The organism is Mangrovimonas sp. sgz306409, from assembly GCF_059735265.1.
On sequence record NZ_JCAPEU010000009.1, the window covers coordinates 173015 to 230685 of the forward strand.

Below are 57671 nucleotides of genomic sequence, written 5' to 3' on the forward strand. Positions count from 1 at the left end.
AAAAAACAGACGCGGAGGCGGAGGCTCTGGACGTGGTCCAGGCAACCGTGGTGGCTTTGACATTTGGGATGCCATCATCTTGAGTCAAATGGGCCGAGGCAATTACCGTGGCGGAGGAGGATTTGGATCTGGAGGAGGTTTTGGCGGAGGCGGCTTCGGAGGAGGCGGTGGCTTTGGCGGCGGTTTTGGAGGAGGAGGCTTCTCCGGAGGTGGTGCTGGAGGTAGCTGGTAGTTTTCCAATTATAAAAACATTTTTACTATAAATAAAATAAGCAGCCAAAAGGCTGCTTATTTGTTATAAAAGTTGTTTCTCTTAAAATCCTCCAAAATCATCTATCTCCCCTTTTTTTCCAAGACTATTAAACTTCCAACTAAAACTCAGCATAAAATATTGCTGCAGCACACTACTCTGCTTGTCCTGAATATAGTTCTCGGTTGCCGTACGCTGGGCATTGGTATTCTGATTGAGTAAATCATAGGCTTTTAAAGTAATTGTCCCTTGGTCTTTCAATACGGAATAAGCCAACGTTGAATTCCAGAACCAAGCACTTTTTTGAAATCCGCTGGACACATTGGGATTATAGCTGTATTTTATATCATTACGCCATTCAAATTTTTTCGGCAAAAAGGTCGCGGTTCTAATTCCCAAATCATGCCTGATAAACTCTTGATCATCAAAAAGCTCAAGATTGTAAGTGCTCTTGTTAAAAGACACCCTATAATTGGGCTCTAGTTCCATAATGTCAGTCCATGTAAATGCAATTCCTCCATAAGGACCAATTGCTCTATTTTTTGAAGCGTATTGCTGATCATTATTAAAGTTAACCGCTCTTGAAATACTCGTATTTGTACCTACTCTAAGTCTCAATGTTTTTAAACTATCCATTTTAATAGTTTTAGTATAACTAGCATTTACATAAATACTATGATTACCATCTACATTTTCATAGGTAGTATACCGTACCAAATCCTCATCGATTACAGATCGTGAAACCACTTGATTTTCGGTAATATTCACACTTGCATATCCCCAAAAACCTGTTTTCTTTTGAAAGTCAAAACTGTTGAAACCTCCGTAAAAAGAATGCCTGTTAGCAGGCTCCAAATTTGGATTTCCTGTCACGATATTCAGAGGGTCTGACACATCTTGAAATGGAGACATCTGACTGATTTGTGGCGGTTGATTACTTAAATTATATCCTGAATACATTGAAGATTTAGGACTGAACCTATGACTAATATGGCTATTCAATTCTAAGGCCTCAAAGTTTTGCTTTAAGCTCATTTCAGGTCTCAATTCATCACGGTTTTCCAAAGTCCTAAACACATATCCGGCATCTATCCCCAGGGACCACTTTTCTTTCTTGTAGGACAATCCCAATGACGGTGTATTTCGTTTATTGGTATAATTAAAATTGGTACTTAGGTCCTCATTAAAACTTGTATAATCTTGAGCGGCATCGTCGAAATCAAAAGTGCTTCTTATGCTCTCTCTTGTTTCGGTTCTGGTGCCATATTCAAAATCCAAAAACAATGTTTTGGCAATAAGCGGTAATCTATAAGTGATTCTAGCAAAAAAGCTTTCCAAATTTTGTTTCCCGTCAGAATACTGATCCCTATCAATATTTTGGGTATCATCCTCAAACATAGTTTCCGAATTGGCGAAATCATCTGTTTCGGTACTATTAAATTCTGTATTCAAATCAAATTTCAAAAAAGCCCCTTTATTTCCAAAACGTTTGGTCACATTAAAATCGTTACTGAAATTTCTTCCAGAGGTTTCAACATAAGAGGACGAATTGGAAGCATTAGTCAAGACACCAAACTCATCAAAAGATGATTCTTCTTTGCCATAGGTTGTCTCGGATTTCAACAACTTAAAAGAAGGCCTAATATTGATTAAAAATGTAGAATCAACCTCAATATCAAACTCTAAATTTGAACTATGGTTATCTATATTGGAATTGGAATTTACATAGGACTCTGTAAAGTACCTTCTATCTGGAAGAATATTTTCCCGCTTGGTAGCAATTTCATTATCTGAATTACTACTCGACAGAAAATAATCGGCAGACACATCGATTCCCTTGGCCAATTCGTCCGCAAAATTAACCCCAACATTATTGGACACCGTAATACCTTCTCCCCCTCCAAAATTTCGGCCATTAAATACAAAAGACCCATTGCCGGTGCCATAAAAGCTACCACCGCCAAACATTTTTTGGATTTCCCCAAAACTAAAACCTGGTGAATTGATATTGTTCCCTCCTGCAAGTACGCTAATGCGTTGGTCATTATCAAAAACATTTACAATGCCGGCAAATTCGTAGCGGTCATCAGTTCCTCCACCTGCAGCAACCCTACCAAAAACACCCTTATTGTTTTCTTCCTTTATGGTTAAATTAATGGTCTTATTTTCTGTATCACCTTCCTCTCCCGCAAAAGCTTCCGATTTGGTTTTGGTATCTACAATTTGGATTTTTTCAATGATTTCTTTCGTTAAGTTTCGTGTGGTAATGGTAGGATCATCCCCAAAGAAGGGCTTTCCGTTTACCAAAATTTTGTTCACTTCCTTTCCATTTACCTTAATCTTTCCATTTTCATCTACTTCTACACCTGGAAGTTCCTTTAACAAATCCTCTACAGTAGCATCTTTTTTGGTTTTAAAGGACTTTACATTAAACTCCAAAGTATCTTTTTTGATGGTGATTGGCGCCCGAGAGGTAATAACCACTTCTTGCAAAGCATTGGCCGATTCCATGGCGATTTCACCTAAATTAATTGGAGATTTGGAAACGTCAATTTTTGTCTTGTACTCTTGAAGTCCAACATATGAAATCACCAAATTAAGGTGAGTTTCATAGGTTTTTTCCTGAATTTCGAAATGTCCATTTTTATCCGAAATCGTATAGGTTACCAAGGTAGAATCCTGAATACGTTCCAAATACACCGTAGCAGCTTCCAGAGGACTTTTATCATCTTGGGAAACGATTGTTCCAGAGATTTGTAATGAATTTTGGGAATAGCAAATTACAGCACTTAACAGTGCCATGACACATAGCAATTGTTTCATTGATTGGTTTTTGATTGATGATTAGTTGATTTGTTAAAGAAACGAATACCTACTTAATTTCGTATGTATTTTCTTATTTTTTTAACAAATCAAAATACTATTCACCTTCTTCCAAAAAGAACAATTCCTCAAAAGGTACTTTAAACAGTTTTGCAATTTTAAGGGCCAATACCGCAGAAGGCACATATTTACTTTGCTCTATGGCATTAATGGATTGCCTGCTCACACCTATGGCTCTAGCCAAATCGGATTGGGTCATGTTATGTCTTGCTCGTTCTACTTTGATGTTATTCTTCATAATCCACCGATTTATGCTTTAGGAAATTAAAGCGAACAATAAAAAAGATTAGCGGTGTAAACATATTGAACACCAGCACGTGAAAGAAAGTAAAATTGTAGACAAACAATATGGCAAAAATCAAGATGACGAAATTAAAAACAACAGCCCATACCAAAGATTCACTTCGCAATTTATAGATGAATTCATCCTCAATCGTTTCTCTTGAAAAGCCCACAAACAAGCCTCCGACAATAATCATTAATGCCGCCAATTCATCGACAATACTATTATCAACCAATTTAAAAAAGCCTTTAGTCTCATTAAGAATAGAATCCTCATTGTAGATAGAAAGTACTTTGACCGTTAATAGATTTGATTCATATCCAAACCACAATAACACAGCCCCGATAATAAGGCCGACAATTAACAGGATCCAGCCTATGGTTTTAAACCGATGAGGCAATAAATAATTTGCTTCCATGACTTAATTATTTAAAATTACATCATAAATGTAAATTATTTTTATCAAAAAGTAAAATATAATTGACATTACGTCCAAAATAATTTACACTTTAATTCAGTGTAAATTAAATATATAACGCTAAAAACTGTTATTTTTTACGCATGTAAACCGTTACCGGCACCCCATGAAAATCGAAATGCTCACGCAACTGATTTTCCAAAAAGCGTTTGTAAGGAGGCTTTACATATTGTGGTAAGTTACAGAAAAATGCAAATTGCGGTTGCGGCGTTGGCAATTGCATGATGTATTTAATCTTTACATATTTTCCTTTGTAAGCAGGAGGTGGTGTATGCTCTATAATTGGCAACAACACTTCATTCAGCTTACTTGTTTTGATTTTTTTGGAGCGGTTGTTATAAACCTCAACCGCCGTTTCAATGGCTTTAAAAATACGTTGTTTGTTTAAAACAGAAATGAACACAATTGGCACATCAGTAAAAGGTTCTATTTCCTTTCTGATAACACGCTCAAATTCTTTTACTGTTTTAGTATCCTTTTCAACCAAATCCCACTTGTTCACCAAGATCACGATTCCTTTACGGTTGCGTTCTGCCAACCAAAAGATATTTTGCACCTGACCGTCGAATCCTCTAGTTGCATCCAACACCAATAAACACACATCACAATGCTCAATAGCACGAATACTTCGCATTACCGAATAAAACTCCAAATCTTCCTTAACCTTGGACTTTCTTCTAATACCTGCCGTATCCACCAAGTTAAATTCAAAACCAAAACGGTTGTATTTGGTATCAATAGCATCTCTGGTAGTTCCAGCAATATCGGTTACGATGTAACGATCCTCGCCTATCAAAGCATTGATAAACGACGACTTTCCCGCATTTGGTCTTCCAACCACAGCAAAACGCGGCAACTCATCTTCCTCTACCACTTCTTCTTTTTCAGGAAGTGCTGCTACAACAGCATCCAACAAATCACCAGTTCCGCTACCGTTGATACTGGCAATCGTATAATAGTCGCCTAAACCTAGGGCATAAAACTCAACAGCATCTTCGGCGCGTTTGTTATTATCTACTTTATTTACGGCTAAAAACACAGGCTTGTCCACACGACGCAACAAATTGGCCACGTCTTCATCCATCCCTGTAATTCCAGATTCTACATCAACCATGAAAATGATGGCATCAGCCTCATCAATGGCTAACTCTACCTGTCTGTCAATTTCAGCCTCAAAAATATCATCACTCCCTACAACGTAACCACCAGTGTCGATTAGCGAAAACTCTCTACCGTTCCAATCCGTTTTTCCATAATGCCTATCTCTTGTCACACCACTTACGGCATCAACAATAGCTTCTCTACGCTGAATCAGACGATTAAAAAACGTTGATTTTCCAACATTTGGACGTCCTACTATGGCTACTATATTACTCATTTGTAAAAATTTAAGTTTGCAAAGATACTATTAAATTAACAGTTTTTGCTATGATATTTTGTAGGTTTTTAAAACTATAAAAAAAAGCACCCTAAAGTGCTGTTTATTTATTTCTGATTATACCCAAAACGCTTGAGCTGCTTTTGGTTAGTCCTCCAGTTTTTATTCACTTTCACATACAATTCCAGATGCACCTGCTTCCCGAAAAACTTCTCCAAATCCTTTCTAGCCTCTATACCCACTCGCTTAAGCGCAGATCCTTTGTGCCCAATAATAATTCCTTTTTGGGTATCACGTTCTACCATGATTACAGAACGCATCCTGATGATATCCTCATCTTCAAAGAATTCTTCCGTATCAATTTCAACGGCATAAGGCACTTCTTTTTTATAGTGAAGTAAAATTTTCTCACGAATGGTTTCATTCACAAAGAAACGTTCCGGCTTATCAGTCAACTGATCCTTTGGATAAAACGGTGGTGATTCTGGCAACAATTCAATGATACGATCAAAGACCTCCTTCACCTGAAAACCTTCCAATGCCGAAATAGGATAGATTTCTGCATTTGGAACCTTTTCTGCCCATAATTGCACCTGCTCTTCCAACTGTCCTTGATCGGACTTATCTATTTTGTTCAGCAATAACAATACTGGAATGCTTGAGGATTGTATTTTTTTGAAAAAGGCTTCATCTTTCAATTCGCGCTCGCCAATTTCCACCATGTACAAAAGCACATCGGCATCTTCGAAAGCCGACTTTACAAAATCCATCATGGATTCCTGCAATTCATAGGCAGGTTTAATGATTCCCGGCGTGTCCGACAACACCACCTGAAAATCTTCCCCATTTACAATCCCCAAAATACGGTGTCTTGTAGTTTGCGCCTTGGAAGTGATAATTGACAATTTCTCTCCTATAAAGGCATTCATGAGGGTAGACTTCCCCACATTTGGATTTCCTATGATATTTACAAAACCTGCTTTATGCATTTTATCAATGTAATAATTATTTGGCAAAGTTACGACCTTCCACTGTTTATTTCGCCAAATTCCACCATTACTTGTATTTTTGTATCTCCAAATGACAACGATCTCATTTTTATGACACTTTATAATATTATCGAACCTAAGGTGGAACAGGTTCCTATCATCATTAGTTCGCCACACTCCGGAACATTTTTTCCAGAAGATATTGCCTCAAAATTATATCCAGAAAAAGCCAATAATCCAGATGACACCGATTGGTTTATTGACAAATTATACGATTTTGCTCCTGCCATGGGCATTACCATGATTACGGCCAACTATAGCCGTTGGGTCATTGACCTCAACAGAACCCCGGAAAGCATTCCGCTTTATAATGACGGTCGCGTAATTACAGGTTTGGTAACCACCACCAATTTCAATGGAGAACCCCTATACAGAGATGAATTACCTACTCAGGAAGACATTGACTATAGAATTGAAAACTACTATCGTCCTTATCACCAAAAAATTGCTGATTTACTGGAAGACACGAAGCAAAAATTTGGTAGAGCCCTGTTGTTTGATGCGCATTCCATAAGAAAAGTAGTTCCAGGCATCAGGAAAGAGGCATTCCCCGATTTGATTTTAGGAGACAATGATGAAACCTCAGCTTCCAAAACTATCATAGAAGCTACAATGAACGCCTTGAAAACGGCCAATAAAGATTTGGAGCACAACCACCCATTTAAAGGTGGGCATATTACCCGCTCCTTTGGAAATCCTGCCAATAACATTCACGCGCTTCAATTGGAAATGGCCAAGACCAACTACATGGACGATAGCGAGACCAATTATCATGAAGAACGCGCCAATGCCACAAGAGCAACCTTAAAACTATTATTTGAAAATCTTATAAACACACTCTAATGCCCACATATATTTTTAAAGGATTATTGACCAATGAAGGATGGCTCGAAAATGCAGCTGTCACGGTTAATGACCAAGGAATTATTGAATCCATTTCTTCCGAAGCCACTGCAGAAGGAGAAAACGTGAACGGTTATGCCCTACCCGGATTTCAAAATGCCCACTCCCACGCCTTTCAATACGCCATGGCTGGTTTGGCCGAACTCCACGAAGGCACAGGAGTCCCTGACGACTTTTGGAGCTGGAGAACAGCCATGTACAATTTGGCCCTAAGCATGTCTCCTCAACATTTAGAGGATATTGCTGCGATGTTGTATGCCGAAATGGTTCGTCATGGGTATACCGCCGTCGCAGAATTTCACTATTTACACCACAACATTAATGGTATGCCTTATTCCAATTTGGCAGAACATGGTGAGCGACTTATTGCTGCGGCTGAAAGAGCAGGCATCAACATTACTTTAGTGCCCATGTTTTATCAGAAAGGAGGCTTTGGAGCACCTGCTGAAGACAAACAAAAACGCTTTATTTCTCCAACTATTGAAGACTATTACAAACTTTTGGAAAGCTCCAAACAAGCTACCAAAACTTACAAAAACGCGTCCTTAGGAATAGGCATTCATTCCTTAAGAGCTGTAGACCCTAATGACATTATAAGTGTTTGCAAGGATTACAACAACGATTTGCCTTTTCACATTCATGTGTCTGAGCAATTGAAAGAAATTGAGGATTGTTTGGCATTTCACGGAAAACGCCCTGTAGAATGGCTATTGGACAATTGCTCAATGACCGAAAACTTCCATTTGGTACATGCTACACATTTGAACGATCGCGAAGTTGCCGGCATTGCCCAAACAAAAGCCAATGTAGTACTTTGTCCTTCCACGGAAGGCAATTTGGGTGATGGTCTTTTCCGATTCAACGATTTTAAAAATTTGAATGGGCAGTGGAGTATTGGTACCGACAGCCACGTAGGGTTGAATCCCTTTGAAGAACTTCGCATATTAGATTATGGACAGCGCCTAACCACTCACAAACGCAATACCTATTTCCAACCCAATTCTGGCGATAGCGGATTTAACGCTATTGAAATGGCTTGGAAAGCTGGAAAAAGAGCCATGGGAGAACATCTCGACATTTTTTTTAAAGTAGGGCAATCTTTTGATGCGGTAGTTATGGATGCAACATCACCATTAGCAGCCACGGCTTCTACAAAACACCTTTGCAATACCTTTGTGTACACGTGTGATGTATCGAATATTTTAGGAACGATCATCAATGGAAAATGGGTTGCAAAACAAGGCATTCATAACAATTTAGAAGACATCTCATCTAGTTTTGTCAACACCATGAAGCAACTTGGCTCCAGATTATAATTGACTACTTCTTGACCAAGAGTTGGGACGGGTTATTTGCTTTAGGAAACATTAGCACGTAGACCCCCACACTCAATTCGGAAATATCAATAAAGGGCTGTTGTAATTCCAACTCTCCTTTTTGAAGTACTTGCCCCATCATATCTACAATTTGGTATGTGATGGGGTAATTATTTTCCAACCCCAGGACTTCTACTTTAGACGTTCCTGGATTGGGCACAATCTCCAAACTATTTTTGACACTAGGACTTTCCAAACCCAAAGTTGAATTTTCTAAGTAAGGAGTAAGATCCAGTGAATGTAACTGTGGATCAATTCCCAAAATGGCAACCTGCTCGTTGGTGATATAATAATTCAAGCCATTTGAAGTTGCGATGCCCTCCACCTGATGTAAAAATAAACTCAATTCCAACTTACGCTTATTGCCTCCAAAAAAGTCTTCATCAGCAAAATCGTATAACAGAAATAGAAAAGGCATTACCAAATCATTGTAACCCGAAAGTACAATGGTATCTTCATGGACTTCAGCCCCCGTTATCATACCTTGCACATCATAGCTATCTTCCAATTGCGCCACATAAGTACCAGGTGTTTTGGGCAGTTTATAAAGTTTGGTTCTATGACTTACCCATTCCTTGGTGAACAGAAAAATATCATCGCCATAAACAATTAAAGCCTCGCAATCGTAGTCGGTGTTATTAACATCTTGTGACGTAAAATCAGTTTGATCGGAATAGGAAAAATTAATAAAATCCAATTGGGGAATCTCTCGTAACATAGAAGCTTTTTCTATCCTAATAATTCTAAGATCGGTGCGATTTCCATGGAGATTGTTTCCAAAATCACCTAAATACACATAGTTTTCATCATGTGCGATATCTTCCCAATCGGTATTTTCAATTGGACTGAGATCTACGGTAGATAAAACATTACCGTTTTCGGGATTTATTTGGTACAAATTGGAATCTGCACTGTCGTTGTGGGTCCATAAGGAATTCATCCAATATATCAACCCTGAAGTCTCCATCATAGACTCATCTAAAAAAACACTACTTTCAGGGATTAGAATAGTTGGATCATAAGTACAACTGCCATCATTTTGCATGGCTTCAGAATCGTAATTATTAGCTAAGGAATCCGTGCAGCCTGTTTGCCCGAAAACCTCTCCAAACCACAAAAAAACAATTGCTAATTTAATCAACTTTTTAAATCCCATAGCACACACCATCCAATCAATAATTTCAAAAGTATTGATTTTCAATGTTTTAAATAACTTAAAATCAACACTTTAAAACTAAACTTGTTAACAATTGTTCTTTACTTCAAACATTATATTCATCCAAATCCTATATCTTTCAGAAAATTAAACTTCAATAATGGACACACCTAAAAAAAACCGGGTTTATATTGCCACAAGTTTGGATGGCTATATAGCCGACAAAAACGGAGGAATAGAATGGCTAGAAAGTGTTCCGAACCCCGAGAACGACGATATGGGCTACGAAGCATTTATGGCAGAGACCGACGCTATAGTTATGGGACGTAATACCTTTGAGACCGTATGCAGTTTTGATATTCCATGGCCCTATAAAGTCCCTGTATTTGTAATTAGTAATACTTTAGAAGCCATTCCCAAGTTATACCAAACGAATGTCCAATTGTTACGGGGTACAGTGAAAGATGCCTTAAAGCAGCTCCATGAAAAAGATATGTACAGTCTTTACATAGACGGCGGTAAACTCATTCAAAGCTTTTTAAGAGAAGATTTAATTGATGAGCTTATCATTACAACCATCCCAATTTTATTAGGAGACGGCATCCCCTTATTTTCTAGCTTGGACAAATCCTTACAATTTGAATGCCTAAGCTCCAAAAGATTTACCAATAGCCTTTCACAAAATCATTATAAAAGGCTAAAAAATTAGGCATTAAAGAATCTCATTAAAATAACGCAACCAATTAGCTAAGTTTACATCTTAAACAAAAAGCATCATGAACCGTAATTTCTCGATAATCCTATTTTCTTTTGTTTTTGTATTTGGGATGATTTCCTGTAGCAATGACGATGACGACAATGTTATAACACCTTCCAATTGCGACCAAGAAACGATATTAAGTTCTGATGAATTCTTAAGCGCACCGGCCGATCCTTTGATTATTGAGAGCTTAGAAATTGATAATGATTGTTTGCAAATTAGTTTTTACGCTAGCGGATGCGATGGCAGCACTTGGGATCTTAAACTTATTGACTCAGGAGCCATCCTTGAATCCGATCCTCCTCAAAGAAATCTTCGACTTTCACTTTTAAACCTTGAGCTTTGCGATGCCGTCATCTCCAAGACAATTTCCTTCGATGTTTCCGATCTTCAAGTTGAAGGCACCCAAGTGTACCTCAATATTGTTAATTCGGGAGACCAAATATTATACACCTACTAGAAGGAATTAAGCTTCAACCTGGAAGTTTTGCAAAAATTGCACTAAATCTCCTGGTCCCTTGAGATACGAAGCATTTTGCCCCAAAGCCTCCACCTGATTTTCTGTAATCACAGGCCCCCCAGAAACCACAAAAGGAATATCAGTCATTTCAAGGATGGTTTGAATACTGCTTTCTGTTCTCTCCAAATCATTGGATGTATATATGGTCATCAACAAATCTGGCTCCACAGCATTTACCACCTTTTCTAAGTTTTCATAAGGTACACTCTGCCCTAGATAAAATACATTCCAACCAGAACTTCTTGTGATGTAATAAGCCAATAACAAAGCTATTTCATGACATTCGCCTTCCGACAAAAACAAGACCATCTTGGGAGCGTTCTTATTACATGGAGCCAAGAGTTCCACAGAATGGAACATCTTTCTACGGATTAAATTTGAAATGAAATGCTCTTGAGCAGGCATGACTTTATTGCTTCCCCACAAAACTCCAACCTGCCTAAGGAATGGGTAAATTAAGTGCGCAATGGTAGAAACTAATCCTGTTTTAACAATCTCAGATTTGAATATCTTATCAAACTCTGCTTCGTCAAAATTAATCATGGCTACAATCAAGGCGTTTATTTCGTCTTCCTTGGAACCAGATGTCATGGTTTGGGCAACCGCTTCATAGATAGCCTCTGGCGACATTTTGTCTATTTGAGAAATTCTATATCCGTTCCTGGTTAAAATTCCAATATTCAAAAGTGCCTTCAACTGTTCTTCAGTGTAATACCGAATATTGGTCTCAGTTCTCATGGGAGTCAAAAAACTATATCTACTCTCCCACTTGCGTAATGTATGCGATTTAATCCCCGTAATTGACACCACCTGTGCCATTGAATAGCTCCCCATTTCAAGTAATTTATAACAAACTTAAATAAAAATAATGAGAAAAAACTTAAAACTCTGAAAAATACCATTTTGAATTTGTAAAACTTATTTTAAACCAAAGTTAGACAATTAAAATATTTTACATATATTTGTATAACATTAACTAAAATATTGTTAGACATGAAAAATATACTTCAATTTGCTACACTTGTTTTCTTAGTGACCTTCAACACCTCCTGTAGTGATGATGACGACTCTAACGACATCCCTTCAGGACCAACCTTAAACATTGTTCAAACAGCGGCCTCAAATGATGATTTAAGTAGTTTGGTATCAGCACTTACCGTGGCAGATCAGAATGCCGACTCCGACTTGATTGGTGCCTTAAGTGGAGACGGGCCTTTTACAGTATTCGCCCCAACAAATGACGCATTTTCAGACCTCTTAGCGTCATTGGACGATTTTAATTCACTTTCCGATTTCGACACCGAAGAAGAACGTGAATTATTAGGAACAATTCTTCAATATCATGTGATTGCTGGAGCAGCAGCAATGTCGTCCGATTTATCAGACGGACAAACCATAACTACCCTACAAGGAGAAAATATCACAGTAAATATAGATGGAGGTGTTTCCATAAGTGATGCTACTTCCACAGAGGCCAATGTTACCACGGCGAATGTGGAAGCTACCAATGGAGTAATCCATATTATAGATAAAGTATTGCTCCCTCAAGAAATAATTGATGCTATTAATCAAGGAACATTGGTTGATATTGTAGTAGGAGCAGAAAACCTATCTATTCTGGAAGATGTTGTAGTTAAAGTAGGCTTGGTGGAAACTCTTAATAGCGATGGGCCATTTACCGTTTTCGCTCCTACCAATGATGCATTTGTTGCACTCTTGGATGCACTTGGTGAAGATTACAACAGTTTGGATGACTTTGATACTGAAGAAGAAATTGATCTTTTAAGAAATATAGTTTTATATCACGTTTTAACAGCAAATGTACTTTCCACCGATTTATCAGAAACCACGGTTGAAACCGCATTTGCGGGAAATTCACTTGACGTTATTCCTTCAGGAAGCACTTATGTTATAGGTGATGCTTCCGATACCAATGCAAATATTACTGCAGTGGACATCCTAGCATCTAATGGAGTAGCACACACTATTGACAAGGTTTTATTACCTCAAGCTGCCATTGATTTTGTTAACAGTTTAAGTACTCCAAATATAGTTGAGATAGCCTCCAGTGAAGAAAGCTTGAGTTTATTGGTTGCGGCACTTGTGCAAGCAGATGCCGGATTGGTAGAATTGCTTCAAACAGATGGTCCATTTACGGTATTCGCACCAACAAACGATGCCTTTGCAGCCCTTTTGGAAACCTTAGGACCAGACTATAATAGTTTAGAAGATTTTGACACCGAAGAAGAGAAAGTACTACTAGCAAGTGTGCTCACCTATCATGTAGTTGCAGGCGCCGCAGTATATTCTACAGATTTAACGGATGGACAAATGGTTGAAACAGCTCAAGGCGGTATGCTTACGGTCGATTTGGATGGGGGTGTATTCATTATTGATGAAACAGGAGCAGCGGCTTCTGTGACAGCAGCAGATATAACTGCTAGCAATGGTGTAATCCACATTATTGACCAAGTACTATTGCCTAATTAATATAGCACGTACTCATGATGTACGTTTTTACGTTGGTTGGTTAATTGGTTGGAAACCGGTAATCTACAGATGGTTACCGGTTTTGTATGTAAGAAAAAAATGCTAACTTTAGTAAGATGGCCAAGAAGAAAATAATTATAATAGGCTCTGGATTTTCATCCCTTTCTGCCAGCTGCTACTTGGCTCAGGCTGGTTTTGACGTTTCCATTCTGGAGAAAAACGACACGGTTGGGGGACGAGCCCGACAGCTAAAGCGTGATGGTTTTACGTTTGATATTGGGCCAACCTTCTATTGGATGCCGGATGTTTTTGAACGTTTTTTTGAAGATTTCAATACGCATCCTTCCAATTTCTACAACCTAAAAAAATTGGATCCAGCCTATCAAATATATTTTGGACAACAAGATAGCGTTTCAATTTCGGCCGATTTTGAAGGTATTAAAGCTACTTTCGAAAACATAGAACCTCAAAGTGGCAACTCTTTACAAAAGTTTATAGATAAGTCTGAAGACAACTACAATCTTGCCATCAAGGATTTGGTGTACCAACCCGGGGAATCTGTCACAGAAATTGTGACTTTAAAAACTGTCACTAAATTAAACCGATTTACTACCAGTATCAAAAAGGATATTTCCCACTATGTAAAAGATGAAAAGTTGCAGCAAATATTGGAATTTCCAGTGCTTTTTCTTGGAGCGAAGCCCAGCAACACACCCTCTTTTTACAATTTTATGAATTATGCCGACTTTAAATTGGGAACATGGCATCCTGAAGGCGGTATGTATATGGTAGTTGAAGCTATGAAAGATTTAGCCGAGAGCTTAGGCGTGAGCATACTCACCAAGAGCCCGGTGGAATCTATAAATATTAAAAAGAATTCCGTGACCTCTGTCAAAACAAATTCAAAAGAATATGCTTGTGATATCCTCTTAAGCGGCGCTGATTACCATCATACCGAAACCTTGCTACCACAACAGTACAGACAATATTCAGAAGCTTATTGGAACAAGAAAACCTTCGCCCCTTCAGCGCTATTGTTTTACGTAGGTTTCGACAAAAAACTTAGCAACGTATCTCATCATACACTTTGCTTTGACAGTGATTTTGAGATTCATGCCAAAACCATATACAACACCAAAGAATGGCCCGACAATCCACTCTTTTATGCAAGTTTCCCTAGCATTACAGATGCTACAACTGCTCCCCACGGTAAAGAGGCTGGTATTTTCTTAATTCCATTAGCACCAGATTTAGAAGACAATGAACTTATTAGAAATCATTACTTCAAGCAAATTATAGAGCGTTTGGAACACCTAACGGACCAACCACTTTTTGACCATATTCTTTTTAAGGAATCCTACTGTATCAACAATTTCAAAGAGGATTATAACGCCTACAAAGGAAACGCATATGGCTTAGCAAATACCCTCATGCAAACCCATGTATTACGCCCTAAATTAAAAAGCAAAAAAGTTAACAACCTCTATTTCTGCGGACAGCTTACCGTACCGGGCCCCGGAGTACCACCTTCTCTTATCTCCGGAAAAATTGTTAGCGAACTCATTAAAAAACACACCAAACTATGAAAGCACTTTTTGACACTTCAAGCCTCAAATGCAGCAAAATTGTAACCCAAGAGTATAGCACTTCCTTTTCCATGGGTATCAAACTTTTTGCGCCTTCCATTAGACCTGCCATTTATGCCATCTATGGATTTGTACGCTATGCCGATGAAATTGTCGATTCCTTCCACGAGTACGATCAGGAAGTGTTATTTGAAGAGTTTAAAGAAGAATACAAAAAAGCCATAGAGCGAAAAATAAGTTTAAACCCAATATTAAACGCCTTTCAAGAAGTTGCATGGAAATATAACCTGCATACCTATGCAGATGATTTTTTGAAACGAATGGAAATGGATTTAAAAATAAAAGAATACACCACCAAAGAAGCCTACGAAAATTATATTTACGGGTCCGCCGATGTAGTTGGACTTATGTGCCTAAGGGTTTTCACCAATAATGACGAAGACATGTTTCAGCTTTTAAAAACACCAGCACAATACTTGGGTTCGGCGTTTCAAAAGGTCAATTTCTTAAGGGATTTTAAAGACGATATGGAAATACTAGGTCGCTCCTACTTTCCTAATGTAAACAACAATTCCCTATCTGAACTCAACAAAAAAGACATTATTGAAGATATTGAAAATGATTTTCGTGAAGCCTTTAAAGGCATTGTGGTGTTACCGCTTGAAAGTAGATTGGGCGTGTATTTGGCCTATAAATATTATTTAAATTTACTGAAGAAATTAAAAAGACTAGATTCTAAACATATATTAAATGAGCGCATTAGAATCTCTAACCCTCTAAAAATTCTTATCTTAACAAAGGCTTACATACGCTTTAAATTAAACTTTATCTAAAACATATTGGTATGGAAATTCTATTGTACATAGCAATTACCGTTCTCACATTCTCCTTTATGGAATTGGTTACTTGGTTTACCCATAAATATATCATGCATGGCTTTTTATGGTATCTCCATGAAGACCACCACCAACCTAAATACCCTCATGTATTTGAGAAAAACGATGCTTTTTTCATCATTTTTGCCATCCCCAGTATAGCCCTATTCTATTTTGGAGCTGTCCCAAAATTAAACTTTATGTTTTTTATTGGCTTGGGCATTTTTTTCTATGGCATTGCTTACTTCTTAATCCATGATGTTTTAATTCATCAACGCTTTAAATGGTTTAAGAATATTAAGAATAAATACCTCATTGGGCTACGAAAAGCCCATAAAGTACATCACAAACATTTAGACAAGGAAGACGGTGAGTGCTTCGGAATGCTATGGGTTCCCAAAAAATTTCATAAACAGTTCAAAGCATAATGAGGCCCTACACCTATCTACTTGTAAATTTTGCCTGTATCCTTATTCCTCTTATTGCCAGTTTCTACAGGAAATATCCTTTTTATAAAGATTGGAAAGCCTTTTTTAAAGGCAATGTAATAGTGACCTTATTATTTTTAATCTGGGATTGGTATTTCACCAATATTGGCGTTTGGGGATTTAACAGCGACTATTTGCTGAGCACAAATATTGCCGATTTACCTATTGAAGAAATTCTATTTTTTATCTGTATTCCATTTGCCTGCGTATTTACTTATTTCGCACTAAACTCTCTGATTGCAAAGAATCCATTGAACACAATTCAGGCAAAAATCACGACAATTCTAATTCTGGTTTTTACGATTATAGCAGTTTTAAATTTTGACAAACTCTATACACTAAGTGCCTTTGGCCTTTGCGCCCTGTATTTACTCTACCTAAAATTCAGGAAAGTCAACCTAGCTTTTCATTACCTCACCTACCTTTGTATATTACCGTTTTTTATAGCCAGCAATGGCATTTTAACAGGTTCTTTGCTGGACGCTCCCATTGTTTGGTATAACAATAGTGAAAACCTAGGTATTAGAATTGCCACCATCCCCATTGAGGATAGTGTTTATGGCATGTTGCTTATATTTTTAAATATTGAATGCTATAGGTATTTCAAAACCAAGAACATTCAAAATACCCAACATGCAATTACTTGATAATTGATTTTACAGCATTAAAATCAAGTCCTCCATAATTTCCTGAACTCATTAACAATAGAGCTTTATTGGTAAAATCCTGTGAAAACAAATAGTCTTTAAACGCTTCTGGATCGGTATAGATAATAAGGTCGTCTCTTTCGAATGCATCCGCTATTTGTTGATGAGTCACCTCTTCCAATTGCTTAATCTTTACCGCATGAGGCGAATAAAACACCACAGCAACATCGGCAGCATCCAGAGCGCCTTTGTATTCTTTTAAAAATTCGGCATTCAAACTACTATAAGTATGCAATTCCAAACAAGCCACTACCGTTTTGTCCGGATATTGCTCTTTCATAGCTGTCGTCGTGGCCGACACTTTACTTGGAGAATGTGCAAAATCTTTATAGGCCACGGATGTTTTTCCTTCCGCTATCTTTTCCAAGCGTTTACTAGCTCCTTTAAAAGTTGCAATAGCTTCGTAGAAATCATCTTCATCTACCCCCATATGCTGACAAATCCACTTGGCTCCAGCGAGATTGTTTAAATTATGCTTTCCAAATACTTCAATAGGAAGTGGTCCCTCTGGTGTTTCCAATAGAGTTTCCCCATCTTCAACAGTATATTCTGGTGTATAGTAAGGCAACTTTCTAATCGTATTTTCACTAGCTTCTACAACACGTTTCAATGCTTCATCTTCGGCATTGTATGAAATACTTCCTCCCTTAACAATACTGTCCACAAAAATTTTGAACTGCTCAACATAATTATCAAAAGTTGGAAATACATTGATATGATCCCAAGCAATCCCACTCAACAAAGCGATGTTGGGTTGGTATAAATGGAACTTCGGTCTACGATCTATCGGAGAACTTAAATATTCGTCACCTTCCAAAACAATAAAATCATTGTCATCGGTAAGTTTTACCATAACATCAAAACCCTCCAATTGGGCACCCACCATAAAATCCACATCAATATCATGATAATTCATGACATGCAAAATCATGGATGTAATCGTGGTCTTACCATGACTTCCACCAATAACAACACGTGTTTTATGCTTGGATTGTTCGTACAAAAATTCAGGATAACTATAGATTTTCAATCCTAATTCCTGAGCTTTTAAAAGTTCAGGGTTATCAGCTTTGGCATGCATTCCCAATACTACAGCATCTAAATCGGCAGTAATTTTTTCAGGAAACCATCCATAGGCTTCTGGCAACAAGCCTTTACTTTCCAATCTTGATTTGGAAGGATCAAAAATTTCATCATCACTTCCGGTTACCTGATATCCTTTATTGTGTAATGCGATGGCTAAATTATGCATTGCTGCCCCGCCAATAGCTATAAAATGTACGTTCATAACATAGGTTTGTAAGTGTTCAAATATAAGGATTGCTGCTGTAAGGCCGAAGCTTCCTTACATAAGTTTTGCATACAACTTAATGGATTAGATTTTTTGCTTAAGATCCTCTATTTGCCGTAAAAGATCTTCATTGGGAAATTTAGCGTAAGCTTCTTGGAGATTCTTCAGAGCCTTTTCCAATTCGCCTTGCGACATATAAAATTCTATAAGCTTCTTATAACAAGTTAAAGAGCCCCCAACCACAACGGCCTTTTTATAATAGGTTTCGGCCAAGCCAAAATCCTCACCATTGAAATACACAAAGCCCTTAGCCAAATAGCCGTCTACCAGAGACAGTTCCTCCAGCTGAATAGCATATTGCATAGCATTATCCAAGCCACCACCTAAAATTATGGGGAGCTTCACATACAACTCCACCAAGGCCCACCTAGTATCAATATGAGTTGGGTCCAAACTAGCCGCTTTTAAGAACGCATCCTCGACGTCTCCAATAATGGCCAATGCCCTAATTTTATTGATGCTTAGTGCTTTCATGCCTAAGGCACCTCCATATTTATATTGATAATTAGCAATATTAGGACGTATCTCTACCAACTTTTCATACTCTGAAATCGCTTTATCCCATTCTTTTTGGTGACCATAAACGTCTCCCAACAACTCTATGGCTTCCAAATCTTCAAAACCTTTGACATAAGGCAACAATAAAGTTTCTGCCTGAGTAAATTCCTTTTTCTCGATTAAAGTCCGAACCAATTTCCGATCCAATTGACCAAACCCAACCAAAGGCAAAAAAATTAAGCAAATCAACCAACGCATAGAGTTACTGTTCTTGTAGTATTAAAGATAATGACACTTTCTTGTTTTTACAAAGATGCGTATATTTCGGCAGTGAACGAGATTTTCTAAAGATGACATTTGAAATAAAATGGCCCTTATTGTTCTTCGCATTTCCATTCCTGCTGTTTTCTTGCAAAACGGCCCAACAAACCACCCTCAATAATTCTGTTGAAATCCAAAAATCGCCAAAGCTTTTGTTCTTGAATTACCATATAAAAAAAGAGAATCAAGAATATCATGTGGAACTCATCAACAACATTATTACCGAAGGAAAACTAAAAAAAATCAATAACTCTATTCCAAAACCAGGGGATATTGAATGCCTTTTACTTTCCAAAAACAAATCGGTCTTAAACAAATTGATTATTGAACACCCGTTTATAAAACACTTTGAAACTATGAGTGAAGATGGTTCCTTAGAAAGCAAGCTTGTAGAATTTCAAGAAATTGACCTTCCTATTAAAATGCAATACCATCCTGAGGCAGAATTTATAGTGTTATATTTGATTTCTGAAAACAACCAAAAAATTGAACTAGCAACCAACCGCCTAAATCGCTTATGAAACAACAATTACTCTCGCTTGTTTTATTATTTCTAGCCAATATCACCTATTCCCAAGTGTTTGAAGTGGAGACCATCAAATACTCAGGAACCAATGATACCAGAATCAATTTCGTGGTTATGGGAGACGGCTACACCTTAGAAGAACAAGACCAATTCATAACCGATGTAACTAATTTTTCTAATTATCTGTTTTCTCAATCTCCATTTTTGGAATATGAAAATTACTTTAACCTATATGCCATTAAAGTAATTTCCAACGAGAGTGGGGCTTCCCATTCTGGAACTGCTCCAGATGAACCATCAACTGCCGAGCCTGTGGTTACTATAGATAATTACTTTGGTTCCTCGTTTGATAATTACAATATCCATAGATTACTGTTCACCCCAAACAGTGCCTTAATTGCAACTGTCTTGGCAACCAATGTTCCCCAATATGATGAAGGAATCGTATTGGTAAATACGCCTTATTATGGTGGAAGCGGAGGCGATTTCGCAATTTGCTCTACAGGAATAGCCGCTACCGAAATAGCGATTCATGAGTTAGGTCATTCCTTCGCCGACTTGAAAGACGAATACTATGCGGGAGACGTTTATTTTGGGGAAGCTTATAATATGACCCAAGAAAACAATCCTGAACTCATTAAATGGAAAAATTGGTATAGCACCAACAATATTGGAGCTTACGCTTATGGCACTTCAGGTCTATCCGCCACTTGGTACAAACCTCATCAATCCTGTAAAATGCAATACTTAGGGGAAGATTTTTGCTCAGTCTGCACCGAGGGAATCATAGAAAAAATACATAGTTTGGTTTCCCCTATAGCTTCCTTCACCCCTGAAAACAGCGCCATTCAAAATCCGACTTTTCCATTGCAATTTCAACTGAATACCATAAATCCTGAACCTAATTCCCTCAATATTTCGTGGGATTTTAATGGATTGGATTTGGCAGCAGAAGACAGTGTAATAAGTCTTTACGAAGAGAATTTAGCTTCTGGAAGCAACACCTTAACAGCCATTGTAATTGACGAGTCTTCCTTGGTGAATGTTGACAACCATGAAACACTTCACGTGCACAGTGTTACCTGGACCATTGATTACACCTTATCAATAGGCAAAATTACAAGCGAACAGAACACGATGGACATTTCCTTATATCCCAACCCCTCCTCTGACATTATAAATATCACTTTTAATAGTGAGCTCAATCAGAACCTTTCAGTGGAGATTAGTGATTTAAACGGAAAGCAAATCTTCTCCTCACAATTGAATAATGGCACAACTCAATTAGACATCAGTCAGCTTGAAAGTGGTATCTACTTGGCCAATTTTTACGCCAATAATATTCTGATTGCAACAAAAAAAGTCATTAAAAATTAACAAAAAGAAAGCCCGCCAAAGCGGGCTCTTTTTTATTTACTAGGTGGCATCGATGGTCTCACTTCTATTTTACTCGGCAACGTCCTAGGATTCATTTTAACTAAATCCACAACCAACTCGCCAATATCCTCACTTTGTATTTTCCAAGCATCACTATCATTTGGCACATGGTTATTAAAATAAGTAGCCACAGAGCCAGGCATAATAGTGCTCACCTTAATTCCGTACTTTCTCAAGTCGAGCATTGCAGCCTGGGTAAATCCTGTCACCCCAAATTTGCTGGCATTATAAGCCGAACCATTCACAAAAAAATTGGTTCCCGCTAAACTGGAAATGGTTATAAAATATCCCTTTGATTTTTTCAAAGCTTCAACTCCCGCTTTAAGAGTATAAAACACTCCGGTAAGATTGGTGTCAATAGTATCCTTCCAATCCTCTACACTTAAATCCTCAACAGAATCAAAATGCCCAACTCCCGCGTTTGCAACCAATATATCCAATTGCCCAAACTCACTCAAGACATCGGCCACCGCTTCCTTTAAACTTTCAAAATCCTTTACATCCCCCTTTACTCCAATAGCTTTGGCCTTAGTCGTTTTATGGGCATTTAACATTCCTGCCGCTTCATGTGCTGTAGCACTGCTTCTGCTCGTGATTGCCACATTCACTCCTTGTGCCATTAATGATTGGGCAATGCCAAAACCAATTCCTTTTGTTCCTCCTGTAATTAGAGCAACCTTATGTTCTAATGTTTCCATGATTTTATTTTACGACTTCTATTTATGCAATTATTTAATTTATTTTTTTGTTGGAGGGTAACCCTTTAAAATTTCAGTTGCGATTTTTTTGAATTTTTCTTCTTTAGCTTCAGGAGCATCATCTTGATAAAAGGAATCTTCACTTATCGCCTGCCAAAACAAGCCTCCTCCTTGGGGATCCACAAAATCTACTTGAATCTTCCTATTTAAGGTAGATTGCCCAACAGGAATTCCCACAGAAATGCCTCCTCCCATATTTCGGCCGCTACCACCAAAACCAACGCCCACGGAACTTTGACTTCCCACGTTATAGGCATTACTCTGAACATTTATTAAAAAATCTGGAGAATCAGACAGTACTATGCCCTTAGCTACCATAGCAGCATCCAAAGCATCCAAAAACCGATTGGCATCCAATTCACTCATACCAATATTTAAATCCTGAAAGTAGTTATAGGTTTTATATTTATAAAAATCTGTGTTCCTTTCATAATCATAATTAACCCTAACTGGAGCGCAAGCAACCAAGGACAAAAAAAGAAGGCAGATAAAGAGGGAAAAACGGTTCTTCATTTTTCTTATAAAGATACAAAATGTGAAATGTAATTTTTGCCAGCTATTCACACTAATTATCCAACAATAAAAAAGAAAAAAAAAAGGCTTGAAAAATGAAACTTTCCAAGCCTTTTATATTTTTAGATGAAATCGTCCCTATGGATTAAGCATTTTCCATAGTTTGTCTTTAAGTTGGGTAATCCCTTGTTGAGCTACAGAAGAAATAAATATATACGGAATTGGCAAACTCTTATCTAATTCTTCCTTTAGTTCTGCTTTGAGTTCATCATCCAACATATCACATTTTGAGATGGCCACCATACGTTCCTTATCCAACATTTCTGGATTATAACGTCTTAACTCATCCAACAAAATATTGTATTGCTCCAAAATGTCATTGGCATCGGCAGGCACCAAAAACAGTAAAATAGAATTTCTCTCGATGTGACGCAAGAAATAATGTCCCAATCCTTTACCCTCGGCAGCACCTTCAATAATCCCCGGAATATCGGCCATTACAAAGGTTTGGAAATCACGATATTCCACAATTCCCAAATTAGGCTTCAATGTCGTAAACTCATAATCCGCTATTTTGGGTTTAGCTGAAGTAATCACAGACAGCAAGGTAGATTTCCCCGCATTAGGAAATCCTACCAAACCAACATCTGCCAACACCTTAAGCTCCAAAGTAACATCTTTTTCTTCAAGAGGCATTCCTGGTTGCGCGTAACGCGGTGTTTGGTTTGTAGCCGACTTGAAATGCCAGTTTCCGCGACCTCCCATGCCACCTTCGGCCAAGATTCTTTCTTCTTGATCCTCGGTGATCTCAAATAAAATCTTATTGGTTTCGGTATCCCGTATCACAGTTCCCAAAGGCACATCGATGTACATATCCTCTCCATCGGCACCTGTACTCCTGGCCTTGCTTCCGTTTTCTCCATGTCCAGCGCGGACGTGTCGTTTAAACTTTAGGTGAAGTAATGTCCAAAGGTTACTGTTTCCTCTAATAATAACATGTCCTCCACGACCACCGTCACCCCCATCGGGACCACCTTTGGCAATGTACTTTTCACGATGTAAATGAGCAGACCCTTGGCCTCCTTTACCAGAAGACACATGGATTTTTACATAATCTACAAAATTTCCTTCCGTCATATTATTCCTTGTATATAAAGGTCTGTGTTTTAATATCTATATAGCGACATAAGATAAACGCTTGGATCTTCCTATGGCGAAATACAAAATAGAACCAAGAAAAGGTGCAAATATTACCACAAGCGCCCAAAGTAGCTTTTCGTTACCGTTAAACCTACCTCTCAAAACACTAATTAGTGCCAACAAAGGCAGCAGTACGCCAATCAGAGCAACAATCAACAAGACTCCTTGAAAAATTCCAACAGATACCATTTCCATTACAACTTATCAATTACCTCGCTTAGTCTTTCAGTAATATCTTTGATACTTCCAACACCATCCACTCCAAAATATTTGTTTTGGGCTGAATAGTAATCTTTTAAAATGGCTGTTTTATTGTAATACTCAACAATTCGGTTTCTAATGATGCTTTCATCGGCATCATCGGCTCTTCCACTGGTCTTTCCGCGTTCCAACAAACGCTCAACCAATACCTCATCGTCAACTTCCAATGCAATCATAGCATTGATTTGAGAATCCTTGCTATCCATCAACTTATCCAAAGCTTCTGCCTGTGCATTGGTACGTGGAAATCCGTCAAAAAGGAACCCATTGGCATCGGCATTCTTTTCAACTTCTGCATTCAACATATCAATTGTAACCTGGTCTGGAACCAATTCACCTTTGTCGATGTAGGACTTAGCCAACATCCCTAAGGCTGTTTCATTTTTAATGTTGTATCGAAACACATCACCTGTAGAGATGTGTACCAAATTGTATTTCTGTTTTAAAAATTCTGCTTGTGTTCCTTTTCCGGCCCCTGGAGGTCCAAATAGTACCAAGTTTGTCATGTGTTGTGTGGTTTTTAATTGGTATATGGTAGGCAAGTCCCTTCCCAATCCATCGTAATCCAATCCGTAGCCTACAATAAATTTGTCGGGAATTTCCAAACCTACATAATGAAGTTTAAAATCTCTTTTGTACGCTTCCGGTTTAAAGAACAAAGTGGCAATGATCAGGTTCTTCACATTTTCGTTTTTAAAGATCCTGTGCACTTCTGCCAATGTCCTTCCGGAATCAATAATGTCTTCCAAAATTACAACCGTACGTCCCGATAAATCCTGGGTAAGGCCAATCAATCTCTGGATATCTTCGGAAGACTTCAAGCCTTCGTAGGATGCCAGTTTAATAAAGGTCACCTCACATGGTTTAGGGTATTTTTTTACAAAATCGCTCACAAACATGAACGATCCATTTAAAATCCCCACAAACACGGGCACCTCATCCTTCAAATCTTCAGAAATTTGGTCCACCATACGCTGTACGGTCCCCTCCAATTCTTGTTCTGAAACAAATGGTTTAAAGTATAAGTCGTGAAGTTTGATCACTTGTTTTTAATTTTAGAAACGCAAAGATAATCATTTGAGTAAGGATTTGCGAATTCTGCTTTAGATTGTTTTGTTTTTTAGTTTTTTCACAGGGTTTTGATTTGTACTTTTGTAGCCTCATTATAAGATTGAAGTATAACTAAAACAACTCCCTTTTTTCTGGGAAATACATATGAATTTATTCTCTTCTGAATTTAAACTAGGTATTCTTGGTGGTGGGCAATTGGGCAAAATGATGCTCTATGACACCAGAAAGTTTGACATTGCCACCTACGTCCTTGATCCAAGTAACGAAGCGCCTTGTAAAATTGCCTGCAACCAATTCCAACAAGGGGATTTAATGGACTTTGATACCGTTTATAACTTCGGTAAGCAGGTAGATGTTCTTACCTTTGAAATTGAAAACGTAAATGTAGATGCTCTTGAAACCTTGGAAAAAGAAGGAATTAAAGTATACCCTGCTTCCAAAACCTTGAGAAGCATTCAAAATAAAGCTACCCAAAAACTCTTTTACAGAGACCACAACATACCTACCGCAGATTTTAACCGATTTGCCTACACTTCAGAAATTGAGGAAGCCATCCACAACGGAGGCCTTACCTTGCCATTTGTTTGGAAAAGTGCCCAATTTGGATATGATGGGAATGGGGTGAAAATTGTTAGAGAGATAGCAGATTTAAAGGAACTGCCAAATGTAGAGTGTATTGCTGAAACAATGGTGCCTTTCAAAAATGAATTGGCAGTTACTGTGGCAAGAACTCCAGATGGAGAAATGAAAGTATATCCTGTGGTAGAAATGGAATTTCACCCAGAAGCCAATCAAGTGGAGTACGTTATTTGTCCGGCAAGGATAGACGATAAAGTAGCCGAAAAAGCGAAGGGCGTGGCCTTAAAAGTATCGGAGGCATTTCAACATGTAGGGCTATTGGCCGTAGAGATGTTCCAAACAAAAGATGACGAGATTTTGGTGAACGAAGTCGCACCTAGACCTCACAATTCTGGACACCAAACCATTGAGGCTAGCTACACCTCGCAATTTGAGCAACACCTAAGAGCCATTTTAAACTTACCTTTAGGAAACACCGATAATAAAGTTGGTGGAATTATGGTTAATTTAGTAGGTGCTGAAGGGCACACAGGAAATGTGGTCTACCAAAATATTGAAGACATCATGAAACTTGATGGTGTAACCCCGCATATTTATGGTAAAAAGCAAACGCGACCATTTAGAAAAATGGGACATGTTACCATCGTAAATGAAGACATCAATGAAGCAAGAAGGGTTGCCGAACAAGTAAAAAGTACAATAAAAGTAATAAGCGAATAAAATATGAGTAAAGTAGGAATCATCATGGGAAGTAAGAGCGACCTGCCAGTAATGCAGGACGCTATTGATATTTTAAAAGGATTCGACATTGAAGTTGAAGTGGATATTGTTTCCGCTCACCGTACACCTGAAAAACTATTCGACTATGGCAAACATGCCCATACCAGAGGATTTTCCGTAATTATTGCTGGTGCTGGTGGAGCCGCCCATTTACCTGGCATGATTGCTTCCTTATCCCCACTTCCTGTTATTGGAGTTCCTGTAAAAAGTAGCAATTCCATAGATGGTTGGGATTCTGTTCTGTCTATTTTGCAAATGCCAGGCGGTGTACCTGTGGCAACTGTAGCCTTAAACGGCGCCAAAAATGCCGGCATCTTGGCAGCACAAATTATTGGAAGTTCCGATAAATGTGTCTTGGATAAAATTATGGTTTACAAAGAAGGACTTAAAGCTGCCGTAATAGAGTCGGCAAAAAACCTATAAATAAAAAAACCTCGACGGAAGTCGAGGTTTTAAAGCTATTAATCAATTATTTTAAGAGTCATTTCTGACGCCTTTAATGATTCGAGGACAAAAGTAGCAATATAATTCAAAAACAAATCAAAAAATATCGTTAATTAATCCTAAAATTGTTGTCCTAAAGAAAAGGAGTACAACCTAGGTCAAATTAATGCCCTCCATATGAATATTCTCAACAAACCATTTGATACGCCGTTCAATACTGCCCCATTCTCAAAACTAAAAAACGAAGATTTTCTACCAGCTTTCAAAGAAGGAATTGCTCAGGCTAAAGCCGAAATTGATGCAATTACCACTAATCCGGAAGCGCCAACATTTCAAAATACGGTGGAAGCTTTGGATTTTTCAGGGGAACAATTGGATCGCATTTCGAGTATTTTTTTCAACTTAAATTCTGCTGAAACCAATGACGAAATTCAAAAAATAGCGCAAGAGGTTTCTCCTTTATTATCGGAATTCAGTAATGACATCACTTTAAACGAGGATCTTTTTAAGCGTATCAAGGCTGTTTATGAGATGAAAGATGAATTAGAGTTGACCACGGAGCAGCGCACCTTATTGGATAAAAAATACAAAAGCTTTTCAAGAAACGGGGCCAACTTACCCGAAGACAAAAAGCAACAACTACGGGAAATTGACAAAAAATTAAGTCAACTTAAGTTGAAGTTTGGCGAAAATGTACTGGCTGAAACCAACAACTTCGAGATGGTCATTACCAATGAAGAAGATTTGGATGGACTGCCAGAAGGCGCTAAAGAAGCAGCCAAACAACTGGCGGAATCCAAAAACGTGGAGGGTTGGATCATCACCTTGGATTACCCTAGCTACATTCCGTTCATGACCTATGCAAGCAATAGGGAATTACGCAAAAAATTGGCCATTGCCTTTGGAGCCAAAGCATTCAAAAACGATACGCTGGACAATCAGGAAAACGTGTTGCAAATTGCTAAGCTTCGTTACCAACGCGCCAACCTATTGGGCTATAAAACCCATGCTCATTTTGTATTGGAAGAGCGTATGGCCAAAACCCCAGACAATGTCAACAAATTCCTTTACGAATTACTTGAGAAAGCGAAACCTGCAGCAGAACGTGAGTTTGCCAACCTACAAGAGTTTGCCAAAGAATTGGACGGCATTGAAGTGCTTCAAAAATGGGATTCTTCCTATTACGCTGAAAAATTGAAGCAAAAACTTTTTGATTTGGATGACGAAAAGCTAAAGCCGTATTTCAAATTAGAAAATGTAATTGATGGGGCTTTTACGGTGGCTCAAAAACTATATGGACTTCATTTTGAAGAAATTCATGATATTGACAAATACCACACTGATGTCCTAACCTATAAAGTTACTAATGAACAAGGTGATTTAGTAGCCATTTTCTACGCCGACTTTTTTCCTAGACCGGGAAAAAGAAACGGTGCGTGGATGACATCTTTCAAACCACAATTTAGAAAAAATGGCACCAATGAAAGACCTCATATTTCCATTGTGTGCAATTTTACTAAACCTACAAAAAGCAAACCTTCATTATTGACATTTAATGAGGTAACCACTTTGTTCCACGAATTTGGTCATGCCCTGCACGGTATGTTGGCCGACACCACCTACCCTAGTTTGTCCGGAACTAGTGTATTCTGGGATTTTGTAGAGCTTCCGAGCCAAGTTTTGGAAAACTGGTGCTATGAAAAAGAAGCTTTGGAATTGTTTGCTAAGCACTACGAAACTGGCGAATTAATTCCAATGGAATTAGTGAATAAAATCAAGGAATCAGCTACGTTCCATGAAGGTATGCAAACCCTAAGACAATTGAGTTTCGGACTTTTGGATATGAGCTGGCACGGTCAAGACCCTTCACCAATTACGGATGTGAAAAAACACGAAATCGAAGCTTTTGAAAGCACTAGACTCTACCCAGATGTTCCAGAAAACTGTATGAGCACCTCTTTCTCCCATATTTTCCAAGGAGGCTATTCTTCGGGATACTACAGTTATAAATGGGCCGAAGTTTTAGACGCAGATGCTTTTGAGTATTTCACGGAACAGGGCATTTTCAACAAACAAGTGGCCCAAAAGTTCATGGATAACATATTATCGCAAGGTGGCACTGAAGATCCCATGACACTATACAAGCGTTTTAGAGGCAAAGAACCTCAACCAGAAGCACTTTTAAGAAGAGCTGGTTTGATAGAAAAACAATAGTTTTTAACATAAGAAAAGGGCGATGATTATCGCCCTTTTCTTTTTGATATAATAGAATTTTTCTTCTCAATAAGAAATCTGTACCACCTCGGCCAAGCCAGGTATCAAGGCGTTTTGTGTCGCCCATAGATTGCTCTGCTTATCAAATGTTATGGCCGTAAGCAAAGGAATACCTGTAGCAATGGTTGTAACCTGTTTCGTTTGCATATCGCACATCTTAATGTTACCTCCCATTCCTGTTTGTAACACTTCCACAGCAAACCAACTTTGTTCATCAAGTTCTGCTACATACAAATTACCATCAGGACCAAACGTTAAATCCACAATAGATGTAAAACCTCCGCTAAAAAACTTTACACAATCTTCGCTTGAGCCACACATGGCTCCTGAAGCATCTGGAGCAATACGCCAGATATTAGACGCACCTGTAGGCCCAGGAAAGCCCTTTAACTCTCCAACATAATAATAGCCATCAGGACCAATAGCTACAGATGTAGGAACTGCTTGAGCAGGCATCATTGGTACGTTGCAAAGAAACTCGAATCCCGGAATAGGTTCCGGACAACCTACTAAGGCTTGAACATTTGCAGTTGACACCAATTCATTTGGAAATACGGCAACCACTTCAATGTTACCCTGATTGTCGATCCTCAGCAAATCGTTAGCGCCTGCATCCGCCACCAAAGCTTCATTGGCATTTGTGGCCGCAACCGCATAAGGATTGGAATCTACATCTTGCCCGTCCGGGTTATTTTCTTCCTCAAATAGAAATAGATTCGCAATTTGATTGACACCTCCATTTCCAACACGATAAATTGCTTGACCAGAGTCCATAGTGTTCTGGCCACCTCCACCTCTTGCTGCCCACATGACTCCATTCCCTATAGGAGCAATAGATGTTACCCCTGGAAGCGAAAATTGCAATGCTCCCAGTGAAGTAGAAATACCAACCGGTACATCGGCTACTAAAATGTTATTGTTTGGACTTAGAGCTAGGTCAAATAATGGCCCATTTAAAGACCCTGCCTCCTTACGGCTAGCATCAGCGGCAGCGCCATTAAGCGTTGGGTTAATAACCGTTGCGTCTGATTGGGATACTGGCTCAGAACTACAGCCAAATACAAGAAGGACCAACATGGCAGCCACTCCCCTAATTGATGATTTTTTCATTTTGATAAGTTTTTAAGTTTGATTGCACTTGAATTCAGAGAACTGAATTATTAAACCCAGAACAGAAGATTAAATGAGGTAGAAACGGAAGCCCAAACTGTAAATTTTAAAGAAAAAAATTCAGTATGGAAGGCAATAACCAGCTATAGGGGAGAGTATTAAAGATACTAAAAATCAAACAAACATAAATCCAATTCACTCATAACCTTTTATTTAGGCGACATATAACGCAAAACTGTAGACGAAATTTTAAAAATGCATATCTTAGCTATGAACAACTAATAATATATCAAATATGTCTAAAACCAAACTCACAATACTTAGCAACGGTAGCGTAAAAGTAGATGGCGATTTTGAAATTGTCGATAAAGAAGGGAATGTCTACGGCTTAGGAGGCCGAACTTTAGTCTCGCTTTGCCGCTGCGGAAGATCAGAGAACAAACCGTTTTGTGATGGCAGCCATCGCAACCATTTTGAACATGAGGCCAAAGCTTTCGACTTGCCTCCGAAGCCATAAAACTCCTAACTAATTCTTTACGGGTAGTTTTATTACAGTATTAATGCTAATCCATAAAAAATCAATTGTACTCAACAATAGTTGTTTCTAGTGCAGTTGATTTTTTTTTTTTGAACAATGTATTCCGAATTATTCTCAGATTTGATACTACTTCGATTAAGATATTCAGGAGCATCTTCTTCTTTTCTGAAACTTAGTCAAGAAACATAAGCTTTGATAAAGATTTTAATTCACAAACAAACTTTCAATGATTATTGAAAGTTTAAAAAACATGTTATATATTTGTGATATGGATTACCAAGAAGCAAAAGATAAATTTATAAGTACCTGGGGAAGTTTGGGAACTCTTTGGGGTATTAACAAAGCCATGGCCCAAATCCAAGCACTTTTATTTGTATCTCCAAAACCATTATCAATGGAGGATATTATGGAGGAACTTAAGATTTCCAGAGGTAATACCAGTATGAATTTAAGACAGCTTATGGATTGGGGCATTGTAACGAAAGAATTGATCCCTGGAGAAAGGAAGGAGTTTTTTACCACTGAAAAAGATGTGCAGGAATTGGCCAGAACCATTGCAAAAGAACGTAGTCGTAGAGAAATCAAACCAGTGATTAAAATTTTGGCTGACGTCTCTTCTATAGAAGATGATGGCTCAGAAAAAACAAAGGAATTAATAAAACAAACCAAAGCACTACACGAACTAACGGAGACCACTGATGCTATGATCAATAAAATGGTAAACACTCAACAAAATTGGCTTACCAAGTCGTTGCTAAAACTATTTTCATAATTTTTTTAAATTTTATTTTCAATAATTATTGAAAATATAGAATACATGAAAACAAAAATCAATAAAATGTCGAATATAGTAATTACCTCAGTTTGGATAATCAATGGACTTCTATGCAAGGTTCTAAACCTTGTTCCTCGACACGAACTTATTGTAAGTAGAATTTTGGGAGACCACAATTCAAGAAATATCACCTTCTCAATAGGCCTTTTAGAGATAATGATTGGTGTTTGGTTCCTTATTGGTTTTAAGAAAAAAATCAATGTAATTATTCAAATTGTTGCTGTAGTACTTATGAATACACTTGAGTTTACAATAGCACAAGACCTCTTGCTATGGGGCCAGCTAAATGCTGTCTTCGCCTTTTTATTTATTGCTTTTGTTGCTTTTCTTCACTTAACCGACAACCCTAGAATATATGCTTAATAATTTAAAAAATCATCCGTTTGCTGTAGAGGCTTTTTTCAAAACCTCCACCGTCTTGACCTTTGCTGTTCCCAAAACAGAACTTGAACCATTTATACCAAAATGCCTAGAGCTCGACCTCTTTCAAAACCAATGGGGCTTTATGGCAATAGCCATGGTACAGACCAAAGATTTACGTCCTAAAGGCACTCCAAAATGGATGGGCAATGATTTCTTTTTGATTGGCTATCGCATTTTTGTTCGTTATACAAGCCCAACCGGAAAACGACTGCGTGGCTTGTACATCCTAAAATCCGAGACGGATACAAAAAGAATGGCCTTTACCGGCAACCTATTCACCCATTATAACTATACCTCAACCGATGTTCTGCTAACAAAAAAGAAAAACGAGTATACCATCCATTCAAATAACTCAAAACTTTCAATCAAACTACGGAATTCTGAAAATGACATTAGTCTGCCCAAGTACTCCCCATTTAACGATTGGAAGGTAGCCAGGCGCTTTGCAGGTCCTCTACCTTTTACATTTACCTTTAATAAAACCAGAAATGAAGTTTTGATCATTGAAGGTGTCAGACAAAACTGGAAACCAAAGCCAATAGAAGTTGTACACTACAATATCGATTATTTAAATAAACTTGGTTTAAACCATCCCATTTTAGCAAATGCTTTTGTTATAGAAAACATCCCCTATTACTGGAAAAAAGGAAGAACAGAATTATGGAATTAAAACGAAGAAAATTTCAAGGTGCCCTAAACATATTAAGTTTCAACAGACATTTCTACATTGCAGGTCTAAGTGTATTGACATTACTAATCTTAACCCTTCGCACACTTCCTGTTTCTGGATATTTTTTTTGAAGTGTAATTGGCATCTTTTTATACGGACTAATTATGCCATTGTTAGTATCTGCCTATGTGTATGATTTTTCTAAGTTCTATTCATTTCATTGGTTACAACTTGAACATTTCAACAAGAATTTGCCTATCAAAATTCTCAATATTAATGCTGGTTTTGATGAAACTAGTTATATTTTAAAAACCAAATTTCCCAATTCGTCATTAAAAGTATTTGACTTTTACAATCCGGAACAACATACAGAACCTGCCATTGTTAGAGCGCGAAAGGTTAGTTTTAACTATCCAAACACCGAACAAATATCCACTTCATTAATCCCACTTGAAGACCATTCGGTTGACTTAATCTTCCTATTAGCTTCAGTTCATGAAATAAGATCAAATGAAGAAAAAGTGCTGTTCCTAAAAGAATGTCACAGAGTTTGCAAAACAAATGGAGATGTAATCATTGTTGAGCATCTACGTGATTTACCCAACTTTTTGGCCTTTAGTGTTGGCTACACGCATTTCTTCTCTAAAACTACTTGGTTAAAAGTTCTTAACCAGGCTGGATTCTCTTCCATGGAAGAACAAAAATTGACTCCCTTTATATCACAATTCATATGTAAACCATCATAAAAAAACTCATGTATATTCACTTTAAAATCATTGGCACACTTTTAATTCTATTGGCATTAATTCACATTGGGTTTCCAAAATATTTCAATTGGCAAAAAGAACTCCAAACAGCTAGTTTAATGACAAGGCAACTGTTAGGTGTGCATACGTTCTTTATTGCCTTGACTGTTCTGTTAATGGGTATACTTTGCCTTACATCATCTTCAGAACTTATAAATACCAACTTCGGAAAAACAATATCCCTAGGACTTGGAGCATTTTGGTTAATTCGGTTACTTTTCCAATTGTTTGTCTACTCTCCAAAACTTTGGAAAGGAAAAACATTTGAAACAACCGTGCATATTGCATTTACAATATTCTGGACATATTTAAGCACTATATTCCTTTTAACATATTACCAGTAAGGACCATAGAAACTGATTTTTTTATCCTAAATTTGAAGAAACAGATATAAGACAATATGCCAAAACACCAATTAGATCCAACCAAATGGGTCGCGCTTTACTCCGATTATCTGTTCAATTATACCATTGCTAGGGTAAACGATAGGGAAACCGCCAAAGACTTGGTTCAAGAAGCATTTTTTTCGGCATTGAAATCCATGAAAAACTTCAAGGGTGAAGCCAGTGAACGTACTTGGCTCATTTCAATTTTAAAGCGAAAAATTATTGATTACTATCGAAAATCAAACTCCAAAAAAGGACAGGCCGAAATACGGATTTCCTATAATTCACCAAAAGATGATGGCGATTGGTTGGCAGAACGCGTGGCCGATCTTGATAAAACCGCCGAAGGCAAACTGGAAAACAAAGAACTGGGAGATGCCATCCATGAGTGCATGAGCAAACTTCCTGAAAAGCAAGCCTTGGTGTTTAGAATGAAAACAATTGAGGGCATGGATACTGAAACCATCTGTAATGAATTAAAAATAACGCCGTCTAACCTTTGGGTTATCATCCATAGGGCCAGAACTGCAATGGCCGAATGCCTCGAACAAAATTGGTTTTAATTTTATGAAAAAAAGTATCCTTTTTATATCCTGTGATGAAGCACTTGAAATATGCGACCGCTCTCAATATGGAGAAGCCTCTTTTTGGGAAAAATTAAAATTCAACTTCAGGTTTTGTTGGTGCAAAATGACCAGATCCTACTCAAAGCAGAACAAAAAGCTCACTAAAGTGATGAAGGAATCCAATATAGAATGTCTGAAAGAAAAGGAACGCCAAAACCTACATCAAAATTTTGATGCTTTTCTACGTAACCAAGAGCAACAATAACCAAAAGATAGGAATCCCTTCCACCCAAAAACTGCAGTAATAAGGTCTCTGATTCTTACTAGCAAAATATAAAAAGGCTCCCAGAACCAAGGATACCACCAAAAGACAAAGCTTAAATCTTATATCTTGGCCATGTCTTATCAACTCCAATCCCAACATGACCAATAACAAGGTGCCTCCAAAAATTTTAGTTCGTTTGATACCTATTTTCTGCGGAATGGTAGACAGCTTCAAGCTATCATAATTTAAATCCCTTATTTCAAAAGGCAATATCAACACCAATACCAAAATAAATCGCTGCAGAAACGGCAATAGTTCTTCCAAACCAATAGGATAATCTGCATTTAACAAAGGTAACAAGACTGTAACCCCTGCCCAAACCAAAGCAATTACATACACCTTTATACCACTTATACTTCTCAAGTTTTGATTTTTGTCAAATAGCATTTTTCTTGGTAAAAATGGAACGGCATACAAGAAAGTAACTGCTCCAAAAAAGACAATATAAAGTAATGTTTTAAGCTCTAACCGCGCAGCATAAAAGCACATCAATAAGAAACAAACAAAGGAAAAAACCTGAATGAATTTTAGCCAATAGGCCAGACTTCGGTGGTGAAACTTGGCCAACCCAAAAAATTTAACAAAATTATATCCCGTAATACTGGCATAAAATATAAAATACAGCACGGCTTCATCGTAAGGCAAATTGTATTCCATTAGGGTAATCCAAGACATGGCATAGACCGCCAAAGCCACGTGAATACTGCTGTTGATGTAAAAATTGAAAATGCGTTTTAGGAACCTCACCTCACAAAAATAATTAAAGTGTTAATAAGAGCTTCATTTGGTTAAAAAACTTTCATTATCATTAACATAAAACCATGATTAATTCCGTAATTTTGCGCCTCAAAAACACAATTTTTTTAGAATGAATACAAATGCTTTCGCTTTGCGTCACATTGGTCCAAGAGAGGAAGACCAAAAAAAGATGTTAGAAACAATAGGTGTTGACTCTTTAGACCAACTCATTTACGAAACAATTCCGGATGATATTCGATTACAGAAAGACTTGAAGCTCGATGCTCCAATGACCGAAAACGAATACCTCAACCATATTCATGAACTTTCTAATAAAAATAAAGTTTACAAAACATATATTGGTTTAGGCTACCACCCAACTATCCTTCCTGCCGTTATTCAACGTAACATTTTTGAAAACCCAGGATGGTACACAGCCTACACGCCATACCAAGCAGAAATTGCTCAAGGTCGTTTGGAAGCCCTATTGAACTTCCAAACCATGATTACAGACCTTACAGGTATGGAGCTTGCCAATGCGTCTTTATTGGATGAAAGTACTGCTGCTTCAGAAGCCATGAGCTTATTGTTTGCCGTACGTTCTAGAGACCAAAAGAAAGCTGGTGTAAACAAATTCTTTGTTTCCGATTTAATTTTACCGCAAACCTTATCCCTACTTGAAACCCGTGCCTTGCCAATTGGCATTGAATTGGTAGTAGGAAATGAAGCTGAATTTGACTTCTCTTCAGATTTCTTTGGTGCTATTCTACAATACCCAGGAAAAGACGGTCAGGTTACAGATATCAAAACTTTCATTGAAAAAGCACAATTGGCTCAAATTAAAGTAGCTGTTGCTGCCGATATTTTGAGTTTGGTAAAATTGGAAGCTCCAGGAAAATTTGGTGCCGATGTAGTAGTAGGAACAACACAGCGTTTTGGAATCCCAATGGGATTTGGTGGTCCTCACGCCGCTTACTTTGCAACTAAAGAAGCTTACAAGCGTGACATACCTGGACGTATCATTGGAGTAACCAAAGACACCAACGGTAACAGAGCTCTACGTATGGCGCTTCAAACTCGTGAGCAGCACATCAAGCGTGATAAGGCTACTTCAAACATCTGTACTGCGCAAGTACTTTTGGCTGTTATGGCTGGAATGTACGCCGTGTACCACGGACCAAAAGGTTTGGAATTTATCGCCAATAAAGTGCACCACTCTGCAGCCAGTTTATCTGCTGCTTTGGAAAAATTGGGTTATAAGCAATTAAACTCGAGCTTCTTTGATACGCTTCAAATTGAAGCCAAAGCGAAAAAAATCAAAGAAATTGCTAAAGACCATAAGGTAAACTTCTTCTACCCAAGCAAGCATACAGTAACTATTTCAATTAACGAAACAACATCTTTAAGCGATGTGAATGAAATCATTGAAATTTTTGCAAAAGCTGCCAAAAAGAAAACGATTAAATTAACTTCTATTGAAGAAGCTAATCATATTACTGAAGATCTTAAGAGAAACTCAGAATTCTTAACTCTAGAGGTTTTCAACAAGTATCATTCTGAAACAGAATTGATGCGTTACATCAAGTTTTTGGAACGCAAAGACCTTTCTTTGAACCACTCCATGATTTCTTTGGGATCTTGTACCATGAAACTTAATGCTGCTGCAGAAATGCTACCATTGAGCTGGGCAAAATGGACCAACATTCACCCATTTGCTCCTGCAAAACAAGCCAAAGGATACTTGACTATGTTAAAGGCTCTTGAAGACCAATTAACAGAAATCACTGGATTTGCTGGCACTTCTTTGCAACCAAACTCTGGAGCTCAAGGAGAATTTGCAGGTCTTATGGTAATTAAGGCTTACCACGAATCTCGTGGAGACCACCATAGAAACATCTGTTTGATTCCTTCTTCTGCACACGGTACTAACCCTGCGAGTGCGGTTATGGCTGGTATGAAAGTAGTGGTTACCAAATCTACAGACAAAGGAAACATTGATGTTGAAGACTTACGCCAAAAAGCAGAATTGCACAAAGACAACCTTTCTTGTGTCATGGTAACTTATCCTTCTACACACGGAGTTTACGAATCTGCAATTAAGGAAATCACTCAAATTATCCACGACAACGGAGGTCAAGTGTACATGGACGGAGCCAACATGAATGCTCAAGTTGGACTTACAAATCCAGGAAACATTGGTGCCGACGTATGTCACTTGAACTTACATAAAACATTTGCCATTCCTCACGGAGGTGGTGGACCTGGCGTTGGACCTATTTGTGTTGCCAAGCAATTGGTGCCATTCCTTCCAGGAAACCCATTGGTAAAAACTGGAGGTAAAAAAGCCATCACTGCCATTTCAGCAGCACCTTACGGATCTGCCTTGGTATGTTTGATTTCTTACGGATACATTAAAATGTTAGGAGCTGAAGGTGTTACAGAAGCTACCAAAACAGCCATCTTGAACGCTAACTATATCAAGTCTCGTTTACAAGGAAGTTTTGACACGTTGTATTCTGGCGAATGTGGACGTGCCGCTCACGAAATGATTGTTGATTGTCGTGCCTTTAAAGCTAACGGCATTGAAGTTACAGACATCGCAAAACGTTTAATGGACTACGGTTTCCACGCTCCAACGGTATCTTTCCCAGTTGCAGGAACCTTGATGATCGAGCCTACCGAAAGTGAAAGCAAAGACGAAATGGATCGTTTCTGTGACGCCATGATTTCTATCAAAAATGAAATTGACCAGGCGAGTAAAGACGACGCTAACAACGTTCTTAAAAATGCGCCACATACTTTAGAGATGTTGACATCGGATGAATGGTTGTTCCCATACACTCGTGAAGCAGCTGCTTTCCCATTGGATTATGTGAAAGAAAACAAGTTTTGGCCATCGGTAAGACGTGTAGATGACGCATTTGGAGATAGAAACCTTATCTGTACTTGTGCTCCAATTGAAGAATATATGGAAGCCTAAACATGGTCAAACACTAGTTTGAACATCGTAAATTGTTACTAAATATTTAATGCCTTTAATTTTCCTATTGTACCTTAGCGAAAATTAAAGGCATTCTTCTTTATGAATATTAAGATTACTGGTATTGGAAGTTACATTCCAAGCTCCATCGAAAAAAACGAAGACTTCAATCAACACATTTTTTTAAATTCAGACGGATCAAGTTTCGGCCACAGCAATGAAGTAATCATTGAAAAGTTCAAGGCCATTACAGGAATTGGGGAAAGGCGTTACGTGAACCCAATGCTGAACTGTTCCGACATTGCCTTTTTTGCCGCCGAAAAAGCCATTTCCAACGCCAACATCGATCCAGAAACTTTGGATTATATCATCGTGGCCCACAACTTTGGAGACGTTAAACACAATACCATACAAAGCGATATGGTGCCATGTTTGGCCTCTAGGGTGAAACATAATCTTCGAATCAAAAATCCAAAATGCGTGGCCTATGATATCCTTTTTGGATGTCCAGGATGGATTCAGGGAGTCATTCAGGCACAGGCCTTCATTAAAGCTGGAATCGCCAAACGTTGCCTCGTAATTGGCGCTGAAACCTTAAGTCGCGTAGTAGACAAACACGACAGGGATTCCATGATCTATTCCGATGGTGCTGGAGCCAGCATTATTGAAGCCACTGATGAAGAAGGGGGCATTCTTTCGCATGAAACCGCTACCTATGCCTACGATGAAGCCTATTATCTCCATTTTGGAAATTCCTATAACAAAGACCTCAACCCTGACACTCGATACATTAAAATGGACGGGCGCAAGATTTATGAATTCGCCCTATCCCATGTGCCTCAGGCCATGAAAACCTGTTTGGACAACAGTGGTTACGGCATAGAGGATGTAAAAAAGATTTTCATCCATCAGGCCAATGAAAAAATGGATGAAGCGATTTTAAAGCGTTTTTATAGACTTTATAGAGCGAATATTCCTGAAGGAATCATGCCCATGAGCATTTCGAAACTGGGAAATAGTTCCGTAGCCACGGTGCCAACCCTTTTGGATTTGGTGCTTCAGAATAAAATTGAAAATCAATCTTTATCTAAAGGTGATGTTATTATATTTGCAAGTGTTGGTGCCGGAATGCACATCAACGCCATAGTTTACAAATATTAATAATGTACGAAGGAAAATTTCCGCATAAGCGCTACAAGAAAACCATAGAATTTTTAAAAAGCCACGTCCCGACAAGTGCCGATATTTTAGACCTTGGCGTCCCCAACCCATTTACAGAAGTCATGAAGGAACATGGGTTTTCAGTGACGAATACGAAAGGTGAAGATTTGGATGAAGATGTTTCCAACATTATCAATTCCAATGCAGAAGTGGTCACGGCGTTTGAAATATTCGAACATTTATTATCGCCTTATACGGTTCTTAAATCTATTAAGGCAGATAAACTCGTGGCGAGTATCCCTTTAAAATTATGGTTTTCCTCTGCTTACCGAAGCAAAACAGATCCTTGGGACCGTCATTACCACGAATTTGAAGATTGGCAATTCGATTGGCTTTTGGAAAAAGCTGGCTGGAAAATTATTGCAACTGACAAGTGGACCAATCCAACCAAAAAGATTGGCATTAGACCTATCTTACGTTGGTTTACGCCAAGATACTATATTGTATATGCTGAGCGTGTTTAAACTGAAAGCCTCATTATCCTTTGGATTTTAGCATAGTCATACCTGCCCACAACGAAGAAATTACCCTAAAGGTGACTTTGGAATCTTTGGTGGCGCAAACCTTATTGCCGAAACAACTGGTCGTGGTTAACGACAATTCAACTGACGGAACACTAAAAGTCGCCCAGGAATTCGCCAATAAATATCCTTGGATTTCGGTAATTGATATTTCCTCATCACAAGAACATCAACCTGGCTCCAAAGTTGTGAATGCCTTTTACAAGGGACTTGAAACTTTAGATGGCGCCTATGACATCATTTGTAAGTTTGATGCCGATTTAATTTTCCCTCCCAATTATCTTGAAAAAGTCGCTAAACTTTTTAAAAGCAACGACACTATAGGGATTGCAGGAGGTATTCTCTACATTGAAAAAAATGACCACTGGGTTTATGAAAACATTGCCAAACAAACCCATGTTAGAGGCCCAATAAAAGCCTACAGAAAACAATGTTTTAAAGATATTGGCGGCTTAAAACGATCCATTGGCTGGGATACGGTCGACACTCTTTTGGCACAATATCACGGTTGGCAAATGGCCACGGACACTAACCTAAAGGTAAAACACCTGAAACCAACAGGAGCCCAGTATCAAAAAAACTCCAAATACAAACAGGGAGAGGCCATGTACAAAATGCGCTATGGAATTACCATAACCAGTATTGCTGCTTTAAAATTGGCAATGAAAAAGAAAAATCCCAGCCTGTTTAAAGACTATCTCATAGGCTACTTTAAGGCCAAGCAAAATGGATTGGAGTATTTGGTCTCAAAACCGGAAGGTGATTTCATTCGATCCTTACGATGGAAAGGCATTCTTGGCAGATAATCCCGTCCGTCTAAAACTCCCAATCACTATACTCTTCAGAAGCTTCTAAAGTATTCTCCAAATTATCTTCCAATTCAGGAAAGAAATCAATACCCGTTATTTGTTCCAAGGAATCTACAGAGACCACAAAGTTATTCAAGTGCTCACTACTCTCTTTAGCAGGAATTAAAAATGCTATTATTTTAACTTCAGAATTGGAATCATCAAAAATCACTTTATAAAAGTACTTTGGCACCGAAACCTGCTCTTGGCCTATGACTTCCAAATCCTCCGTAAGGACTCCACCTGTCACCACAAAAACGCTATTATACTCCTTTGCCCATCGCCTGGTTTGTTGCTCTAGCCTATTCCAAACCCCTGCATTGAAATAATGATCCTGAGGACTAATATTACTGGTTAAAAAAGTTTCATTATAGGCTTCCAAACTATACCTCCTATCCCCTGCAGGACATAAATGTCCGCGATCGTAACCCGAATTTTTATAGTTACGCCAATGTGCAGCACCCGTCTTTACCGTTGAATCTATTTCAAAATATGGCCGTTTAAAATCCAAATCTGAAAGGTGGTCTTTTCTAAGTTCATAGGCCACCCATTCTGCTTGTTCATGCTCTTCGTTATAAGATAGCGAGTAACTGTCATGATGTACCACTTGTCCAGTTGTACTCTTAGGCAGTAAGCGGAGTTTAGTTTCTAATTTTGGTATACTTGCTTCAACAAACGCTTCTTCCAAAGCCAACTTTTCCAAATGTTCATTGCACCACAAGACACCTACCCCAAGTCCCAGTGCCAAAATAGCAAACCCCAAACGTTTAGTCATGTAACAATACAAATTCTAAAGGATTCCCTATAGCCGCATTGGGCAGGCTAATACCTAACAAAGCTGAAATAGTTGGCGCAATGTCTGTAATCCAAGTTCGCTGAAGTGTTTCTCCATGTTTAATTCCCTTTCCAAAAAATAACAAAGGGATGTGGGTATCATAATTAAAACCTGTGCCGTGATCTGTTCCTGTTTTGTTCCATTTGGAGTCCTTGAAAACCCCCGGCGTGTATACAAACAGAATATCGCCAGAACGCTTCTGGTGATGACCATTGGCCAAGAAGGTTTCCAAATACCCTTCAGGACCTTCAAATTGGTTGATAGCAGAAGTGATGTAGACCTTATCGATTAGTTCATAAGTCAACAATTTATTCGCTACAAAAGTTTTCACTTCCTGTAAATTCAAGTTGTTATCCTGTATTTTTTCATGGTCCAAAACCAATTGATTGTTAAGTCTACTTAATATTAAATTAGAAACGTTGTACTTGTCTTTCAATAATCGATTCATCTCATCAAACATACCACTGACATCAAATAATCCTGCGGGAATTTTATTAGATTTCAAAAACGCAGGAACATTTGGGGCAGCGTGATCGGAAGTTAAAAACACCACATATTCATCCTTCCCTACCTTCTGGTCTAAAGCATTCAGCAAACGCTCCAATTCCAAATCCAAGCGCAAATAGGTATCTTGAATTTCTTTGGAGTTTACTCCAAAATCATGGCCAACCTTATCGGTACTTGAATAACTCACCGTCAATACATCGGTGATATCGTCTTTTCCCAACGCTTCAGCATCAATAGCTTTTAAAGTGAAATCTGTTGTTATACTATTTCCATAAGGAGAATCGGCAATAATTTCATAGCCACCATTTTTAGATTTCAAAGCTTTTAAATCATACGGAAAGGTTGAAATCTTCTTGCCGTCAAATATTCTTTCAAAATTATTTTCATCGCTTCCGCTTTCGGTATAGGTCTCTATATCGTATAAGGTATCCCAAATTTTAAAATAAGACTTGGCAATGCCCGACTTATTAAATTCTTTTACCCATTCTGGTAATTCTTCCATATAAAAGGTACTCGATATCCAATTTCCCGTACCGTTATGGTCGTAATCGAACCAATAGGCAGCATTGGCGGTATGGCCCGCCGGTAAAATGGCGCCTCTATGTTTTACTGAAATTCCAATGGTTTTTCCTCGCATTTGTGTGAACAACCTATTCTCGTCGGCAAAAGTGGTTACCAACATTCTTCTAGGCGATTTTTTCCCGTCATCACTTTTGGTCCCTAAAGGCTGTACCTTATCATCCTGAACACAATTTACTTCTTCTCTGGTGTTCATATCATACCAATCATTACCAATAATTCCATGGTATTTGGGAGTTGTTCCTGTGAAAACAGAAGCATGCCCCGGTCCCGTCTTGGTTGGAATGTAATTGAAATGGTTGTTCTTACAATTAAAGCCTTCATTTATTAACCGCTTAAAACCACCCTCACCATACTTATTATAATAACGGGTTAGATAATCATATCGCATTTGATCCACTATAATCCCAACTACCAATTTAGGCTTTGAAATCTGTGAATTTTGAGTTGAAAAAATTGAATTTTCGGTATTATTTTGAGCCCTTACAAATGCACAAAAAGCACATATAACCAACAGACATACAAGGTTTTTCATAGAATGATCTCAAGGATAATATTCAAAGCAACTCAAAAATACTGTTTTTTAGGTATCATAATTGGATTTTAAGGTTAAATACCCCTAACTTTTTTTTACTTTAGCGCTAACAAAATTTCGTATGACGGCCCTTAATAATATTGGTAAATATTTTTTGATGATTGCAGACATGTTTCGCAAACCAACCAAATGGTCTGTGATGAAACAGTTGATTTTAAAGGATATTGACGATTTAATTATTGGTTCCTTGGGAATTGTCGCGTTCATTTCCTTTTTCGTTGGAGGAGTAGTAACCATTCAAACAGCCTTAAATATCGACAACCCATTGATCCCAAAATACCTGGTTGGATTTGCCACCAGGCAATCGGTGATTTTGGAATTTGCCCCTACCTTTATTTCCATTATTATGGCTGGAAAAGTAGGTTCATTTATTACTTCCAGTATCGGGACCATGCGTGTTACAGAGCAAATTGATGCCTTGGAAGTGATGGGCGTTAACTCCCTTAACTATTTAATTTTCCCGAAAGTGGTTGCGCTATTATTATACCCATTCGCAATTTCCATCGCCATGTTTTTAGGCATTTTAGGAGGAATGGCAGCCTGCTATTTTGGAGGATTTGTTTCGGTAGACGATTACATTATGGGAGTACAGCAAGACTTTACGCCCTTCCACCTTACCTACGCCTTCATTAAAACATTTGTATTTGCGTTTGCGTTGGCAACCATACCATCCTTCTACGGTTACTACATGAAAGGTGGCGCTTTGGAAGTAGGGAAAGCCAGTACCACCTCGTTTGTTTGGACCAGTGTGGTAATCATCCTATTGAACTATTTACTCACACAAATGTTATTGAGCTAATGATTGAAGTAAAGAACTTACATAAGTCGTTTGGAGACACCCATATTTTAAAGGGTATCAGTACTACTTTTGAAAAAGGGAAAACCAACTTGATCATTGGCCAAAGTGGCTCGGGAAAAACTGTATTCTTAAAATGCCTCTTAGGCTTATTTCCTTATGAAAAAGGAAGTATTATCTACGAAGGAAGAGTCTACAACAATTTGACTGAGGACGAAAAACGCGATTTACGCGCCGAAATTGGGATGGTTTTTCAAGGAAGTGCCCTGTTCGATTCCATGACCATTTTAGAAAATGTCATGTTCCCTTTACGCATGTTTACCAAACAAAGTAAAAGCGAAATGGAAGATCGTGCCGACTTTGTTTTGAAGCGTGTGAATTTGGATGGCGCCCATCACAAAATGCCAAGTGAGGCTTCTGGAGGGATGCAAAAACGGGTGGCGATTGCAAGGGCAATTGTTAACCGCCCGAAGTATTTGTTTTGTGATGAACCTAACTCTGGGCTAGATCCCAAAACATCTATCGTTATTGACAACTTGATTAGAGAAATTACCGAGGAATATCAAATCACAACCGTAATTAATTCGCATGACATGAATTCAGTAATGGAAATTGGCGAAAAAATTGTGTTCCTGAAAAATGGTTACAAAGAATGGGTAGGCTCCAACAAAACCATCTTCAAAACGGACAATGAAGCGGTAACCGATTTTGTGTACTCTTCCGAACTGTTTAAAAAGGTACGTAAAATGTATCAGGACGAAAACAGTTAGTAGCTTTCGCTACTCCTGTTTTACGACCAAACTATCTAAATTGTATTTCACTTTCAACCATTCTTCCAAACGTTTTTGACGCTCAGGAATATCTTTCTCCTTCAACTTATCGTTCCAATCTACCGTGAACACGGATAAGGTATCAATCTTCTTAAAATTAGAGGTAATAACGTTGGAATAGGAAATTCTATCCACATCCTCATAGTTGATTTTAACCTCTTTGGTCAACTCTTCAAAAGGAATCAAATTCTTCTCAAGTTTATTGAGTTTTTTCAACTCCCCTTCCAAAAATACAATACGTTCTCCCTGCGACATTAAATCAATGGAATCGCGATAACGGATTTGCTCCATATACTTCAAATTGTCTAGGTTTTTGGACTTATTTTGATTTACGAAGAGAGTCGTATTTTTTAGATGTTTGTATGTACTCATTCTATCTTCTAATACCGCTATATTCTCTTCAGGAATATCATCCAAACCAAATGAGTTCAATTCAATAATCGAGTTTTTTCCTCCATTATATTCTGGGCTCGCATTTTTCCGCATGTAGTCTGGATGCGGCAAAGGCGACACAATTTCTTTCTTCAAAAAATTATTCACATCACGTTCCCAGTTACTTTCATTCAACACCAAAATAAAGGTCCAAATAGCCGGTACCATTACAATAATTGCCAAAATGGAAGCTGCTCTTGCAATCAATTTTCTCTTTTGGGAATTGGCGTATTTCAGCATAGGAAAACGTAACACTTTCACTACTAAAAATGTTGCCAAAGCAATAAAAATAGTGTTGATTGTAAACAGATACATCGCTCCAAGGAAATAGGTGATGTTCCCTTTTGCCAAACCATAACCCGCCGTACAAAGTGGCGGCATTAAGGCCGTAGCAATTGCCACTCCAAAAATTACGGAAGCAATGGTTCCTTTTTTGGTTTTGGCAATTATTAATGCCAAACCACCAAAAAATGCAATAAGCACGTCTCTAATATCAGGCTTCACACGCCCTAAAAGTTCCGAATTATCTTCGCTTAAAGGAAATATGTAAAAAAACATAAAGGCCGTTAGCAAACTCAAAACAATCATGGTCGCCAAATTGATCAATGATTTTCTCAGAGTATCAATATCATTGATTCCAATAGATAACCCGACCCCCAGAATAGGTCCCATAAGAGGCGAAATTAACATCGCTCCAATAACCACAGCTGTCGAGTCGGCATTCAATCCTATGGAGGCGACGAATATTGAACAGATTAAAATCCAAGCCGTGGCGCCTTGGAAGGGGATATCATTCTTTATGGATTCAATGGTAGCGTCACGATCGGTGTCTTCCCTAAAATCCAATAATTCACTTAAAAAAGTTTTGCTACTTTTTAAAAGACCCTTGGCGTCTTCCTTTAAGGCTTGTTTTGATTCTTCGACTGCTTGGTCCTTTTTTTGATCTTCCAAAGCCTGCTTTTTCTGCTCCTCTTCTTCAGAAAAATTGAATTTATTTTCGGTCATACTTACCCGTAATTTTCCCCAAACTTGGCCTTCACCGTTTGGAGGACTTGCTTTATATCTTGTTCTTTTGACTTAGGAAAGATAAGTAAAACTTCGTCTTTATCAACAATAATATAATCATTTAGGCCTTCTACTACGACAATTTTATCCTTTTTGCTTCTAATCATATTACCTGAAGCATCTTCCAATAGGGTTTGTGCATTGACTATGGCATTGGCATTACTATCCTTCTCCAATTTATCATATAGACTTCCCCAAGTCCCTAAATCATTCCAATCGAAAGTTGCTGGCAATACATAGACATTTTCGCTCTTTTCCATAATGGCGTAATCCACTGAAATATTCTCTGACTTTTTGTAGTTTTCTGCAATAAAGTCTTTTTCCAGATCAGTGTTATAAGCCTCCATTCCTGTTTGAAATAGAGCAAACAAATCTTCTTGGTTATTCTGAAATGCCTTTACAACGCTTTTTACACTCCAAATAAAAATCCCGGCATTCCATAAAAAGTTACCTTGAGCCAAAAATTGTTTTGCGGTTTCATAATCTGGTTTTTCCCGAAACTGACTTACATGTTTTATAGGAGTTTCAGAATCTTTATCAAATTCAATATAACCATACCCTGTGTTAGGAAACGTTGGTTGAATTCCCAAGGTCATTAATGCATCATATTGGGCACAGTAATCAAAAGTCTGCTGAACATTATCTATAAACGCCTGTTCATCTTCAATCCAATGATCACTTGGAGCGACAATCATAACCGCATCTGGGTTTTCCTTTTGAATTTTTAAAGAGGCATACAAAATACAAGGTGCTGTATTTCGCATTTCGGGCTCAAGCACCACTTGGTTTTGGGATACCTCCGGCAATTGCTCCAAAACCAAATCGTTGTAACGCTCATTGGTAAGAATAAAAATATGGTCCTTAGGAATCAGTCTTGCCAAACGTTCAAATGTTTTTTGAATCAAGGTTTCCCCTGTTCCCAACATATCGTGAAACTGCTTTGGATAACTTTCTGTGCTTACTGGCCAAAATCTGGATCCTACGCCTCCTGCCATTAAAATAGCATAATAATTTTTATTCATAAATGTTTTTTGTCTCTTCTATTAATTCTTTTTGTTAATTGATCATATCTTAAGCCAATACTTCCACTTCGGCATTTGGGTTGAACAAATACAGTTTTCCCGTACTCAACTCCAAACATTCATAACGCTTCGTACGTCTTTTTCCCATTTTGAAAACCCTTCCGTTGTAAAGTTTAAACTGACTTCCAAAAGGAACTTCAAAAATATAAGTTTTATTGTTGGCTTCATCAAATTGCTTTAAAGCTAACGCTAAGTTAACATCGGTATCGCTACTGGCCTTAGGATTTTTAAAATGTTTCGCCAAAAGCGGCAACAATTCATTTGGAAATATTGCAGGATGCAATAATGGCAACATTAAATGCTGAAAGGTATATTTCCACTCCTTCCCATGTGGTTTGATAGCTCTCCCATAATTTCTGTAAGCTTCAAAATGAGCAATTTCATGCACCAATGTGATTAAAAACCTGTAAGGATTTAAGTTTGAATTTACTGTAATTTGGTGTTTCCCATTGGGTAAACTTCTATAATCACCATGTCTGGTTTTACGCTCCGATTTTATTTTAACCGATAAATGATCGTGGTTTAAAAGCTCAACAACATAAGCAACGGCAGCTTCTGGAATAAAATTTTGAAGGGTCTTTTGCATCTTTCAAAAATACAGGAATTCTCTTAATTAACTAACCAATCTCCCAATTCATCCATATGTTCAAACGTATGGGTGGCAACGGCAGGTAATTCGTTATTATAGTCGTGCGCCACAAACCCAAACACATCAAAACCTCCTGCTTTGCCTGCAGTCGCTCCTAAAAATGAATCCTCTACGACAACACATTCATCAGGATGATATCCCATGGTTTTGGCTGCCCATAAAAACACTCCTGGATCTGGTTTCCATTTTTGGATTTCGTAGCAACTAAAAATGTTTTTTTCAAAATATGGGGACAATCCTGTTAATGCCAAATTATGTTTTATTTTCTCCTCAGTGCCACTTGAGGCTACGCCGAAGGGCACATTCAATTTCGCTAACAATTGCGAAACACCTTCTATAGGTTTCAGTGAACTTTTGAACAACTCAAAACTGCGCTCCCGATATATGTCCTTAAAATTATCGGGAAGTGGTTGCGGCACCAATTTCGCAATTTTATCATAACACATTTGCATAGACCTGCCCTTAAAATGGGTCAAGGCATACTCCAAATCAATATTCCCACCCAACTCATTGGTCATGTCTGCCAGCACCTGATTGCTCAAGGGTTCACTATCCACCAAGACCCCATCACAATCAAAAATGACACATTTGTACTTTTTCATTTGTTATGGAGTTGAATTGGATACCTGCAATAATTTGCCATTGTAATATTTATGTCCATTTAAGGCGAATTCCGCTATATAATTTGCCATTTCCTGAGCCGTGGTGGGTGCTTCATAGCCAGGAAAAGCTTCTTCCAACATTTCTGTTTGCACCGCTCCCAAGGCCAATACATTGAAAGAAGGACCGGTTTCTTTATATTCCTCTGCCAGCAATTCGGTTAGGGTAATGACCGCTCCCTTACTGGAACTATAGGCTGCCAAACCAGCAAATTTCATACTGCCCTGAACACCTCCCATAGAACTAATGGTCACCACATGACTGTCTTTTTTCATAAAAGGCAATACCGTTCTTGTCATTTCGGAAACACCAAAAACATTCGTTCTGTATACCTGTTCAAAATCTGAAAAGGATGTTTCACTAAAAGGTTTATTCAATAGAGTCCCAGCATTATTGACAAGAATATCTACCTGTCCCCACTCTTTCTCAATAAAATCTTTCACCTTTTCATAGGCCTCCATATCGCCTAGATCGAACGGCATAGCAGACACATTTTCCAAATTAAGGTTGGAGATGGGAGTTTGATTTCTTGAAAGTGCCAAAACGTTATGTCCTTGATTAGCCAAAATCTGCACCATTTCAAACCCAATACCTCTACTGGTTCCGGTGATGATAATATTCTTTGTCATTTCTTAATTCATTTTTATTTCCTGACTAGGCGTATTACATACGGTTTCAATAACCGGCGTCATTTTATTGATAATGCTAGCCATATATTTATAATCCATCAGCTGGGCCTCATCTCCTACTTTGTGATAAAAATTATAGTTGGTTAAATCGCAACTTGACAAGGTGTGACATGGCAATTTAAATTCTTGGTAGAAAGGATAATTATCTGAAGCCCTAAATAAACCGTACTTTTTAGCAATTTCAGAAAACCCAACAAACTTGCTTCCATTGTAGTTATTTAATTTTTCGGCGACATTGGACAAATCATAACCTGTTACAAACACATCATAATCCCTACCTGTGAAAGGCACTCCAATCATTTCAAAATTAAGCATAGTGTAAAGGTTGAAATTTTCCTCCTTTAATCTTTTCGCTAGATGGCCAGATCCTAAAAGTCCCATCTCTTCAGCAGAAAACAATACAAACATAATACTACGTTTGTTTGTTTTTTCCTTTGCAAAATGCTTGGCCATTGCCAAAACAGCGGCCGATCCCGAAGCGTTATCGTTGGCCCCATTGGCAATAGAGTCCTGATCAACCTTTTTACCGTAACCTATATGATCATAATGTGCTCCCAAAATGACATATTCATCTTTCAATTTTGGATCATTTCCTTCCAAAACCCCAACAACATTAAAACCTTTTAAACTGTCTATTGGAAATTCATCTTGATACCCCTCAAAATAAGGTTTGATGCCATAACTTTTAAATTTATCTTCAATGTATTTAGCCGCCTCCGTGATTTCGAGAGTTCCAGTATTTCTGCCCTTTAAGTCATCCGAAGCCAAAAAAGAAACCATTTCCTTTACCTCTTCCTCTGTTGTAGCAGATGTTCTATCAAAATTTTTGAAATTGAATAGTAGGACAACAAGTAGTACGATATAGATTTTTTTCATAGAGAATTTCATTAAAGATGTAAAAATAACAAATCTCTTGTCCCCATAAAACATCCTAAAATCATAAAGTTTATACAAAATGCTACTTATGCCATCCCCTTTTTAAAAACAAATGAACTATACGTCATAGTCTTTGAATTAAAATTACAAATAGATTGGAATCTTTCTAAATAATTTTAGTATACCTATAAGTGCCAACCACTTATAACCAACTCATTTATTAACCTTTAATCTTTATTATTATGAAAACTTTAAAATCTTTATTAATTTTAATGATCACCACAGCTTCCTTTAATGTCTTAGGACAAGAGAAATCTGTGGAACTATTGAACAATGAATTGGCCAATGACAAAGGGCTAAACATGTACGTTATAGAAAGGGACATTCCTGGTGCTGGAAATTTAACAACCGAAGAATTACAGGCCATCTCCAAAACTTCCTGTGGTGTGCTTGACAGTATGGGGTCTGACATTAAATGGCTTCATAGCTATGTAACAGGAGACAAAGTATATTGTGTATACATGGCCAAAAGTGAAGAACTTGTTAGGGAACATGCCCAAAAAGGAGGATTTCCAGCCAATTCTGTTGCACCTGTCAAGGTGATTATCGACCCTTCTACCGCCACTGTCAAACAGTAATGGCGCCTGCACTATCTCCCGAACTTCGTTCCTACAATTAAAATTGTAATCAATTACTCAATATTATGTACATCAATACTAACAAGTACAACTGGAAGATCTTATTTATTGGTACGCTTCTTTTATTGTACGGAACACAAAGTTATTCCCAAAAGGGAGAAGGAATGAGCAATGAAATGTCTATTGCCAAGACCATCAATGACAATGACCTTAAATGGAACCCCGCGCCAGATTTTTTCCCGGGTTGTTCATTCACCATTTTACATGGAGATATTACTGAGCCTAATTTGGATTTCTTTTTTAAAGTTGAACCCAACACCGAAGTCATTACACATACCCATAATTCGCCCGAGCGAATGATATTGATTTCAGGGGAAATGGAAGTCACTTATGAAAACGAGCCAACAACGCTCTTAAAATCTGGAACCTATGCCTATGGACCTGCAGGAAAACCGCATAAGGCCAAATGCCTTAACAAGGGCCCATGTGTCCTTTTTATCGCAATGGTTTCTCCTTTTAATGCCGTTCCAATAGAAAAGTAACTTTGATAGGTCGAAAGAATCTAAAATTAAAAAGCCATTACAGTTGTAATGGCTTTTTTAGCATTTAACAGGCAACTGTTTTAGATAAACATTGCCACAGGGTTTTCAATATAAGTCTTTAAAGTTTGTAAGAACTGTGCTCCTGTTGCACCATCAACGGTTCTATGGTCACAAGCTAAACATAACTTCATGGTATGCCCAACAACAATTTGTCCATTTTTAACCACTGGTTTTTCAACAATGGCACCTACAGAAAGAATTGCAGAGTTTGGTTGGTTGATAATTGAAGTAAAACTTTCAATTCCAAACATACCTAAGTTAGAAACTGTAAACGTACTACCCTCCATTTCTTGAGGTGTCAATTTTTTGTTTCTAGCTCTTCCTGCATAGTCTTTAACTGCAGTTCCTATTTGAGACAAACTCAATTCGTTTGCAAACTTCAATACTGGCACAACTAAACCATCTTCCACAGCAACAGCCACACCAATATGTACATGGTGGTTCAATCGCATTTTGTCAGCAAACCATTGAGAGTTTACTTGAGGATGTTGCTTAAGTGCCATAGCACAAGCTTTCACAACCATATCGTTGAACGAAATTTTGGTATCTGGAAGGTCGTTAACTTGCTTACGGAAGGCAATGGCATTTTCCATATCAAACTCCACATTCAAATAGTAATGTGGCGCCGAAAACTTAGATTCCGCCAAACGCTTAGCAATCACCTTACGCATTTGAGAATTTGGTTTCTCATCAAATTGTTCTTGTCCTTGTACTGTAACAACAGGCGCTGCAGCCGTTGGTGCTGCTGCTGATTTTTGAACGGCAGCGGCAGGTGTAAAGTTTTCAATATCGCGTTTAATGATACGTCCACTTTCCCCAGAACCTTTCACTTGAGATAAATCAACACCTTTTTCTTCTGCCATTTTTTTAGCTAATGGAGATACAAACAATCTTCCATTCGAAGTTGTGGTGGCAACGGCTTGAGGGGCCTCTTTTGCAACTTCAGCAGCAACAACTGGCGCTTCTGCTTTTGCTGCTTCAGCTTGAGGAGCCGCAGTAGTTCCTCCTGCGGAGAAATTAGCTGCTAATCCAGACACATCGGTTCCTGCAGGGCCAATAATCGCCAATAAAGAATCTACCTTTGCAGATTCTCCCTCTTGCAAACCAACATACAACAAAGTTCCAGATTGGAATGATTCAAATTCCATGGTAGCCTTGTCGGTTTCAATTTCCGCCAAGATATCGCCTTCTTCAACAACATCTCCAACTTTTTTCAACCAAGAAGCTACAGTTCCTTCTTCCATAGTGTCACTCAAACGTGGCATAGTTACCACAGTTACACCTTCAGGAATAGCAGCACTTGCACTTGGAGCTTCAGTTTTGGCCGGTGCAGGAGTTTCTGCCTTTTCTGCAGGTGCAGCAGCTGCACTTCCTCCTCCACTAATCAATCCAGAAATATCTTCGCCTTCTTCTCCTATAATAGCCAAAAGCTCATCTACTTTTGTAGTTTCTCCTTCTTTAACTCCAATATATAGTAAAGTTCCTTCGTGGAAAGACTCGAACTCCATAGTTGCTTTGTCGGTTTCAATTTCCGCAAGGATATCTCCTTCTGAAACTTTATCACCTACATTTTTCAACCAGGAAGCTACAGTTCCTTCTTCCATTGTATCGCTCAAACGCGGCATGTTTATTACTTCTGCCATAACTTACTTATAGTTTAGTTTGTATAAATGGATAATCTTCTTGCTCATAAACCGCATCATACATTACGTTAAGTTCTGGGAATGGAGATTCTTCTGCAAACTTCTCACACTCGGTAACCAAATCTTTAACGCGTTTGTCAATTTTCTTGATATCAGCTTCTGAAGCATATTTGTTTTCCAAGATGATATCCTTAACCTGAGTAATAGGGTCTATTTTCTTGTACTCTTCTACTTCTTCCTTAGTTCTATAATGCTGAGCATCACTCATAGAGTGTCCTCTATAACGGTAGGTTTTCAACTCCAAGAAAGTTGGTCCTTCACCTCGACGTGCTCTTTGGATAGCCTCATCGAAAGCTTCGGCAACTTTAACCGGGTTCATTCCGTCTACTGGACCAGAAGGCATTTCGTACCCTAATCCTAACTTCCAAACGTCTGTATGGTTTGCAGTACGCTCAACCGAAGTTCCCATAGCATATCCATTGTTTTCACATACAAATACTACCGGTAATTTCCATAGCATTGCCAAGTTGAATGTTTCGTGCAAAGAACCTTGACGTGCCGCACCATCACCAAAACAGCAAATGGTTACCGCATCGCTTCCTTTGTACTTGTCACCAAAAGCCATACCAGCTCCTAATGGAATTTGACCTCCTACAATACCGTGACCTCCATAAAAACCGAACTCTTTAGAGAAAATATGCATAGAACCTCCAAGACCTTTCGAGGTCCCTGTAGCTTTACCATACAACTCAGCCATGACCCGTCTAGGATCTTCTCCCATCCCGATAGGCTGTACGTGGTTACGATAAGCAGTGATCATTTTATCCTTAGACAGGTCCATAGCGTGTAAAGCTCCTGCCAAAATTGCTTCTTGACCATTGTATAAGTGAAGAAATCCTCTTACTTTTTGTTGAATATATACTGCAGCAAGCTTATCTTCAAACTTTCTCCAGAACAACATGTCCTCATACCATTTCAGGTAAACTTCTTTTGTTATTTTTTGCATTTGGCGTTAATTTAATAAACGGAATAACAAAAATACTACATTAGTTATTAATGAAAAACCGTATTTCATAAAAATTTACCGAAAACGTTATAGCTGGGATTTATCAAATATCAAAGGCAAGAGATTTGATAACGAGTGAGATCTTACCACTTTTCCACTTTCTCCCATAAAGTACATTTCAATAGGTGTTTTCTGACGGATTTCATACTCAGAAATGGCTTGTCTACAAGCACCACAAGGAGGAATTGGATTTAAAGTTGGTTTTAACTGTGAAGCGGCCGTAATGGCCATTTTTAAAATCTTAGCGTTTGGGAATTGGGCACCAGCATAATAAATAGCTGTTCTTTCGGCACAAAGCCCAGAGGGATACGAGGCATTTTCCTGGTTACTTCCTGTTAGCACTTCGTTATTGTCTAACAAAAGTGCCACGCCAACATGAAACTGCGAATAAGGAGCATAAGCCTTTTGCCTCGCCTCTACAGCTCTTTCCATGAGCTCTTGGACTTCTTCAGGTGTTTCCAAAATAGTTTCATACACCTGAAAAACGGACTCAATTTTAACCTCTTTCATATAGTAAGTTATCTTTTAAAGGTAAAAAAATATCCCCACAAATTGATTTCATAGATCACAATAATAAAATGAGAGCAGAGCAAACAAAAAAAGCACCATTCCAAAGAATAGTGCTTTATATTATAATGAATGGAAAATCATTAATATTCCATATACTCGCCATCTCCAAAATTGAAGGATAATGAGAAACGCAAGGTTCCTTCCAATGGACTTTGCACTTTTGACGCTGAGAACAAATAAGACATATCTATGTTTACCATAGAATATTTAAACCCTGCACCAAGTGCAAAAAACTGTCTCGCTCCCTTAACTTCACTTTCGTGGAAATATCCAGCTCTAAAGGCAAAAGCTTCTTGATAACGGTACTCGGCACCAAGGGCCCAAGTTATTTCCTGCATTTCTTCTTTGAAACCACCTGGGGCATCTCCAAACGATTGGAACATTCCTTTAAAGAAACTTACATCGTCATCTTTTCCATCTACAATTATGTCAGTACTGATTGGACTGTTTGGATAACCCACCAATTCATCTTCTCCATCATCATACTCACCATTTCCGTTATTATCTATATACTCGTATTCATTACCTCTAATTGGAGGCGTTGGCACCAATAACTTTGTAACCTCACCCGTGATAGACAAAGTATTATAATTATCGAAAATAAAATCGAAACCTCCCCCTAAACGCAAGGTTGTAGGGATAAAGTTTTCTCTACCAGCATCGTCATACTTAATAGTAGGCCCAATATTTTGAATAGCAAAACCTCCTCTCCAACGTCCATTGAAATCACTGTAAGCCTGTTCTTCAGATTGATAGTACCCCGCAATATCCACACCTATTGAACTTGCGGCTGAAGCATTAGCGTCTACAGCCTGTATTCTTAAATCAGAACGCAAATAACGCATGGCAACCGCCATTGAGAATTGATCTGCCAATCTAAGTGAGTAGGACACATCCAAAGTCAATTCGTTTGGCTTTTCAATTAAGGCCTGAGAAAATTCGTCCTGAACCAATTCAATCTCACCCAAGCTGAAATATTTAAAACTGGCCGCAAAGGCACTACTTTCATTAATTCTATTGAAATAAGTGATATTCCCTAAAAAGATATCATTTACCAACTTACTCAAATACGGTGTATAACTAACCCCAAAACCTGATTTCGTTTCTGAAAATGCATATTTAGAAGGGTTCCATTGCTGCGAATAAGTATCTACTCCAGTTGCCACTCCCATATCTCCCAAAGAACCCGCACGAGCGTCTGAAGCAATCAATAAAAAAGGAACTCCAGTAGTAATTACCCTAGAATCATTGGCGTCTGGTATTACCACAGTATTTTCTTGAGCTCTTGAAATATTGAAAGACGTTAATGTGATAAGTATTAAAAAGTATTTTTTCATGTTATTAATTAAAATTCTTCTGTATTGGTGCTTACAAGCACTCGCAAATATAAATGTTTATTAGAGTATCACAAGCTTTTGGATTTTCTCAACCTGCTTATTTAATAAGCTTGATCTTACTTTTAATTTATAGACATACACGCCTTTTCCTATTTTTTCTCCAAAATCATCCCTTCCATCCCAAGTGATACTTCTTGATAATGATGAAGCTCCTTCATTACAACATCCTCCATCGGCATTGGTTTGACCATTAATGGTTCTTACCAATTTACCAGAAACGGTATATATTTGTATAGAAACGTCCAAATTATCAGAACTATTGTGGTTGAACCAAAATTCGGTATAATCCACAAATGGGTTTGGATAATTCAACACGTTCTTAATCACTAATTCTTGGTCCTTATCATGCACCACAAACTGTAACTCTGAAGTCGCCGAATTATTATAGACATCCCACGCTTTTAGTGTTAAAGTGTGTAAACCAGCCTCTAAGTTACGAAATGGATAAGAAACTTCCCCATTTTGGTAGTCGTCAATATTGGCTGTATAATAATCATTTAACACAATTGGATTGGTTTCGTCTCCATCAATAATAGCTACTATATCATGACCTATTCCACTGGCAGTGTTAATTCCATTATCATCCTGCAACTTCGCCAAAAATGTAGGCGATTCATTGGTAATCCCTCCCGACACAAAATTGGTGTCGTTCATATACAAATTGATGACAGGACCAATATTATCTTCTTCAGCATCTTCATTAATGCCTCCTACCTGAATATCAAAACTCGCTCCAGCCTGATCCTGTAAAGGATTTTCAGTTTTAGCATAGAAACTCACTTTTCCATTTCCTACTGGAATACCAATATCCCTAGGAACCACAAATTCAAAATTAAATTGACCATTTGTTAAGGTTGCTTGGCCCTTAAAAAGAATTTCCCCCAAAGTCTCAAAGTCCATTTTAATAACTCCATTGCTATCTGAAGTTCCATCGTTCCCTAAGGTTTGCCTTTGGATATTTTTATCGAAAACAGTAGCCGTCAACACTCCATTATAAT

General features: G+C 38.1%; 59 protein-coding genes (2 of these 59 running past the window's edge). 30 read left to right on the top strand and 29 right to left on the bottom strand.

The genetic code is table 11. From position 1 onward, the window contains the following. Positions 1 to 232: the 3' end of a TPM domain-containing protein gene (locus AC6I5C_RS15455; RefSeq protein ID WP_497905985.1), read on the top strand. The gene continues 602 nt to the left of window position 1, outside the view; the window shows 232 of its 834 coding nt (coding positions 603–834); its start codon lies beyond the left edge, outside the window; the stop codon is at positions 230 to 232. A gap of 81 nt (positions 233 to 313) precedes the next feature. Here the strand turns inward: AC6I5C_RS15455 and AC6I5C_RS15460 are convergent, their stop codons facing one another. From AC6I5C_RS15460 to era, 5 genes are all read right to left on the bottom strand, one after another. Then, positions 314 to 3073, bottom strand: coding sequence for an outer membrane beta-barrel protein (locus tag AC6I5C_RS15460; RefSeq protein ID WP_497905925.1), 2760 nt, complete (start codon positions 3071 to 3073; stop codon positions 314 to 316). 97 nt (positions 3074 to 3170) lie between these two features. Then, the gene (locus AC6I5C_RS15465; protein ID WP_053977371.1) at positions 3171 to 3371 is read right to left on the bottom strand and encodes a helix-turn-helix transcriptional regulator; all 201 of its coding nucleotides are present in this window, start codon (positions 3369 to 3371) and stop codon (positions 3171 to 3173) included. Then, positions 3361 to 3834, bottom strand: coding sequence for a hypothetical protein (locus AC6I5C_RS15470; protein WP_497905926.1), 474 nt, complete (start codon positions 3832 to 3834; stop codon positions 3361 to 3363). The genes AC6I5C_RS15465 and AC6I5C_RS15470 overlap by 11 nt, the downstream gene beginning before the upstream one ends. 130 nt (positions 3835 to 3964) lie before the next feature. Next, positions 3965 to 5272: a ribosome biogenesis GTPase Der gene (gene der, locus AC6I5C_RS15475; RefSeq protein WP_076663377.1), complete on the bottom strand. Its 1308-nt coding sequence runs from the start codon at positions 5270 to 5272 to the stop codon at positions 3965 to 3967. Positions 5273 to 5379: 107 nt separating this feature from the next. Continuing rightward, a complete protein-coding gene (era, locus tag AC6I5C_RS15480) occupies positions 5380 to 6261 on the bottom strand; it encodes a GTPase Era (protein WP_053977368.1) in 882 nt (293 codons plus the stop codon). Here era and AC6I5C_RS15485 point away from each other — a divergent pair. Beyond that, a complete protein-coding gene (locus AC6I5C_RS15485) occupies positions 6256 to 7164 on the top strand; it encodes an N-formylglutamate amidohydrolase (RefSeq protein ID WP_497905927.1) in 909 nt (302 codons plus the stop codon). The two genes, era and AC6I5C_RS15485, sit on opposite strands and share 6 nt — an antisense overlap. Beyond that, entirely contained in the window at positions 7164 to 8540 is a 1377-nt protein-coding gene (gene hutF / locus AC6I5C_RS15490) for a formimidoylglutamate deiminase (protein WP_497905928.1), read from the top strand. The genes AC6I5C_RS15485 and hutF overlap by 1 nt, the downstream gene beginning before the upstream one ends. 4 nt (positions 8541 to 8544) lie before the next feature. On the opposite strand, the gene AC6I5C_RS15495 is transcribed toward hutF, so the two are convergent. Continuing rightward, positions 8545 to 9801, bottom strand: coding sequence for a T9SS type A sorting domain-containing protein (locus tag AC6I5C_RS15495; RefSeq protein ID WP_497905929.1), 1257 nt, complete (start codon positions 9799 to 9801; stop codon positions 8545 to 8547). Between the two features lie 115 nt (positions 9802 to 9916). Here AC6I5C_RS15495 and AC6I5C_RS15500 point away from each other — a divergent pair, with 115 nt between their 5' ends. Next, entirely contained in the window at positions 9917 to 10465 is a 549-nt protein-coding gene (locus AC6I5C_RS15500) for a dihydrofolate reductase family protein (protein WP_497905930.1), read from the top strand. A 67-nt stretch (positions 10466 to 10532) separates the two neighbouring features. Then, positions 10533 to 10976 carry a hypothetical protein gene (locus tag AC6I5C_RS15505; protein WP_497905931.1) on the top strand — a complete coding sequence of 148 codons (444 nt, stop codon included), beginning with the start codon at positions 10533 to 10535 and terminating at the stop codon, positions 10974 to 10976. Between the two features lie 6 nt (positions 10977 to 10982). On the opposite strand, the gene AC6I5C_RS15510 is transcribed toward AC6I5C_RS15505, so the two are convergent. After that, positions 10983 to 11870 carry a MerR family transcriptional regulator gene (locus tag AC6I5C_RS15510; protein WP_497905932.1) on the bottom strand — a complete coding sequence of 296 codons (888 nt, stop codon included), beginning with the start codon at positions 11868 to 11870 and terminating at the stop codon, positions 10983 to 10985. Between the two features lie 159 nt (positions 11871 to 12029). Here AC6I5C_RS15510 and AC6I5C_RS15515 point away from each other — a divergent pair, with 159 nt between their 5' ends. The 5 genes from AC6I5C_RS15515 to AC6I5C_RS15535 all read left to right on the top strand — a co-directional run bounded on the left by AC6I5C_RS15515 (position 12030) and on the right by AC6I5C_RS15535 (position 17122). Next, positions 12030 to 13526 carry a fasciclin domain-containing protein gene (locus AC6I5C_RS15515; RefSeq protein WP_497905933.1) on the top strand — a complete coding sequence of 499 codons (1497 nt, stop codon included), beginning with the start codon at positions 12030 to 12032 and terminating at the stop codon, positions 13524 to 13526. A 116-nt stretch (positions 13527 to 13642) separates the two neighbouring features. Next, on the top strand, positions 13643 to 15112 hold the full coding sequence (gene crtID / locus AC6I5C_RS15520) for a bifunctional phytoene desaturase/3,4-desaturase (RefSeq protein ID WP_497905934.1): 1470 nt from the start codon (positions 13643 to 13645) through the stop codon (positions 15110 to 15112). Continuing rightward, on the top strand, positions 15109 to 15945 hold the full coding sequence (locus AC6I5C_RS15525) for a phytoene/squalene synthase family protein (RefSeq protein ID WP_497905935.1): 837 nt from the start codon (positions 15109 to 15111) through the stop codon (positions 15943 to 15945). Before crtID ends, AC6I5C_RS15525 begins: the two co-directional genes overlap by 4 nt. A gap of 11 nt (positions 15946 to 15956) precedes the next feature. After that, positions 15957 to 16415 (top strand): sterol desaturase family protein, encoded by a 459-nt coding sequence (locus AC6I5C_RS15530; RefSeq protein ID WP_053977359.1) that lies wholly within the window; start codon positions 15957 to 15959, stop codon positions 16413 to 16415. Next, positions 16415 to 17122, top strand: a complete 708-nt coding sequence (locus AC6I5C_RS15535; protein ID WP_497905936.1) for a lycopene cyclase domain-containing protein — start codon at positions 16415 to 16417, stop codon at positions 17120 to 17122. The genes AC6I5C_RS15530 and AC6I5C_RS15535 overlap by 1 nt, the downstream gene beginning before the upstream one ends. Here AC6I5C_RS15535 and AC6I5C_RS15540 read toward each other — a convergent pair. Together AC6I5C_RS15540 and AC6I5C_RS15545 are read right to left on the bottom strand one after the other, a co-directional pair. Further along, positions 17115 to 18470 (bottom strand): UDP-N-acetylmuramate--L-alanine ligase, encoded by a 1356-nt coding sequence (locus AC6I5C_RS15540; RefSeq protein ID WP_497905937.1) that lies wholly within the window; start codon positions 18468 to 18470, stop codon positions 17115 to 17117. The genes AC6I5C_RS15535 and AC6I5C_RS15540 overlap by 8 nt on opposite strands. An 87-nt stretch (positions 18471 to 18557) precedes the next feature. Beyond that, on the bottom strand, positions 18558 to 19289 hold the full coding sequence (locus AC6I5C_RS15545; RefSeq protein ID WP_497905938.1) for a tetratricopeptide repeat protein: 732 nt from the start codon (positions 19287 to 19289) through the stop codon (positions 18558 to 18560). A 92-nt stretch (positions 19290 to 19381) separates the two neighbouring features. On the opposite strand from AC6I5C_RS15545, the gene AC6I5C_RS15550 reads away from it, so the two are divergent. After that, on the top strand, positions 19382 to 19873 hold the full coding sequence (locus AC6I5C_RS15550; protein ID WP_497905939.1) for a hypothetical protein: 492 nt from the start codon (positions 19382 to 19384) through the stop codon (positions 19871 to 19873). Continuing rightward, complete coding sequence (locus AC6I5C_RS15555) at positions 19870 to 21255, top strand: T9SS type A sorting domain-containing protein (RefSeq protein ID WP_497905940.1); 1386 nt, start codon at positions 19870 to 19872, stop codon at positions 21253 to 21255. Before AC6I5C_RS15550 ends, AC6I5C_RS15555 begins: the two co-directional genes overlap by 4 nt. A gap of 32 nt (positions 21256 to 21287) precedes the next feature. Here the strand turns inward: AC6I5C_RS15555 and AC6I5C_RS15560 are convergent, their stop codons facing one another. The 5 genes from AC6I5C_RS15560 to AC6I5C_RS15580 form a co-directional block, all read right to left on the bottom strand. Further along, the gene (locus AC6I5C_RS15560; protein ID WP_497905941.1) at positions 21288 to 22013 is read right to left on the bottom strand and encodes an SDR family oxidoreductase; all 726 of its coding nucleotides are present in this window, start codon (positions 22011 to 22013) and stop codon (positions 21288 to 21290) included. Between the two features lie 39 nt (positions 22014 to 22052). Next, the gene (locus AC6I5C_RS15565; protein WP_497905942.1) at positions 22053 to 22586 is read right to left on the bottom strand and encodes a DUF4136 domain-containing protein; all 534 of its coding nucleotides are present in this window, start codon (positions 22584 to 22586) and stop codon (positions 22053 to 22055) included. Positions 22587 to 22724: 138 nt separating this feature from the next. After that, positions 22725 to 23723, bottom strand: coding sequence for a GTPase ObgE (gene obgE / locus AC6I5C_RS15570; protein ID WP_497905943.1), 999 nt, complete (start codon positions 23721 to 23723; stop codon positions 22725 to 22727). 36 nt (positions 23724 to 23759) lie between these two features. Next, a complete protein-coding gene (locus tag AC6I5C_RS15575) occupies positions 23760 to 23981 on the bottom strand; it encodes a PLD nuclease N-terminal domain-containing protein (RefSeq protein ID WP_497905944.1) in 222 nt (73 codons plus the stop codon). Continuing rightward, on the bottom strand, positions 23981 to 25090 hold the full coding sequence (locus tag AC6I5C_RS15580; protein WP_497905945.1) for an adenylate kinase: 1110 nt from the start codon (positions 25088 to 25090) through the stop codon (positions 23981 to 23983). The genes AC6I5C_RS15575 and AC6I5C_RS15580 overlap by 1 nt, the downstream gene beginning before the upstream one ends. 172 nt (positions 25091 to 25262) lie before the next feature. On the opposite strand from AC6I5C_RS15580, the gene AC6I5C_RS15585 reads away from it, so the two are divergent. From AC6I5C_RS15585 to AC6I5C_RS15595, 3 genes are all read left to right on the top strand, one after another. Then, on the top strand, positions 25263 to 26417 hold the full coding sequence (locus tag AC6I5C_RS15585; RefSeq protein WP_497905946.1) for a 5-(carboxyamino)imidazole ribonucleotide synthase: 1155 nt from the start codon (positions 25263 to 25265) through the stop codon (positions 26415 to 26417). Positions 26418 to 26420: 3 nt separating this feature from the next. Further along, complete coding sequence (gene purE, locus AC6I5C_RS15590) at positions 26421 to 26900, top strand: 5-(carboxyamino)imidazole ribonucleotide mutase (RefSeq protein WP_053991708.1); 480 nt, start codon at positions 26421 to 26423, stop codon at positions 26898 to 26900. A 198-nt stretch (positions 26901 to 27098) separates the two neighbouring features. Then, a complete protein-coding gene (locus AC6I5C_RS15595; RefSeq protein ID WP_497905947.1) occupies positions 27099 to 29135 on the top strand; it encodes a M3 family metallopeptidase in 2037 nt (678 codons plus the stop codon). A 66-nt stretch (positions 29136 to 29201) separates the two neighbouring features. On the opposite strand, the gene AC6I5C_RS15600 is transcribed toward AC6I5C_RS15595, so the two are convergent. After that, on the bottom strand, positions 29202 to 30305 hold the full coding sequence (locus tag AC6I5C_RS15600; protein WP_497905948.1) for a ScyD/ScyE family protein: 1104 nt from the start codon (positions 30303 to 30305) through the stop codon (positions 29202 to 29204). Positions 30306 to 30600: 295 nt separating this feature from the next. On the opposite strand from AC6I5C_RS15600, the gene AC6I5C_RS15605 reads away from it, so the two are divergent. From AC6I5C_RS15605 to AC6I5C_RS15635, 7 genes are all read left to right on the top strand, one after another. Further along, a complete protein-coding gene (locus tag AC6I5C_RS15605; protein ID WP_076663355.1) occupies positions 30601 to 30822 on the top strand; it encodes a CDGSH iron-sulfur domain-containing protein in 222 nt (73 codons plus the stop codon). 289 nt (positions 30823 to 31111) lie between these two features. Further along, positions 31112 to 31615: a GbsR/MarR family transcriptional regulator gene (locus AC6I5C_RS15610; RefSeq protein ID WP_497905986.1), complete on the top strand. Its 504-nt coding sequence runs from the start codon at positions 31112 to 31114 to the stop codon at positions 31613 to 31615. A gap of 45 nt (positions 31616 to 31660) precedes the next feature. Continuing rightward, a complete protein-coding gene (locus AC6I5C_RS15615; RefSeq protein WP_497905949.1) occupies positions 31661 to 32041 on the top strand; it encodes a DoxX-like family protein in 381 nt (126 codons plus the stop codon). Further along, positions 32034 to 32771 (top strand): DUF2071 domain-containing protein, encoded by a 738-nt coding sequence (locus AC6I5C_RS15620; protein WP_497905950.1) that lies wholly within the window; start codon positions 32034 to 32036, stop codon positions 32769 to 32771. The genes AC6I5C_RS15615 and AC6I5C_RS15620 overlap by 8 nt, the downstream gene beginning before the upstream one ends. A 164-nt stretch (positions 32772 to 32935) precedes the next feature. Further along, positions 32936 to 33517 (top strand): class I SAM-dependent methyltransferase, encoded by a 582-nt coding sequence (locus AC6I5C_RS15625; protein WP_497905951.1) that lies wholly within the window; start codon positions 32936 to 32938, stop codon positions 33515 to 33517. Between the two features lie 460 nt (positions 33518 to 33977). Further along, positions 33978 to 34526 (top strand): sigma-70 family RNA polymerase sigma factor, encoded by a 549-nt coding sequence (locus AC6I5C_RS15630; protein ID WP_053977347.1) that lies wholly within the window; start codon positions 33978 to 33980, stop codon positions 34524 to 34526. A 4-nt stretch (positions 34527 to 34530) separates the two neighbouring features. Next, complete coding sequence (locus tag AC6I5C_RS15635; protein ID WP_497905952.1) at positions 34531 to 34794, top strand: hypothetical protein; 264 nt, start codon at positions 34531 to 34533, stop codon at positions 34792 to 34794. Here the strand turns inward: AC6I5C_RS15635 and AC6I5C_RS15640 are convergent. After that, positions 34771 to 35601, bottom strand: a complete 831-nt coding sequence (locus AC6I5C_RS15640) for a UbiA prenyltransferase family protein (protein ID WP_497905953.1) — start codon at positions 35599 to 35601, stop codon at positions 34771 to 34773. The genes AC6I5C_RS15635 and AC6I5C_RS15640 overlap by 24 nt on opposite strands. Before the next feature lie 121 nt (positions 35602 to 35722). Between AC6I5C_RS15640 and gcvP the strand changes: the two genes are divergently transcribed. The 4 genes from gcvP to AC6I5C_RS15660 all read left to right on the top strand — a co-directional run bounded on the left by gcvP (position 35723) and on the right by AC6I5C_RS15660 (position 41120). Continuing rightward, the gene (gene gcvP, locus AC6I5C_RS15645; protein WP_497905954.1) at positions 35723 to 38572 is read left to right on the top strand and encodes an aminomethyl-transferring glycine dehydrogenase; all 2850 of its coding nucleotides are present in this window, start codon (positions 35723 to 35725) and stop codon (positions 38570 to 38572) included. Between the two features lie 102 nt (positions 38573 to 38674). Next, positions 38675 to 39733 (top strand): 3-oxoacyl-ACP synthase III family protein, encoded by a 1059-nt coding sequence (locus tag AC6I5C_RS15650; protein ID WP_497905955.1) that lies wholly within the window; start codon positions 38675 to 38677, stop codon positions 39731 to 39733. A 2-nt stretch (positions 39734 to 39735) separates the two neighbouring features. Further along, positions 39736 to 40257 (top strand): class I SAM-dependent methyltransferase, encoded by a 522-nt coding sequence (locus AC6I5C_RS15655; RefSeq protein WP_497905956.1) that lies wholly within the window; start codon positions 39736 to 39738, stop codon positions 40255 to 40257. 20 nt (positions 40258 to 40277) lie between these two features. Continuing rightward, positions 40278 to 41120 (top strand): glycosyltransferase family 2 protein, encoded by an 843-nt coding sequence (locus AC6I5C_RS15660; protein ID WP_497905957.1) that lies wholly within the window; start codon positions 40278 to 40280, stop codon positions 41118 to 41120. 10 nt (positions 41121 to 41130) lie between these two features. Here the strand turns inward: AC6I5C_RS15660 and AC6I5C_RS15665 are convergent, their stop codons facing one another. Both AC6I5C_RS15665 and pafA read right to left on the bottom strand, forming a co-directional pair. Next, complete coding sequence (locus tag AC6I5C_RS15665) at positions 41131 to 41937, bottom strand: DNA/RNA non-specific endonuclease (RefSeq protein WP_497905958.1); 807 nt, start codon at positions 41935 to 41937, stop codon at positions 41131 to 41133. Continuing rightward, positions 41930 to 43618 carry an alkaline phosphatase PafA gene (gene pafA / locus AC6I5C_RS15670; protein ID WP_497905959.1) on the bottom strand — a complete coding sequence of 563 codons (1689 nt, stop codon included), beginning with the start codon at positions 43616 to 43618 and terminating at the stop codon, positions 41930 to 41932. Before pafA ends, AC6I5C_RS15665 begins: the two co-directional genes overlap by 8 nt. Before the next feature lie 121 nt (positions 43619 to 43739). On the opposite strand from pafA, the gene AC6I5C_RS15675 reads away from it, so the two are divergent. Then, positions 43740 to 44477: an MlaE family ABC transporter permease gene (locus AC6I5C_RS15675; RefSeq protein WP_497905960.1), complete on the top strand. Its 738-nt coding sequence runs from the start codon at positions 43740 to 43742 to the stop codon at positions 44475 to 44477. Then, a complete protein-coding gene (locus AC6I5C_RS15680; RefSeq protein WP_497905961.1) occupies positions 44477 to 45244 on the top strand; it encodes an ABC transporter ATP-binding protein in 768 nt (255 codons plus the stop codon). The genes AC6I5C_RS15675 and AC6I5C_RS15680 overlap by 1 nt, the downstream gene beginning before the upstream one ends. A 9-nt stretch (positions 45245 to 45253) precedes the next feature. On the opposite strand, the gene AC6I5C_RS15685 is transcribed toward AC6I5C_RS15680, so the two are convergent. From AC6I5C_RS15685 to AC6I5C_RS15710, 6 genes are read right to left on the bottom strand one after another with little or no spacing between them, the layout of a single operon-like run. Next, on the bottom strand, positions 45254 to 46741 hold the full coding sequence (locus AC6I5C_RS15685; RefSeq protein WP_053977336.1) for a DUF389 domain-containing protein: 1488 nt from the start codon (positions 46739 to 46741) through the stop codon (positions 45254 to 45256). A gap of 2 nt (positions 46742 to 46743) precedes the next feature. After that, positions 46744 to 47823, bottom strand: a complete 1080-nt coding sequence (locus tag AC6I5C_RS15690; RefSeq protein ID WP_497905962.1) for a mannose-1-phosphate guanylyltransferase — start codon at positions 47821 to 47823, stop codon at positions 46744 to 46746. Positions 47824 to 47872: 49 nt separating this feature from the next. Then, positions 47873 to 48469 carry a SprT-like domain-containing protein gene (locus AC6I5C_RS15695; protein WP_497905963.1) on the bottom strand — a complete coding sequence of 199 codons (597 nt, stop codon included), beginning with the start codon at positions 48467 to 48469 and terminating at the stop codon, positions 47873 to 47875. Between the two features lie 23 nt (positions 48470 to 48492). Next, complete coding sequence (locus AC6I5C_RS15700; protein ID WP_497905964.1) at positions 48493 to 49134, bottom strand: HAD family hydrolase; 642 nt, start codon at positions 49132 to 49134, stop codon at positions 48493 to 48495. Positions 49135 to 49137: 3 nt separating this feature from the next. After that, positions 49138 to 49821, bottom strand: coding sequence for an SDR family NAD(P)-dependent oxidoreductase (locus tag AC6I5C_RS15705; RefSeq protein WP_497905965.1), 684 nt, complete (start codon positions 49819 to 49821; stop codon positions 49138 to 49140). Positions 49822 to 49824: 3 nt separating this feature from the next. Continuing rightward, positions 49825 to 50757: a M28 family metallopeptidase gene (locus AC6I5C_RS15710; RefSeq protein ID WP_497905966.1), complete on the bottom strand. Its 933-nt coding sequence runs from the start codon at positions 50755 to 50757 to the stop codon at positions 49825 to 49827. A gap of 242 nt (positions 50758 to 50999) precedes the next feature. Here AC6I5C_RS15710 and AC6I5C_RS15715 point away from each other — a divergent pair, with 242 nt between their 5' ends. Both AC6I5C_RS15715 and AC6I5C_RS15720 read left to right on the top strand, forming a co-directional pair. After that, the gene (locus AC6I5C_RS15715) at positions 51000 to 51395 is read left to right on the top strand and encodes a DUF4242 domain-containing protein (RefSeq protein ID WP_497905967.1); all 396 of its coding nucleotides are present in this window, start codon (positions 51000 to 51002) and stop codon (positions 51393 to 51395) included. Positions 51396 to 51460: 65 nt separating this feature from the next. Next, positions 51461 to 51937 carry a cupin domain-containing protein gene (locus AC6I5C_RS15720; protein WP_497905968.1) on the top strand — a complete coding sequence of 159 codons (477 nt, stop codon included), beginning with the start codon at positions 51461 to 51463 and terminating at the stop codon, positions 51935 to 51937. A gap of 80 nt (positions 51938 to 52017) precedes the next feature. Here the strand turns inward: AC6I5C_RS15720 and AC6I5C_RS15725 are convergent, their stop codons facing one another. From AC6I5C_RS15725 to porU, 5 genes are all read right to left on the bottom strand, one after another. Beyond that, positions 52018 to 53640 carry a pyruvate dehydrogenase complex dihydrolipoamide acetyltransferase gene (locus AC6I5C_RS15725; RefSeq protein WP_497905969.1) on the bottom strand — a complete coding sequence of 541 codons (1623 nt, stop codon included), beginning with the start codon at positions 53638 to 53640 and terminating at the stop codon, positions 52018 to 52020. Positions 53641 to 53647: 7 nt separating this feature from the next. Then, positions 53648 to 54646 carry a pyruvate dehydrogenase (acetyl-transferring) E1 component subunit alpha gene (gene pdhA / locus AC6I5C_RS15730; protein WP_053977329.1) on the bottom strand — a complete coding sequence of 333 codons (999 nt, stop codon included), beginning with the start codon at positions 54644 to 54646 and terminating at the stop codon, positions 53648 to 53650. A gap of 87 nt (positions 54647 to 54733) precedes the next feature. Beyond that, on the bottom strand, positions 54734 to 55216 hold the full coding sequence (gene cdd, locus AC6I5C_RS15735) for a cytidine deaminase (protein ID WP_497905970.1): 483 nt from the start codon (positions 55214 to 55216) through the stop codon (positions 54734 to 54736). 140 nt (positions 55217 to 55356) lie between these two features. Continuing rightward, on the bottom strand, positions 55357 to 56613 hold the full coding sequence (gene porV / locus AC6I5C_RS15740) for a type IX secretion system outer membrane channel protein PorV (protein WP_497905971.1): 1257 nt from the start codon (positions 56611 to 56613) through the stop codon (positions 55357 to 55359). 60 nt (positions 56614 to 56673) lie between these two features. Continuing rightward, positions 56674 to 57671, bottom strand: the end of a protein-coding gene (gene porU / locus AC6I5C_RS15745) for a type IX secretion system sortase PorU (RefSeq protein ID WP_497905972.1). The gene runs 2866 nt beyond the window's last position; only the last 998 of its 3864 coding nucleotides appear in the window; its start codon lies beyond the right edge, outside the window; the stop codon is at positions 56674 to 56676.

Excerpts from the sequence above, each read along its gene's own strand:
- AC6I5C_RS15460 (WP_497905925.1), bottom strand. The coding sequence starts at position 3,073 with ATGAAACAATTGCTATGTGTCATGGCACTGTTAAGTGCTGTAATTTGC.
- AC6I5C_RS15465 (WP_053977371.1), bottom strand. The coding sequence starts at position 3,371 with ATGAAGAATAACATCAAAGTAGAACGAGCAAGACATAACATGACCCAA.
- AC6I5C_RS15470 (WP_497905926.1), bottom strand. The coding sequence starts at position 3,834 with ATGGAAGCAAATTATTTATTGCCTCATCGGTTTAAAACCATAGGCTGG.
- der (WP_076663377.1), bottom strand. The coding sequence starts at position 5,272 with ATGAGTAATATAGTAGCCATAGTAGGACGTCCAAATGTTGGAAAATCA.
- AC6I5C_RS15485 (WP_497905927.1), top strand. The coding sequence starts at position 6,256 with ATGCATTTTATCAATGTAATAATTATTTGGCAAAGTTACGACCTTCCA.
- era (WP_053977368.1), bottom strand. The coding sequence starts at position 6,261 with ATGCATAAAGCAGGTTTTGTAAATATCATAGGAAATCCAAATGTGGGG.
- hutF (WP_497905928.1), top strand. The coding sequence starts at position 7,164 with ATGCCCACATATATTTTTAAAGGATTATTGACCAATGAAGGATGGCTC.
- AC6I5C_RS15500 (WP_497905930.1), top strand. The coding sequence starts at position 9,917 with ATGGACACACCTAAAAAAAACCGGGTTTATATTGCCACAAGTTTGGAT.
- AC6I5C_RS15505 (WP_497905931.1), top strand. The coding sequence starts at position 10,533 with ATGAACCGTAATTTCTCGATAATCCTATTTTCTTTTGTTTTTGTATTT.
- AC6I5C_RS15510 (WP_497905932.1), bottom strand. The coding sequence starts at position 11,870 with ATGGGGAGCTATTCAATGGCACAGGTGGTGTCAATTACGGGGATTAAA.
- AC6I5C_RS15515 (WP_497905933.1), top strand. The coding sequence starts at position 12,030 with ATGAAAAATATACTTCAATTTGCTACACTTGTTTTCTTAGTGACCTTC.
- crtID (WP_497905934.1), top strand. The coding sequence starts at position 13,643 with ATGGCCAAGAAGAAAATAATTATAATAGGCTCTGGATTTTCATCCCTT.
- AC6I5C_RS15525 (WP_497905935.1), top strand. The coding sequence starts at position 15,109 with ATGAAAGCACTTTTTGACACTTCAAGCCTCAAATGCAGCAAAATTGTA.
- AC6I5C_RS15530 (WP_053977359.1), top strand. The coding sequence starts at position 15,957 with ATGGAAATTCTATTGTACATAGCAATTACCGTTCTCACATTCTCCTTT.
- AC6I5C_RS15535 (WP_497905936.1), top strand. The coding sequence starts at position 16,415 with ATGAGGCCCTACACCTATCTACTTGTAAATTTTGCCTGTATCCTTATT.
- AC6I5C_RS15540 (WP_497905937.1), bottom strand. The coding sequence starts at position 18,470 with ATGAACGTACATTTTATAGCTATTGGCGGGGCAGCAATGCATAATTTA.
- AC6I5C_RS15545 (WP_497905938.1), bottom strand. The coding sequence starts at position 19,289 with ATGCGTTGGTTGATTTGCTTAATTTTTTTGCCTTTGGTTGGGTTTGGT.
- AC6I5C_RS15550 (WP_497905939.1), top strand. The coding sequence starts at position 19,382 with ATGACATTTGAAATAAAATGGCCCTTATTGTTCTTCGCATTTCCATTC.
- AC6I5C_RS15555 (WP_497905940.1), top strand. The coding sequence starts at position 19,870 with ATGAAACAACAATTACTCTCGCTTGTTTTATTATTTCTAGCCAATATC.
- AC6I5C_RS15560 (WP_497905941.1), bottom strand. The coding sequence starts at position 22,013 with ATGGAAACATTAGAACATAAGGTTGCTCTAATTACAGGAGGAACAAAA.
- AC6I5C_RS15565 (WP_497905942.1), bottom strand. The coding sequence starts at position 22,586 with ATGAAGAACCGTTTTTCCCTCTTTATCTGCCTTCTTTTTTTGTCCTTG.
- obgE (WP_497905943.1), bottom strand. The coding sequence starts at position 23,723 with ATGACGGAAGGAAATTTTGTAGATTATGTAAAAATCCATGTGTCTTCT.
- AC6I5C_RS15575 (WP_497905944.1), bottom strand. The coding sequence starts at position 23,981 with ATGGAAATGGTATCTGTTGGAATTTTTCAAGGAGTCTTGTTGATTGTT.
- AC6I5C_RS15585 (WP_497905946.1), top strand. The coding sequence starts at position 25,263 with ATGAATTTATTCTCTTCTGAATTTAAACTAGGTATTCTTGGTGGTGGG.
- purE (WP_053991708.1), top strand. The coding sequence starts at position 26,421 with ATGAGTAAAGTAGGAATCATCATGGGAAGTAAGAGCGACCTGCCAGTA.
- AC6I5C_RS15595 (WP_497905947.1), top strand. The coding sequence starts at position 27,099 with ATGAATATTCTCAACAAACCATTTGATACGCCGTTCAATACTGCCCCA.
- AC6I5C_RS15600 (WP_497905948.1), bottom strand. The coding sequence starts at position 30,305 with ATGAAAAAATCATCAATTAGGGGAGTGGCTGCCATGTTGGTCCTTCTT.
- AC6I5C_RS15605 (WP_076663355.1), top strand. The coding sequence starts at position 30,601 with ATGTCTAAAACCAAACTCACAATACTTAGCAACGGTAGCGTAAAAGTA.
- AC6I5C_RS15610 (WP_497905986.1), top strand. The coding sequence starts at position 31,112 with ATGGATTACCAAGAAGCAAAAGATAAATTTATAAGTACCTGGGGAAGT.
- AC6I5C_RS15615 (WP_497905949.1), top strand. The coding sequence starts at position 31,661 with ATGAAAACAAAAATCAATAAAATGTCGAATATAGTAATTACCTCAGTT.
- AC6I5C_RS15620 (WP_497905950.1), top strand. The coding sequence starts at position 32,034 with ATGCTTAATAATTTAAAAAATCATCCGTTTGCTGTAGAGGCTTTTTTC.
- AC6I5C_RS15625 (WP_497905951.1), top strand. The coding sequence starts at position 32,936 with ATGCCATTGTTAGTATCTGCCTATGTGTATGATTTTTCTAAGTTCTAT.
- AC6I5C_RS15630 (WP_053977347.1), top strand. The coding sequence starts at position 33,978 with ATGCCAAAACACCAATTAGATCCAACCAAATGGGTCGCGCTTTACTCC.
- AC6I5C_RS15635 (WP_497905952.1), top strand. The coding sequence starts at position 34,531 with ATGAAAAAAAGTATCCTTTTTATATCCTGTGATGAAGCACTTGAAATA.
- gcvP (WP_497905954.1), top strand. The coding sequence starts at position 35,723 with ATGAATACAAATGCTTTCGCTTTGCGTCACATTGGTCCAAGAGAGGAA.
- AC6I5C_RS15650 (WP_497905955.1), top strand. The coding sequence starts at position 38,675 with ATGAATATTAAGATTACTGGTATTGGAAGTTACATTCCAAGCTCCATC.
- AC6I5C_RS15655 (WP_497905956.1), top strand. The coding sequence starts at position 39,736 with ATGTACGAAGGAAAATTTCCGCATAAGCGCTACAAGAAAACCATAGAA.
- AC6I5C_RS15665 (WP_497905958.1), bottom strand. The coding sequence starts at position 41,937 with ATGACTAAACGTTTGGGGTTTGCTATTTTGGCACTGGGACTTGGGGTA.
- pafA (WP_497905959.1), bottom strand. The coding sequence starts at position 43,618 with ATGAAAAACCTTGTATGTCTGTTGGTTATATGTGCTTTTTGTGCATTT.
- AC6I5C_RS15675 (WP_497905960.1), top strand. The coding sequence starts at position 43,740 with ATGACGGCCCTTAATAATATTGGTAAATATTTTTTGATGATTGCAGAC.
- AC6I5C_RS15680 (WP_497905961.1), top strand. The coding sequence starts at position 44,477 with ATGATTGAAGTAAAGAACTTACATAAGTCGTTTGGAGACACCCATATT.
- AC6I5C_RS15685 (WP_053977336.1), bottom strand. The coding sequence starts at position 46,741 with ATGACCGAAAATAAATTCAATTTTTCTGAAGAAGAGGAGCAGAAAAAG.
- AC6I5C_RS15690 (WP_497905962.1), bottom strand. The coding sequence starts at position 47,823 with ATGAATAAAAATTATTATGCTATTTTAATGGCAGGAGGCGTAGGATCC.
- AC6I5C_RS15695 (WP_497905963.1), bottom strand. The coding sequence starts at position 48,469 with ATGCAAAAGACCCTTCAAAATTTTATTCCAGAAGCTGCCGTTGCTTAT.
- AC6I5C_RS15700 (WP_497905964.1), bottom strand. The coding sequence starts at position 49,134 with ATGAAAAAGTACAAATGTGTCATTTTTGATTGTGATGGGGTCTTGGTG.
- AC6I5C_RS15705 (WP_497905965.1), bottom strand. The coding sequence starts at position 49,821 with ATGACAAAGAATATTATCATCACCGGAACCAGTAGAGGTATTGGGTTT.
- AC6I5C_RS15710 (WP_497905966.1), bottom strand. The coding sequence starts at position 50,757 with ATGAAAAAAATCTATATCGTACTACTTGTTGTCCTACTATTCAATTTC.
- AC6I5C_RS15715 (WP_497905967.1), top strand. The coding sequence starts at position 51,000 with ATGAAAACTTTAAAATCTTTATTAATTTTAATGATCACCACAGCTTCC.
- AC6I5C_RS15720 (WP_497905968.1), top strand. The coding sequence starts at position 51,461 with ATGTACATCAATACTAACAAGTACAACTGGAAGATCTTATTTATTGGT.
- AC6I5C_RS15725 (WP_497905969.1), bottom strand. The coding sequence starts at position 53,640 with ATGGCAGAAGTAATAAACATGCCGCGTTTGAGCGATACAATGGAAGAA.
- pdhA (WP_053977329.1), bottom strand. The coding sequence starts at position 54,646 with ATGCAAAAAATAACAAAAGAAGTTTACCTGAAATGGTATGAGGACATG.
- cdd (WP_497905970.1), bottom strand. The coding sequence starts at position 55,216 with ATGAAAGAGGTTAAAATTGAGTCCGTTTTTCAGGTGTATGAAACTATT.
- porV (WP_497905971.1), bottom strand. The coding sequence starts at position 56,613 with ATGAAAAAATACTTTTTAATACTTATCACATTAACGTCTTTCAATATT.